Genomic DNA, 57,252 nt, shown 5'->3' on the forward strand with positions numbered 1-57,252 from the left:
GTCACCGTGTTCGGCCTGCAGGCGGTCATCAACATGTGCGTCAACCTGCAACTGGTGCCGGCCAAGGGCATGACATTGCCCTTCATCTCCTATGGCGGCTCCTCGCAGATCGCCATCGCCATCTCGATGGGCATGGTGCTGGCGCTGACGCGCAAGCGGCCGGAAAAGCGCAAGCAAATGGGCTTTACGCTGCCGCAGCGCGCCATGCCGGCGGAGTGACATGGCGAGAGGCGTCATCCTTCTCGCGGCGGGCGGAACCGGCGGGCACCTGTTTCCGGCAGAGGCGCTGGCGCATGAGCTGAACGAGCGCGGCTGGTCGGTGCATCTGGCGACCGACGACCGCGCCGAGCGGTTTGCCGGCCATTTCCCGGCCGCCGCCATCCATCCCATCCAGTCGGCGACTATGGGCTCGAAGAACCCCATTGCCATGCTCGGCGCCTTCTGGAAAATCTGGCGCGGCGTGCGCCAGGCGTCCGCTGTCATCGCCAGGATCAAGCCGGATGCGGTCGTCGGCTTCGGCGGCTATCCGACCTTGCCGCCGCTCTATGCGGCGACGCGGCGCAAGGTGCCGACGCTGATCCATGAACAGAACGCAGTGATGGGGCGCGCCAACCGGGCGCTGGCCGGCCGCGTGGACGCGATCGCCGGCGGCTTCCTGCCGCAGGATACGACTGCCGTAGGCGCCAAGACGGTGACGACAGGCAATCCGGTCCGGCCGGCCGTGCTGGAAGCGGCCAGGACGCCTTATGCGGCATCGGCCGGCGAACAGCCGTTCCGCCTCCTGGTGTTCGGCGGCAGCCAGGGTGCGCAGTTCTTTTCCGACGCCATGCCGGGGGCCGTCGCGCTGCTTTCGGATGCGCAGCGCAAGCGGCTTGTGATCACACAGCAGGCTCGCGCGGACGATGTGGCGCGGGTGAAGGCGGCCTATGCCGCTCTTGGCGTCGCCGTCGAGGTCTCGCCCTTCTTCACCGACATGGCGGCACGCATGGCGACCGCGCATCTGGTGATCTCGCGCTCCGGCGCATCGACCGTTTCGGAGATCGCCGTCATCGGCCGGCCGGCGCTGCTGGTGCCTTATCCCTACGCGCTCGACCATGACCAGGCGGCGAACGCGGCGGCCCTTGCCGCTGCCGGAGGCGGCGAGGTGCACCCGCAATCCTCGCTGTCGCCGGAGCGCATCGCGGCGCTGATTGGTGGGCTGATGGACAATCCCGAGCGGCTTGCCGCCATGGCTGCGGGCGCGAAATCGGCCGGCAGACCGGACGCGGCACGGTTGCTCGCCGATCTCACAGAGGCTATTGCGTCCGAAAAAACCGTCTCGGATTTCAGGAAGGGGACGCACGCATGAAGATGCCGCAGACCATCGGCCTTGTGCATTTCATCGGTATTGGCGGCATCGGCATGAGCGGCATCGCCGAAGTGTTGCACAATCTCGGCTACAAGGTGCAAGGGTCCGACCAGGCCGACAGCGCCAATGTGCAACGGCTGCGCGACAAGGGCATCGAATGCTTCGTCGGCCACAAGGCCGAGAATCTCGGCGAGGCCGAGGTGGTGGTCGTTTCGACAGCGATCAAGAAATCCAATCCGGAGCTGAAGGCCGCGCGCGAAAAGCTGCTGCCGATCGTGCGCCGTGCCGAGATGCTGGCCGAACTGATGCGCTTCCGCCAGGCGGTGGCGATCGGCGGCACGCATGGCAAGACGACGACGACCTCGATGGTCGCGACCTTGCTTGAAGCCGGCGGGCTCGACCCGACCGTCATCAATGGTGGCATCATCAACGCCTATGGCACCAATGCCCGTATGGGCGATGGCGAGTGGATGGTGGTCGAGGCCGACGAGAGCGACGGCACCTTCCTGAAACTGCCGGCCGAGATCGCGGTGGTCACCAACATCGATCCCGAGCATCTCGATCACTATGGCAGCTTCGACAAGGTGCGCGAGGCGTTCCGCCAGTTCGTCGAGAACGTGCCGTTCTACGGTTTTGGCGTGATGTGCACCGACCACCCGGAAGTACAGGCGCTGGTCAGCAGGATCGAGGACCGCCGCGTCATCACCTATGGCGAGAACGCGCAGGCCGACGTGCGCTTCACCAACCACCGCATGGCCGGCGCCATTTCGGAATTCGACGTGGTGATCCGCAACCGCAAGACCGGCGGCCAGACAGCGATATCGGACCTGCGGCTGCCGATGCCCGGCCGTCACAACGTCTCCAACGCCACCGCCGCGATCGCTGTCGCGCACGAACTTGGCCTGTCCGCCGAGGCGATCAAGAAGGGCCTGTCGTCCTTCGCCGGCGTCAAGCGCCGCTTCACGCATACCGGCTCGTGGAACGGCGTCGACGTGTTCGACGATTACGGCCACCATCCCGTCGAAATCGCTGCGGTGCTGAAGGCGGCGCGCAGCGCCACCAAGGGCCGCGTCATCGCCATTGCCCAGCCGCACCGCTTCACCCGGCTGCATGATCTGTTCAACGAGTTCTCGGCCTGCTTCAACGACGCCGACACGGTGATGGTCGCCCCGGTCTACGCTGCCGGCGAAGAGCCGATCGACGGTGTCACGTCAGACGAGCTGGTGTCTCGCATCCGTGCCGGCGGCCATCGCGATGCCCGCTACATAGAGGGGCCGGCGGCGATCGCGCCGGTTATCCGCGATCTGGCCAAACCTGGCGATTTCGTCGTCTTCCTCGGCGCCGGCAACATCACCCAATGGGCCTATGCGCTGCCCAAGGAGCTCGGCGGGACTGTTTCATGATGCACGGCCAGGCCTTGATCGACAGACTTGGCGACCGGCTTGGCGGCCTGCGCGGCCGCATCACGCCGAATGCCGAGATGGACAAGATCACCTGGTTCCGGGCCGGCGGCCTTGCCGAGGCGCTGTTCCAGCCGGCCGACGAGGAGGACCTGGCCGCGTTCCTCAAGGCGGTTCCCGAAGAGGTGCCGATGACCATCGTCGGCGTCGGTTCGAACCTGCTGGTCCGCGACGGCGGCATTCCCGGCTTTGTCATCCGGCTTTCAGCCAAGGGCTTTGGCGAGGCCGAAGTCATTTCGCCGATCAGGATCAAGGCCGGCGCGGCCACGCCCGACAAGCGGGTGGCCGCGGTGGCGCTCGAGGCAGGCATTGGCGGCTTCCATTTCTACCACGGCATCCCAGGCGCCATTGGCGGGGCGCTGAGGATGAATGCCGGTGCCAATGGTGTCGAGACACGCGAGCGCGTTGTCGAGGTGCGGGCGCTCGACCGCAAGGGCAATCTCCTGACGTTGAGCAATGCCGAGATGGGCTATGCCTATCGCCATTCCGGAGCCCCGTCCGGGCTGATCTTCACTTCGGCGGTGTTCGAAGGCTTTGCCGAGGAGAAGGCGGTGATCAAGGCGGCGATGGATGCAGTCCAGAACCACCGCGAGACCGTGCAGCCGATCCGCGAAAAGACCGGCGGCTCCACCTTCAAGAATCCGGAAGGCACGTCGGCCTGGAAGGAGATCGACAAGGCAGGCTGCCGCGGCCTGATGATCGGCGGTGCACAGATGTCGCCGATGCACTGCAACTTCATGATCAACACCGGCACTGCGACCGGTTACGATCTCGAATATCTCGGCGAGACGGTGCGTGCCCGCGTGCTCGAACATTCGGGCATCCGCCTGCACTGGGAGATCAAGCGCATCGGCAATTTCCGCTCCGGGCATGCCGTGCAGGAGTTTCTCGGTCAGCTCCTGTAGCCGCCGTTGAAGTTCATGTGATGCATGAACTTCAACGCGTTCCCGGAACGCGCAAAACCGTTGCTCCCAGGACTCACCGACACGGTTTTCGCAGCGATTTTCTCAGAAAGTGAATCTCTCGGAATCATAAGCACTTGCCAGTGAATCAACTCTCTGATTCTCTGCTCGAAAGCGTTTCCTGATTTGAGTCGTTCGACGCGTTACCCGCGTTTTCCGTCTGGGGGGGCAACCTGCCGGGAGACTCGGACTCAATGTTGCGGAAATCCTGGTTTTGGTCCGCCGTGAGAGGGGATGACGGGGAATGAAGAGCAAGCATGTGGCCGTACTGCTGGGAGGTTTCTCGTCCGAGCGGCCCGTGTCCCTGTCCTCGGGAAAGGCTTGCGCCGATGAGCTCGAGAAAGAAGGCTACCAGGTCACGCGTGTGGATGTCGGGCGCGATGTCGGCTCGGTGCTCGCCGAACTCAAGCCCGATGTCGCTTTCAATGCGCTGCATGGTCCGTTCGGCGAGGACGGCACCATCCAGGGCATCCTCGAATATCTCGCCATTCCCTACACCCATTCGGGCGTGCTCGCCTCGGCGTTGGCCATGAACAAGGAGCAGGCCAAACGTGTTGCCAAATCGGTCGGCATGCCTGTCGCCGAATCGAAGGTCACCAGCCGCTTCGCCATCCAGGACAAGCATCCGATGAAGCCGCCCTATGTGGTCAAACCGGTCAGCGAGGGCTCGAGCTTCGGTGTCGTCATCGTCAGCGAGGGCCAGTCGCATCCGCCGCAGGTCATCGGTTCGTCCGAGTGGAAATATGGCGATACCGTCATGGTCGAGCGCTACATCCACGGCCGGGAGCTGACCTGTGCGGTGATGGGCGATGTCGCGCTCGGGGTCTGCGAGATCATCCCGACCGGCCATTCCTTCTACGACTATGATTCAAAATATGTCGCTGGCGGATCAAAGCACGAATGCCCCGCAAAAGTTTCACCGAATATTTACCAAAAAATACAAACACTGGCGCTCAAGGCTCACCAAGTGATCGGCTGTCGGGGCGTTTCCCGGTCGGACTTCCGTTATGACGATCGTCACTCCGAAAATGGCGAGGTTGTATGGCTCGAGGTCAATACCCAACCGGGCATGACACCGACGTCCTTGGTGCCTGAAATCGCCGCCCATGCCGGGCACTCGTTTGGCGATCTGTTGAGTTGGATGGTGGAGGACGCTTCGTGTCTGCGTTGAAATGGGGACAAGGCAAGGGGAAGGGCGCGGCCGGGCCGTCGCTGCTTGGCCTGTCGCTTTCGTTCGACCATTTCGTCCTGCCGCGCATGCTTCGCCGCCCGGTGCGCATCCTGGCGCGCCTGGGTGACGGGGAGTTCCAGGCGCCGCGTTTCTCAGCCGCGGTGATGTCCGCCGTGCTGCTCGCTTCGAGTGGCGCCTATGGCGCCTATCTTGGCGGACATGCCGACGGCATTATCCAGAGCATTACCGCCCGTACCGGCTTTGCCGTCGATCAGGTCAAGGTGGTCGGCAACCGCCAGACCTCGGAGATCGATATTCTCGACAGGCTCGAACTCGACGGCTGGACTTCGCTGATCGGCTTCGACGCGGAGGCCGCGCGCGAGCGTATCTCGGGCCTGCCGTGGATCGAGGTCGCGGCGGTGCGCAAGGTCTATCCGCACACGTTGGAAGTGCGCGTCGGGGAGCGCGAGGCGTTCGCGCTCTGGCAGCAGGGCGATGCCCTTTCGGTCATCGAGAAGGATGGCGCCGTCATCGCGCCGTTCTCGGGCGGCAAGCAGGTGCTGCTGCCGTTGCTGATCGGGACCGGTGCGCCGGCCAAGGCGCCGGACTTCCTGGCCAAGATCGAAAAGTATCCGGACCTTGCTTCCCGCGTGAAAGGCTACATCCGTGTGGGTGAGCGGCGCTGGGACCTGAAGCTGGACAACGGCATCACCGTCAAGCTGCCCGAGGATGACGAGGACCAGGCGCTCGCCGAACTCGTCAAGATGGACCACGACAAAGGGCTGTTGTCACGCGACATCGCCGCCGTCGACATGCGCCTGACCGACCGGCTGGTCGTGCAGCTGACGCCCGAGGCGGTGACGCAGCGCGAGGCCGCACTCAACGAGAAGCCGAAAACCCTCAAGCGCAAGCCGGAGACGAAGATATGAGCTGGCTTGGCGGTCATGGCGATGCCTCGTCGCGCCGTTCCGGCACCTTGACGGTGCTGGATGTCGGCTCGAACAAGGTCTGCTGCATGGTGGCGAAGCTGAAGCCGTGCGACGACGGCAAGCTGTTGCGCGGCCGCTCGCACCGGATCCAGGTGATCGGCATCGGCCATCAGAAATCGCAAGGCGTGAAGTCTGGCGTGGTCGTCGATCTCGACCGGGCCGAGCATGCCATCCGGCTGTCCGTCGACGCCGCCGAGCGCATGGCGGGGCTGACGGTCGATTCACTCATCGTCAACATGACCGCCGGCCGGCTGAAGAGCGAAGCTTTCGCCGCGACCATCAATCTTGGCGGCCACGAGGCCGACGAAGCCGACATCAAGCGCGTGCTCGGCGCCGGCGCCAAACAGGCGCTCAAGGCCGAGCGCGAGGTGATCCATTCGCTGCCCGTCGGCTTCTCGCTGGACGCCGAGCGCGGCGTGCGCGACCCGCGCGGCATGGTCGGTGACGCGCTTGGCGTCGACATGCATGTGCTGACCGGTGACGCCGCCCCGATGCGCAATCTGGAACTCTCCATCAATCGCTCGCACCTTTCGGTCGAGCGCATGGTGGCAACGCCCTATGCCAGCGGGCTGGCGGCACTTGTCGACGACGAGCTGGAGCTTGGCGCTGCTTGCATCGACATGGGCGGCGGCACGACGACGATCTCGGTGTTTTCGGAAGGCAAGTTCGTCCATGGCGACGCCATCGCCATCGGCGGCAACCATGTCACGCTCGACATGGCCAAGGGGCTCTCGACCTCGCTCGATGCCGCCGAACGGCTGAAGGTGATGCATGGCTCGGCGCTGCCGGGCAGTGCCGACGACCGCGACCTGGTCTCCATCCAGCCGATCGGCGACGATGGCGACGTGCCGCTGCAGATACCGCGTTCGGTGATGACGCGCATCGTGCGCGCCCGCATCGACGAAACGCTCGAACTGCTGCGCGACCGGCTGAACAAATCCGGCTACGGCAATGCGGTGGGCAAGCGCGTCGTCTTGACCGGCGGCGCCAGCCAGCTTGCCGGCCTGCCGGAAGCGGCGCGCCGCATCCTGGGGCGCAATGTGCGCATCGGCCGCCCGCTCGGCGTGGCGGGCCTGCCCGAGGCGGCAAAGGGGCCAGCCTTCTCGGCCGCCGTCGGGCTTTTGATCTATCCGCAGATGGCGAGCTTCGAGAGCCATCCGGCGAAAGGAATTTCCGGTCTCAGGATGACCGGGACGGGCGGAAAACTGCATCGCATGAGTCAGTGGTTGAGAGACAGTTTCTAATTGACGGGGACAGCCCCATAGGCGGCCGCGGCGGCGACGCGGCGTGAAAGGCAAAGGACGGAGACAATGACCATCAATCTGCAGAAGCCGGACATCACCGAGCTTAAGCCCCGCATCACCGTGTTCGGCGTCGGCGGCGGCGGCGGCAATGCCGTCAACAACATGATCACCGCCGGTCTGCGCGGTGTCGAGTTCGTTGTCGCCAACACCGACGCCCAGGCGCTGACCATGTCGAAGGCCGATCGGCTGATCCAGCTTGGCGCGCATGTCACCGAGGGTCTCGGCGCCGGCTCGCAGCCTGAAGTCGGCCGTGCGGCGGCCGAAGAGTGCATCGACGAGATCATCGATCACCTGTCCAACACCCATATGTGCTTCGTTACCGCGGGCATGGGCGGCGGCACGGGTACCGGTGCTGCTCCGGTCGTGGCGCGGGCCGCCCGCGAAAGGGGCATCCTCACCGTCGGCGTCGTCACCAAGCCGTTCCATTTCGAAGGCCAGCGCCGCATGAAGACGGCCGACCTCGGCATCGAGGAGCTGCAGAAATGCGTCGACACCCTGATCGTCATCCCCAACCAGAACCTGTTCCGGCTGGCCAATGACAAGACCACCTTCGCCGACGCCTTCGCCATGGCCGACCAGGTGCTCTATTCCGGCGTTGCCTGCATCACCGACCTGATGGTCAAGGAAGGCCTGATCAACCTCGACTTCGCCGACGTGCGTTCGGTGATGCGCGAAATGGGCAAGGCCATGATGGGCACCGGCGAAGCTTCGGGCGAGGGCCGTGCAATGGCCGCCGCCGAGGCAGCGATCGCCAACCCGCTGCTCGACGAGACGTCGATGAGGGGCGCCAAGGGCCTGCTGATCTCGATCACCGGCGGTCGCGACCTCACCCTGTTCGAGGTCGATGAAGCGGCGACCCGTATCCGCGAGGAAGTCGACCAGGACGCCAACATCATCCTGGGCGCCACCTTCGACGAAGAACTCGAAGGCGTCATCCGTGTCTCGGTGGTCGCAACCGGCATCGACAAGTCGGCGGCTGAAATCGCCGCCGCGCCGATCGCGATCCGCACCGCGCCGCAGAAGCCGACCCCCCGTCCGGCGGTGGCAGCGGTGGAAAGCCGCCCGGCGCCGGTCCAGCAGGCCGCATACGAGCCGCGCGCCGCGGATCCGGTCGCCGAAGCCATCCAGCTTGCCGAGGCAAACGCCGCGGCGATGGCGCAGGCTCGTCCGGCTCCTATCGCCCATGCGGACGATTTCCGCCCGCAGAGCAAGATCTTCCAGGCGCCGCCGGCACAGCCGCAGCCAATGGCACAGCCGGTGGTCCAGCAGATGGTGCAGCCGGCCCCGCAGCCGCGCGAAATGCTGCGTGAGGTGCAACAGCCGGTGGCGATGGCGCCGCAGCGCATGCCGCGCGTTGAGGACTTTCCGCCGGTCGTGAAGGCCGAGGTGGACGCCAAGAGCCGCCCGGCCGACCATGAGAACAACAGCGGGCCGATGGGCCTGTTGAAGCGCCTGACCAATGGCCTGACCCGCCGCGAGGAGGAGCCCGCACGGCTGCAGCCGGCGCAACCGCGCGAGCCCAAGCTGCGCCAGGCGGCACCGGAAGTGCGCCGTCTCGCCAGCCAGGACGCGCAGCTCTATGCGCCACGCCGCGGCCAGCTGGACGACCAGGGCCGCCTGACGCCGCAGACGCGCGCGACTCAGGACGACGATCAGCTGGAGATTCCGGCGTTCCTGCGCCGCCAGGCCAACTGAGCGGTTAACGGACTGTAACAATTGTTAACAAGCAAGCAAGAAATTGCTTGCCTGTTAACGTTTAAAATGCTGCAAAAACAATCGGTTATAACGCCATTCGTATTCCTGTTCGCGGTTACAAAGAGTAAGAAACCGTGATTTGGAGTCTCTCTGCCGGGACACTATCTTCGCTGCCTACCATAGTCGGTGTGCCGGGATTTCGGGGGAAGTCGCCCTGCCAGCCGATTTAACAAGAGCCGCGCCCTCGGGTTGGAGAAGCGGACCTAGGCATTACGGGCTTATGGGGATTGTCTTGCACGACTACCAGACGACAGTGAAGGCGCGCGCGTCGCTTACGGGCACCGGCGTTCACAGCGGCAAAGAAGTTTCCGTCAGTTTCGTGCCCGCGGATGCCGATACCGGTATCGTGTTCCAGCTTGTCAGCGAGAAAGGGCAGGGCCGTGAGTTCCGCGCCCTGTTTTCCGAGATCGGCGCCACCGACCTGTGCACCATGCTTGGCGATCCGGCAGGCGAGCATATCGCCACCGTCGAGCACATCATGGCCGCTTTGTTAGGCCTCGGCATCGACAATGTCCTCATCGAGATCGACGGTCACGAGGTTCCCATCCTCGACGGCAGCGCCATGGCGTTCGTGGAAGCCATCGACCAAGCGGGCGTCGAGACCTTGCCGGTCAAGCGGCGCTACATCAGGGTCGTCAAGCCGGTCCGCATCGAGAACGGTGCTTCCTGGGCGGAGTTCAGGCCTTATGATGGCACCCGTTTCGAGGTCGAGATCGACTTCGAAAGCCCGGCGATCGGACGCCAACTCTTCGCTTCCGACCTCAATGCAGACATTTTCCGCCGTGACATCGCGCGGGCCCGCACCTTCGGCTTCATGAAGGATGTCGAGCGGCTGTGGGCGGCCGGCTATGCGCTGGGATCCTCGCTTGAGAATTCGCTGGTGATCGGTGACGACAACCGCGTCATCAATATGGGCGGCTTGCGCTTCCCCAACGAATTCGTGCGCCACAAGACGCTGGACGCCATGGGCGACCTGGCGCTGGCCGGCGCCCGCTTCATCGGCTGTTTCCGCTCCTATCGCGGCGGCCACAGGCTGAACGCGGCGGCGCTGCGGCGGCTGCTGTCAGACCGCACGGCTTTCGAAATCGTCGAGACGACGCGTCGCGAGCGCGGCCGCGCCGCCGAGATGAGCGCCGTTAATGCGCCGCTCTACGCACCCTGGATGATCTGAATTCCTCGACGTTTTCGGGACGGTGAGTGTTGCATGAATGCACCATCCGCCGGCGAAATCGCAGCGATACTCCGACTCGGTCCGGCCGCCACAAAAATGCGCGATTGGCTGGACATAGCGTTGCCGGGCAAGGCGGTTATGGTCTATGGCTGCTGCCGTCGATTAGTGCATGTCGCTCAAAAGTGGGGACCAGTTTTGGGACAACAGCATGCAAGAGGCATTAAAATAACGCCGAAAGGGCGCAATCCAATCATGTTTTTCAAGCGAGTCGGTCAATCGAAAGCGCCGCTGCGGTCTGTTTTCCTGGCGCTTTCGGTGGTTGTTCCATCGCTCTTTCTGTCGGCTTGCATGTCGTCCGAGAAAGACATCGACCTGTCGACCTATGTCGACCAGACCGAGCCGGCCGACGTTCTCTACAACCAGGGCCTCGCCAATCTGAATGCCGGCCGCCTGGACGAGGCGAGCAAGAAATTCGACGCCGTCGACCGCCAGCATCCCTATTCGGAATGGGCCCGCAAATCGATGGTGATGGGCGCCTTCGCCGACTATCGCAAAGGCAGCTACGACGAAGCGATCTCGTCGGCCAAGCGCTATCTGGCGCTTTACCCGTCCACCGATGACGCGCCCTATGCGCAGTACATCATCGGCCTGAGCTACTACCGCCAGATCAAGGACGTGACGCAGGATCAGAAGGAAGCACGCCAGACCTTGCAGACGATGCAGGATCTGGTTACGCGCTGGCCGACTTCGGAATATGTCGACGACGCCAAGGAGAAGATCCGCTTCGCCAACGACCAGCTCGCCGGCAAGGAAATGCAGATCGGCCGCTATTATCTGGAGCGCCGCGAATACATCGCCGCCGTCAAGCGCTTCCGGACCGTGGTGGAGAACTATTCCAATACGCGCCATGTCGAGGAAGCACTCGCCCGTCTCACCGAGAGCTATTACGCGATGGGGTTGACCTCGGAGGCCCAGACGGCCGCCGCTGTGCTCGGCACCAACTATCCCGACAGCCCATGGTACAAGGATTCCTACAAGCTGCTGCAGAGCAACGGGCTTGCGCCGCGCGAGAATGCCGGATCGTGGATATCCAAGGCCGGAAAACTGATCACCGGCGCCTGACCGCCAGGCCTCGGACCGAAGCGCGCGTTTTTGGATTGATCCGACGCTGAAACAAAAAGATAGTGCGGCGCTGCGACTCCAACCGGGTCGCGTGCCGCTCCACAGCGGTTCGGTGGTTTGATTGAAGCGCTGAGCCGTCCTAACTTTTTGTTCTACGCAATTCCCGTGGGAAAACCGCTACGCACTTTTCCTGGAATTGCTTGAGGTCCGGGTTCTGATGCTTGCCAGACTGTCGATCCGCGATATCGTCCTGATCGAGAAGCTGGATATCGACTTCCAGCCCGGCCTTTCCGTGCTGACCGGCGAAACCGGTGCCGGCAAATCCATCCTGCTCGATGCTTTGTCGCTGGCGCTCGGCGCGCGCGGCGATGCCTCGCTGGTGCGCCACGGCGCGGCGCAAGGCCAGGTCATCGCCGTGTTCGATGTGCCGCGCAACCATCCGGTGCGCGCGCTGCTTGCCGAAAATGCCATCGAGGATGACGGCGACATCATCCTGCGCCGCGTGCAGACGGCGGATGGCCGCACCCGGGTGTTCGTCAACGACCAGCCATCCAGCGTGACCTTGATGCGCGATGTCGGCCACGCGCTGGTCGAGATCCACGGCCAGCACGACGAGCGGGCCCTGGTCGATCCCGGTGCCCATCGCGACGTGCTCGATGCTTTCGGTGGCCATCTCGGCGCCGTTCGCTCGACCGGCGAGGCATGGCGGCACTGGCGCGCCTGCGAGCAGGAGCTTACGCGCCACCGCGCCAAGGTGGCGGCGGCGGCGCGCGAGGCCGACTATCTGCGCGCGGCGGTCACTGAGCTGACCAGGCTCGATCCCCAGCCCGGCGAGGAAACGGAACTTGCCGAACTGCGCGCCCACATGATGCGCGCCGAGAAGATCGCATCCGAGATCCATGACGCGCAGGACGTGCTGTCCGGCCCGTCATCGCCCTTGCCGCAACTGGCCAGCCTGCTGAGGCGGCTGCAACGCAAGGCGACGGAGGCGCCCGGCCTGCTCGAGGACGTCGTCAAGTCGCTGGACGAGGCGATGCTGTCGCTCGATGCGGCGCAGTCTGGCGTCGAGGCCGCATTGCGGGCCACCGAATATGACCCGCAACGGCTGGAAAAAGCGGAGGAGCGGCTGTTTTCGCTGCGTGCCGCGTCACGCAAGCACAGCGTTGCCGTCGATGACCTGGCGCAGTTGCGCGATACGATGGTTGCCGATCTTGCCGATCTCGATGCCGGCGAGGAACGCCTGCACGGGCTGGAAAAGCAGGCAGCTGCCGCGTGCGAGGCCTATGACATCGCCGCCGCACAGCTTTCCTCGCTGCGTCACGCGGCGGCGATCGGCCTGACCAAGGCCGTCATGGCCGAACTGCCGGCGCTGAAGCTCGAACGCGCCGCCTTCATCGTCGAGATGAAAAGCGAGGCCGAGACCCGCATGGAAGAGGGCATCGACCAGATCGAGTTCTGGGTGCGCACCAACCCCGGCACGCGGCCCGGCCCGATGATGAAGGTGGCGTCCGGTGGCGAGCTGTCGCGCTTCCTGCTGGCGCTGAAGGTGGCGCTGGCTGACCGTGGCTCGGCGCCGACGCTGGTTTTCGACGAAATCGACACCGGCGTGGGCGGCGCCGTGGCGGACGCCATCGGCCAAAGGCTGGCGCGGCTGTCGAAGCGCGTGCAGGTGCTCTCGGTCACCCATGCGCCGCAGGTGGCGGCGCGCGCGGCGACGCATTTCCTGATCTCCAAATCGGGAGGCACCGATCGCGTCGCGACCGGCATTGCCGAGATGGACAGGACGGCGCGGCAGGAAGAGATCGCCCGCATGCTGGCCGGCGCCACGATCACCGATGAGGCACGCGCCGCCGCCGAGCGGTTGTTGCGCGAAAACACAAACGCGGCATAGGAATATCCGGCGTGATGGATCGAGTCAGGATATGGCTCCATCCTGCTGGTCAGGAATGATCTTTTCCGAAAACCGGTTCCCACTTTTCGGGATCATGTTCTATTGTGACGCGGCATCGTTCGGGGACGAAAAACATGGCCGAAAAACCTGTCGATTCGCTCAGCGAAAGCGAGGCCGAAGCCGAGCTCCAGCGGTTGGCCGAGGAGATCGCCGAGCATGACCGGCGTTATCACACGGAAGACGCACCAACGATCACGGACGCCGAATATGATGCGCTGCGGCGTCGAAACCTGGCCATCGAGGAGCGCTTTCCCGGCCTTGTACGCGAGGATTCGCCGTCGCTCAGGGTCGGGGCTGCGCCAGCGGAAGGCTTCGCCAAGGTACGCCACGCGGTGCCGATGCTCAGCCTGGCCAAGGCCTATACCGACGAAGACGTCACCGATTTCATCGAGCGCGGCCGGCGGTTCTTCGACCGCGACAAGGACCTCGACATCGCCTTCACCGCCGAGCCGAAGATCGACGGGCTGTCGGCATCGCTGCGCTACGAGAAAGGCGTATTCGTGCAAGGCGCGACGCGTGGCAACGGCACTGTGGGCGAGGACATCACCGCCAATCTGAGGACCATCGCCGACATTCCCGCGAAGCTGAAAGGCTCGGGCTGGCCGGAAATCATCGAGATACGCGGCGAGGTCTACATGACCTATGCCGAGTTCGAAGCGCTGAAGGCACGTTCGGCGGCGGCCGGCGGCCAGGACTACGTCAATCCGCGCAACACGGCTGCCGGCTCGCTGCGCCAGAAGGACGCCTCCGTCACCGCCAGCCGAAACCTCAAATTCTTCGCCTATGCCTGGGGCTACACGACGGAAGATCCGGCGCCGACCCAGTACGGTGCGGTGCAGAAATTCGCGGAGTGGGGGTTCAAGATCAGCCCCTTGATGGTGCGGGCGAAGTCTGTCGAGGAACTGGTCGCGCACTATCACCGGATCGAGGAGCAACGCTCCTCGCTGGGCTACGACATAGACGGCGTCGTCTACAAGGTCGACCAGCTGGAACTGCAGCGCCGGTGGGGATTCGTCACCGGCGAACCGCGCTGGGCTATCGCGCACAAATTCCCCGCCGAACAGGCAATGACGACCGTGCAGAAGATCGACATCCAGGTCGGCCGCACCGGCACGCTGGCACCGGTTGCACGGCTGGCGCCGGTGACCGTGGGCGGCGTGGTGGTCGAGAACGTCACGCTGCACAATGAGGATTACATCAAGGGTTTCGACAGCAACGGCCAGCCGATCCGCGACGGCATCGACGTGCGCATCGGCGACACGGTGGTGATCCAGCGCGCAGGGGACGTCATTCCGCAGATCGTCAGCGTCGTCATCGACAAGCGTCCGGCCGACGCTACCCCTTACGAGTTCCCGCACACCTGCCCGGTTTGCGGTTCGCCGGCGACCCGCGAAATCAACGAGAAGACCGGCAAGGAGGATTCGCGGCGACGCTGCACGGGCGAATTGATCTGTGCCGCGCAAGCCGTGGAACGATTGCGCCATTTCGTCTCGCGCGGCGCTCTGGACATCGAAGGCCTTGGCGCGGAAAACATCGATACCTTCTTCAATGCCGGATTGATCAAGACGGCCGCCGATATCTTCACGCTCAGGGATCGCCGGCCAGCCGTCACCAAGGCGCTGGCCGAGCGGCGCGAGGAGCAGGCCAGGCAGCGCGAGGCGGCATCCGGCAAGACGCGCAAGAATGTCCGCAGCGTCGAGGACCGCAACTATGAGGGCCTGGACAAGCTCTTCGCAGCCATCGATTCGCGCCGCGAACCGGAACTCGACCGCTTCATCTTCGCATTGGGCATCCGCCACATCGGCGAGACGACGGCGGCTTTGCTCGCCCGCACCTTCTCGACCATCGAGGAGCTGATCCGCGTCGGCAAGGAGACGGCCGCGGCGGAAGATCCGCACACCGTGTTCCCGTCGATCAACGGCATCGGCGACACGGTGATCGACGCGCTGCGCGATTTCTTCGGCAATGAGCGCAACGACGACGTGCTTGAGAAGCTGCTCGAGCAGGTCAAGCCGAAGCCGTACATCGTCACCGTCTCGGCCGACAGCGAGGTCGCCGGCAAGACGATCGTGTTCACCGGCACGCTGGAGAAGATGACCCGCTCCGAAGCCAAGGCGATGGCCGAACGGCTCGGCGCCAAGGTCGCCGGCTCGGTTTCGGCGAAGACCGACCTGCTGGTGGCCGGGCCTGGTGCGGGCTCGAAACTCAAGCTTGCCAGCGAACTCGGCGTCGAGGTCATCGACGAGGACACCTGGCTGCAGCGGGTCGGCAAGTCCTGATGGAAAGCACCTTCAAAGGGTTCGGCCAAAAGGCCATTCCGTTCCTGAAGGCGCTGGATTTCCACCAGAGCCGGGAATGGTTTTTGGAGAACCGCGACCTGTTCGAAACGGAATTGCGCGATCCACTGGGCGATCTCGTCGACACGCTGACGCTGCGTTTTGCAGCGGCGGGGTTGGATTTGCGCGGCGACCGCAAGAAGTCGCTGTTTCGCATCAATCGCGACGTGCGCTTCGCCAAGGATAAGCGACCCTACAACCGCCACCTGTCGGCCATCCTTTCGCCGGACGGCACCAAGATGGAACAAGGTGTGTTCTATGTGCATATCGGGTTGGAGGGTTGCTTCGCCGGCGTCGCCTGGTGGCAGCCGGAGGCCGCACTGCTGCTGGCGATACGCCGTTCCATCGAGACATGGCCCGAGAGGTTTCGCGCCATGGTGAAGGCGTTGAACAAGAATGGCCTCGAACTCGATGCCGAAGGCGCCATGAAACGCACGCCGCGCGGCTTCGAACACGTCATCGACAAAGACCTTGCCGCAGCCATTCGCAACCGGCATTTCGTCGTTCGCCACGTGATCGATCCGGCCGGCATTCACGGGCCGGAACTGGTCGAGGAGCTCGTCGATTTCACCTTGCGCGCCAAGCCGCTGCTCGATTGGGGCAGGGCTATCGAGGGCAAAACCGCGAAGGATTAAGCGTTACTCGAGCGCCGCCACGATCATTTCCGTTGATCGTTCGGCTCAAGCGAATTCGTGTGACAAGGCTGGGCATGCCACCTACATACCGCCACTCCTAAAGCGCGTCGCGCTGAAGCGGATTCATGCGACGCGCTTTAGGTCTTTGTTTTTGTGCATGTCGTTCCCCCAAAACCGGGTCACTTTTTGGGCGACATGCATTAGTTGTTGTGCATGTCGTAATCCCAAAACCGCTGCGCACTTTTGGGTGACATGCATCAGGAGTGGTTTATGGCGACGGACGTGATTTCGCAGAGCGGCGATCGAAGCGATTTCTGGCAGGGCGTGCGGCTCTCGATGCCCGTCGTGGTGGCGTCGGCGCCGTTCGCTGTTCTATTCGGGGCGCTTGCCGTCGACAATGGCTTCTCGGTCTTCGAAGCCTTCCTGATGAGCGCACTGGTTTATGGCGGCGCCAGCCAGATGGTCGGCATCCAGCTGTTCGGCCAGCACGTCGCGCCGTGGCTGATCGTGCTGTCGATCTTTGCTGTCAATTTCCGCCATGTGCTCTATTCCGCCGGCATCGGCCGGCGCATCGCGCACTGGCCGATCATCCAACAAGCGCTTGGCTATTTCATCCTCACCGACCCGCAATTCGCGGTGGCCGAGGCGAGAGCGCAATCCGGACAGACGGTTGGTTTTGCCTGGTATCTGGGACTGGGCCTGCCCGTCTACGTGTTCTGGGTGATCGAAAGCGCGCTTGGCGCGATGTTCGGCAAGCTGATCCCCGACACGCATGCGCTGGGCATCGATTTCCTGCTGCCGATCTATTTTCTCGGCCTGGTGATGGGCTTCCGCAAGCGGCCGCTGTGGCTGCCGGTGGTGATCGCCAGTGCCGCCGCCTCGATCATCGCCTACAAGACGATCGGCTCGCCCTGGCACGTCTCGATCGGCGCCATTGCCGGCGTGCTGCTCGCCGTCATCCTGCCGCCGCACCATAGCGGCGTGGAGACAAGGCCATGAGCACGACGTTCTGGATCATCATCGCCGGCGCGATCGCCACCTATCTGACGCGCATCGGCGGGCATCTGGTCATCTCCCGCTTCGACAACATCCATCCACGCGTCGAGGCAGGCCTCAACGCCGTGCCGGCGGCGGTGCTGACGACACTGGTGGCACCGGAACTGTTGAACGCCGGACCGGCGGAATGGGCGGCATTGGTGGTCACGGCAGTGGTTTCGCTGCGCGGCGGGCTGATGGCGATGTTTCTGGCGGGGGCGGCGATGCTGATTTTGGCGCGGCAGTTTGTGGGGTGATTTTGCCGGCGCGAACGTTTCGAACGTCCGCGCCGCCCTTCATTGTCCTGCCGGGCATTTCTCCCCGTAAACGGGGAGAAAGTAGCTCATCTCAAATCTTGGCGTCGTGCGGCAATGGCGCGGTTGCCTTTTCCAGCCAGGCCAGCGTTTCGCCGTCGAGCATCGGGCCGATCTCGGCCAGTACGCGGGCATGGTAGGCGTCGAGCCAGTGCAGTTCCTCGCGGGTCAGCAGGTCGGACCGCACCAGCCTGAGGTCGATCGGCGCCAGCGTCAGCGTCTCGAAGCCGTGCATGGCGATGTCGCCGCCCTCGATTTCTGCCGCTGGGGTCACCAGGATCAGATTCTCGATGCGAATGCCGTAGGAGCCTTCCTTGTAGTAGCCGGGTTCGTTCGAAAGCATCATGCCTTCGAGCAGTTTCTCGGTGCCGGTGCGGGCGATGCGCTGCGGGCCTTCGTGCACGGCGAGATATGAGCCGACGCCATGTCCGGTGCCATGGGCGAAGTCGCAGCCGTGCTTCCACAGCGCCATACGGGCGACGGCGTCGATCTCCGAGCCGCGCGTGCCGGCGGGGAAGCGCAGCGTTGAAATGCCGATCATGCCTTTCAGCACCAGCGTGAAGCGTTCGCGCATTTCCTCGGTCGGTTGGCCGATGGGTACGGTGCGGGTGATGTCGGTGGTGCCGTCCTGATATTGCGCGCCGGAATCGAGCAGGAACAGCTCGCCGGCCTTGAGCTTGCGGTTGGTGGCACGCGACACGCGGTAATGCATGATGGCGCCGTTCGGCCCGGCGCCGGAAATGGTGTCGAAGGAGACGTCGCGCAGCGGCATCTGGGTTTCCTCGCCGGTCTGCCGGCGCGTTTCCTCCAGCCGGGTGACGACCGCGATCTCGTCGAGGGAGCCGGGTTTCTGGCGCTCCAGCCAGCACAGCAGTTTCGCCACCGCCGCGCCGTCACGGCGATGCGCGGCGCACGACCCGTTGATCTCGGCCTGGTTCTTGGTGGCGCGCGGGATGCGGGCCGGGTCGGGCGCGGCAACCACGGTGCCGCCATTGTCCTCGACCAGCATGCGCAGCCTGTCGGCCGCCAACACCGGGTCGAGCGCGATCTTGGCGCCGCCCTTGGCAAGCGCCACGATGGCGGCTTCGAATTCGTCGGGCTCGTGCAAATCGGCGAGCTGGGTCAGATAGGCGGCGACCTGGCGCGAGAACTTGCGCTTGTCCATGAACAGCTTGTGCGATCCGTCGGCAGCGAGGATGGCGAAGCCAAGCGCCAGCGGCGTGTGCGGCACGTCACCGCCGCGGATGTTGAAGGCCCAGGCGATGGAGGAGGGGTCGGTCAGCACTGCATGAGTGGCGCCGTCCTTGCCGATCGCCGCCGCCAGCCGCGCCAGCTTGTCCTTGGCAAGTTCGCCGGCAAAGCCGATCGGGTGCAACTCGACGGGTGCCACCGGTGCCGCGGGCTGATCCTTCCAGATGATGTCGATCGGGTTCTTGGTCAGCGGCACCAGCACGGCGCCGATCTTGTCGGCAGCGGCCTGCAGCGCCTTGACCTCACCGACCGTGTGCAGCCACGGATCGAAGCCCAGCCGCGCGCCCTTGCCGATATTGTCCTTGAGCCAGACCGGGGGCGGGTTGTCGACCAGGCTTTCGACCGAGAAGATGTCGAGATCGACCTCGCTGCGCACCTGCAGCGTGTAGCGCCCGTCGACAAAGATGAAGGCGCGGTCGCGCAGGACGATGGCGACACCGGCCGAGCCGCTGAAGCCGGTCAGCCATTTCAACCGCGCCGAGCGATCGGCGACATATTCGCCCTGGTGCTCGTCGGCGCGCGGAACGATGAAGCCGTCGAGGCCATTGCCGCTCAGCCATTGACGCAGCAGCGCCACGCGCGGCTTGCCGACTGCCGGGTCGCCCGCGGAATCGAAGGTCTGGAACATGATGGGCCTCCTTGCACGCGCGAGCGTAGCTTATGGCTTGGGAAATCGGAATCGGTTTCCAGCGGCGCAAACTGCTACAGCCTCGCCTGGCTGACAACCGAGTGGGCTTGGTCCAGCGCCTGCGAGCTCCGCGCTCAGTGCTTGAGGTGGATGGTCACCCAGCCTTCGCGGTGCAGCGTGCGCACGTGGCGGAAGTTCTGGGCGACATAGGCCGAGATGACCGCGTCGCGCTGGCGCTCGAGAATGCCTGACAGCACGATCGAGCCGCCAAGCGCGATGTGCCCGGCCATTTGCGGTGCCAGCCGCATCAGCGGCCGCGCCAATATGTTGGCGATGATGAGATCGAAGGGCGCGCGCCTGCCGAAGATCGGGTGGTGAAAGCCCGGCGCGGTCACCGTCTCGATGAGAGCCTTGACATGGTTGAGCCGCGCATTGGCGGCGGCGACCTTCACCGCCACCGGATCGATGTCGGTGGCGAGCACCGGAATATGCGCCAGCTTGGCCACGGCGATCGCCAGAACGGCGCTGCCGGTGCCGAGGTCGAGCGCATTGCGCGGGTGTTCGCGCCGCACCACCCATTCCAGCATTTCGAGGCAGCCCGAGGTGGTGCCGTGGTGGCCGGTGCCGAAGGCGAGGCCGGCCTCGATCTCGATGGCGAGTTCGCCGCTATGGCGTTTCCTGCGGTCATGCGCGCCATGGACGAAGAAACGCCCGGCGCGCACCGGCTTCAACCCTTCCAGTGAACGCGCCACCCAGTCGATGTCGGGCAGCGCCTCGCGCTCGACGGGCTTCGACAGAGTGAGGCCGGCGAGAATGTCCTTCATCCGCGCCTCGATCGCGTCGACGTCACCGTCGGCATAGAGCGAGACTTCGTGAATGTCCTTGTCTTCGTCGACCTCCAGCACCGCGATCGGCAGGCCTTCATCCTCGAAGGCCATCTCAAGGGCCGCGAAAATACGCTCGGCCTCGACCTTGCCAGTGGTGAAATGGAGCCGTGTCTGGGTCATCAGGTTAAGTTTCTCTTTGAGCGTGATGTTGTCCGAAAAACCGGCTTCCACTTTTCGGGATCAAGCTCTAGCCCTTGGCAGCGAGGCGCTTCAGTTTTTCGACAGCGGTGCTTGCACTTTCGCCGTAGGCGATCGTGCCGGCGAAATCGCCCTTGCCGTTGAGCAGCAGTACCGAGGCGGTGTGGTCCATCGTGTAGTCGCCGTCGCCGGTGTCGACCTTCTTCCAGTAGATGCCGAACGACTTGGCCATGGCGTGGACCTTGTCCGGATCGCCGGAGATGCCGATGATGCGGTCGGAGAAATTGCTGACATAGGCATTCATCACCGCCGGCGTGTCGCGCTCGGGATCGACGGAGACGAAATAGGCATGCAGGTTCTTGCCGTCGTCGCCGAGCGTCTTCAGCCAGCCGGCGAGTTCGAACAGCGTGGTCGGGCAGACTTCCGGACAATGGGTGAAGCCGAAGAAGACGACGCTGGGCTGGCCCCGGAACGCGGCCTCGGTGATCGGCGCGCCCTTCTGGTCGACCAGGGTGAAGGGGGCGCCGAAGGGTTCGCCGCCATAGTGGCCGCGATACCAGTCGAAAGTCAGCCAGCCGATGCCGGCCGCCATGAGGACGAGAATGCCGACCAGGATAGAACGCATCATCAGAATAGTCCGTCTGTAACTTCATCGGGTGCCGGCCGAAGCCACGCTCCCTTGTTCGGCCGACAGTCTTAGCGGTTCGACCGGGTACACGCAAAGATGCCGCGTTGACGCAACCGGCCGTGGCAGCGCCCGGCGTTTTGATCGCATCTTGCAATGCATTGGCCCTCGCCCCACCTGAGACCGGCAACTCGAACCGCAGGAGGCTCCACTTGCTCGAACTGATTGGGCGCGGACGGATTGGGCGAAAACTGTTCGGCGCGTTGGCCGCGTGCGTCGTGCTTGGCGCTGGCGCTGCCGTCGCCGAGGAAGTCGGCAAGGTCGGCGTCGACTGGGTCGGCAACGACATCATCGTCGAGGCGATCAAGGATCCGAAGGTGGAAGGCGTGACCTGCCACGTCTCCTATTTCGACCGCAGCATCATCGACCGCCTGCACAAGGGCAACTGGTTCGAGGATCCCTCCGATTCCTCGATCTCCTGCCGCCAGACCGGACCGATCACCATCGGCGACATCGACATGGGCGAGGGCGGCGAGGAGGTTTTCAAGCAAGGCATCAGCCTGATCTGGAAGAAGCAGGTGGTGAACCGCATCTACGACAAGGCCAACGATACGTTGATCTATCTCTCGCATTCGCGTCAGGTGCAGAATGGCTCGGCCAAGATGTCGGTCACGACAGTGCCGCTCTACGGCCAGAACGTGGTGTGGAGCAAAGGCAAGCCGAAATAGATTCGCGCGATTGGCCTGACGGACAATTGTTCGCGGCTTGCGGGCGTGGTTGCTCTGACGTAAAGCCGCCCTCATGGACCGTTCCCAAGATCTCGTGCTGAAGGACTCCGAGCCGCGCATCCATCCGACCGCGGAATTGAAGGCGTGCAAGCTCGGCCGCTATGCCGCGATCGGCGAACGGGTGGTGCTGCGGGAAGTCAATGTCGGCGACTTCTCCTATTTCGAGCGCCATTCGGAGGCTATCTACACCACCATCGGCAAATTCTGCTCGATCGCCGCCAACAGCCGCATCAACGCGCTGGAGCATCCGATCGAGCGACTGACCCAGCACAAGGTCAGCTATCGGCCGAACGAGTATTTCCGCTGGCTGGGCGTCGACGCCGCCTTCCGCGACCGGCGGCAGTCGAAAGCCGTGACCATCGGCCATGATGTCTGGATCGGCCATGGCGCGGTAATCATGCCCGGCATCACCATCGGCAACGGCGCCGTCGTCGGCGCCAATGCGGTGGTGACCCATGATGTGCCGTCCTACACCATCGTTGCCGGCATGCCGGCGAAGCCGCTCAGGGCACGCTTTTCCGCCGCCGTCGCGGCACGGATCGAGGCTCTTGCCTGGTGGGACTGGCCGGTCGAGAAACTCGCCCGGGCGGTTCCCGACATTCAGGCGATGCCGATCGAGGCGTTCCTCGATCGCTGGGAAAACCAGGCCTTTTAGGCCGGCATCCTGCCGTTGTCTCGAAGTTCCGCGCTCCGTTGAGCGAGGCAATCCGCAGGCTGAGGCGGCGCTGCGAAGCAAGCTGCCATTTTCCGTGCTCTCCGGACTGAAACCCCTTCCGCCATGCGGGGGTGGCGCGGCGGAAGGGGCTGGAGGTAAACCGCCGTGAAGCGGAAGGAACAGGCACTTTTGCCTGCACGGTCACCATGACATTTAACCCGATAAGGCGTGTTTTCCCTCACATGCCCGCTTTGCGTGTATTCAATTGCGCCTGACGCATTTGTCGCCCGGTTGGAACCCGAAACGGCCGCCGGATGTTTCTCATCGCGGCAGCCATCGAGGGATCCGACACATGGAAAAGCATTTCACCAAGATCGCCAACTGGGTCGCCCATGTAACCGGCCTGCCGCTAACATTTTCCGTCTGCTGCCTGATCGTCGTCGTCTGGGCGGTAACCGGACCCTACTTCGGTTTCTCGGACACCTGGCAATTGGTGATCAACACAGGCACGACCATCATCACCTTCCTGATGGTGTTTCTGATCCAGAACACCCAGAACCGTGACGGCGCGGCAATTCAGGCCAAGCTCGACGAACTGATCCGGGTGAGCCGTGCTCACAATCATTTCATTGGCATCGAGCACCTGACGGAGTCCGAGGTCGAGGAAATTCGCGCCAAATGCGAACGGGCGGCACGGCGGCATGACCAGAAGATTGCCGCCACGGGCGGGAAGAAGGCCGTGGCGCAAAAGCGCGGGACGAAGAAGCAGGCCGCTTGACGGGTCAGCCTTTTATGAAGGCCGCGAAAGCATCCTTGTGGTCGGGGTGCCAACGCGACAGGGCAGGACGGTTTTCGATGATGTCGCCGATCGCCCAAGCCATGCGCTTTTCATCCAGCGGGCGCGCCACGTCATTGTCCGGGCACAGGATGTAGAAGTCGCCCCTGACCAGCGATTCCAGCATGAAATCGATGACTTGTTCGCCGGTCCAGGCCCCGGCCGGCTTTTCCGTCGCGCCTTCGGTGAGGCCGGTGTAGGTGAAACCGGGGATCAGCAGATGCGCCGACAGGCGTGCGCCAGGCTCGTTGCGCAAGGCGTGCGCCAGGCCCTCGGTGAAGGTCTTCACGCCGGCCTTGGAGACGTTGTAGGCAAGGTTGCCGGGCGGCGTCGTGATGCCTTGCTTGGAGCCGGTGTTGACGATCAGCCCCGGCCTGGCAGACGCCAGCATGCGCGGTGCGAAGGCCTCGACGCCGTGCACGACGCCCCAGAAATTGATGTCGAGGAGCCGCTTCCACTCTTCGCGGTTCTCCCAGGGTTTGCCGGGATTGTCGCCGACGCCGGCGTTGTTCATCAGCAGCGAAACATCGCCAAAGGCGCCGAATGCCCGGTCGGCGAGACGATCGACCTCATCGGCCTTCGAGACGTCGGCGGCAACGGCCAGCACGGCGTCGTCGCCGGCAATGGCGGAGACCGCCCGGGAGGCATCGTCAAGACGCGCGCCACCAATGTCGGCAAGCACGATCTTCATGCCCATCAGCGCAAGCCGCTTTGCCGCTGCCAGACCAATGCCGCTGGCGGCGCCGGTGATGACGGCGGTGTTGCCCGGCGCAAGCGCGGGCAGAGCGGTCTGGATTTCGGCGTCGGGGATCATCGGTGATGGGTTCCTTCTTTCGATGGCGCCGAACTTAGCGCCGCTACGGGCTTGCGCAAGCCTCCGTCAGCGTGTGTTCGGGTTGACCATGCCGGTCGAGGCTGCGCATGCTGCCCTCGGCAAAAGGAGACTTTTGCCAGGGCAAAAAGGAATTTTTGCCGGAGCAAAAGGAGACTTTTGTCGGGACAAATGGAGATTTTTCGATTGACGGATTGGGTTGCAATTTTGAAGGAACAGACCGCCACCGGCGACCAGATGGGACGCGAGGTGCCGCAGATGCTGGCCAATCCCGATATCAGCGAAGCGCAGGTGAAGACGCTGTTTTCCGCGCTGGAGAAACAGGCCGAGTTCGTCGAGAAACTGCGCATGGCGTTGGAAAAGTTCGGCCATGATTTCTCGATCATCAAGGCGGCGGAGCGGCTGGAGGAGCGTTATGCCGACCTGGCTGCTTCGGTGGCGGAAAAGCTGAAAGCGATGCGCAGATAGAGCAATTCCAGGAAAAGTGTGAAGCGGTTTTCCGTCCGGAATTGCGTCAAACAAAGAGCAATTCCAGGAAAAGTGTGAAGCGGTTTTCCGTCCGGAATTGCGTCAAACAAAGAGCAATTCCAGGAAAAGTGTGAGGCGGTTTTCCGTCCGGAATTGCGTCAGACAAAGAGCAATTCCGGGAAGGTCTACTTTTCGATCATCCGCGCGAAACGCGTATCCGGCACCAGCCAGACCAAGGCGACCAGCACATAGAGCGCTACGCCGATCCACTGACTGACGAAGGTCAGCACGATGGCCGCGATATAGACGGCGAGCGAGATCTTTCCCTTGCGATCGTGGCCCAGCGCCTTGGCAAAGGCGGTCTCGTTGCCGTGCAGGCGGTGCAGCGCTGCGGCCAGGATCGTATAGGCAATGGCGCAGAGTGCGAGATCGGCGCCATAGACGGCGACCGGCACCGGCGCAAAGTGGTTCTCGCCCATGAAGGCGGTCGTTGCCGGCATCAGGGACAGCCAGAACAGCAGGTTGAGATTGGCCCACAGCACGCTGCCATCGACGCGCTGCACGGTATGGAACATGTTGTGCAGATTGTTCCAGTAGATGCCGACGTTGATGAACGACAGTACGTAGCAGAAGAAGATCGGCCACAACGGTGCCAGGGCGGAAAAATCCTCGCCATGCGGCACTTTCAGTTCCAGCACCATGATGGTGATGATGATGGCCACCACGCCGTCGGTGAATGCCTCGACCCTGCCTTTGCCCATGATTCCACCCTTTTGGCCGCAACGAATTGTCGAAAGAAAGTAAATTGTTAGCTTATGTTGCCGGCCCGATAAACGGCGCTTGGGAAATTCCTCAACTATGTCGGTGGAAACCGTGGAACCGGAGCCGCCGATCGCCGTGATTGGCGCTGGCCCGTTGTTGACTTTTCCCACCGCTGGCTCTCCCCTGTGACGCCTCGCGCCAACGCAGTCGACCGGACGGGGAACGAATGGAGGGATTGATGAGATTTCGATTTCTGCTTGCGATCGCGACCGTACTGGCCGCGGTCTTCGGTACATCCGCCGCGGCCTTCGCCTATGGCGCCCACACCACCACCAACCTCAACGTCCGCAGTGGACCGGGGGCAAGCTACGCAAGGGTCGGAACCCTGCCGGCCGGCTTCAGGGTGAATGTCACCGGCTGCGAGCCTGGCTGGTGCAGAATCCATGGCGGCGGTGTCAGCGGCTGGGCCAGTTCCGGCTATCTCTCGCGGGCCCATGTCGTTCGTCCGCCGGTCATCATCGTGCGCCCGCCGCATCGGCCGCCGCACTGGAACCACCGGCCGCACCGTCCTCCGCATCATCGCCCGCCGCACAGGCCGCGCCCCGGCAAATGCAAGATCGCGCCCGGCTTCCCCTGCAAATAGGCCCAACTTTCCTGCAAATAGGCCCAACTTTCCTGCAAATAGCCCCAACTTTCCTGCAAATAGGATGGCCGCGGCTGATACGTGATGGATCGAGGCCGCCGGCCTCGATCCGAGCCTTCTTCAGTCGGCGGCTTTCCCGTTGAGGCTCTGGTTTTTGTTTTGACGCAATTGCCAAGGGAAGCGCCAATGCGCTTTCCCTGGGAAACCGCTTCACACTTTTCCTGGAATTGCTCTCAGTTCACCGTGGTGTCAGGAGCCTGCCAGCCGGCCGGAACGTCGGGAATGACGACGCGTTAAGATCGCGATCCCGAGGCTGGAAGGGAGGTTGGCCATGACATTTCGCGATTTGGCGCATACGCAAGAAGCGGCTCGTGGCGATGCTCTTGCCATTCCGACTGTCGCCGCCATGATTGCCGTGCTGTTTGCCGGCAGCACGGCACTGACACCGCTTTATATCATCTACAAGCAGCAATTCGGTTTTTCGCAGATCACGCTGACGCTGATCTATGCGGTCTATGTCGTCGGCAATCTCGCCGCCTTGCTGGTGTTCGGCGGCGCATCGGACGTTGTCGGGCGCCGGCCAGCGGCCCTGGCGGCGATGGGCGTCGCCATCGTCAGCGGGCTTGTCTTCCTGTTCGCCGAAAATGTTCTCTCGCTCGACATAGCGCGCATCCTGAGCGGGCTTGGCATAGGCATTGGCGCAGGGACAGGGACCGCGTGGATTGCCGAGCTTCTCCCCAATGCCGACAAGTCGCGCGCCAGCGTCATTGCCACCAGCACCAATTTCCTCGGCCTCGGATTCGGCGCGCTCGTTTCGGGACTGCTGGCACAATATGAGCCCTGGCCGTTGCGGCTGGTCTTCATCGTCTTTCTGGTGGCACTCGTGGTGGTGACGATCCTGGTCTGGCGCACCCCTGAAACGATCGCGAAGCACGGTGGCGTCAATCAGATTTCCATGCGGCCGCAACTTTCCATCCCGCAGGAAATACGCGCGCGCTTCGTTGCGCCGGCGGTGACCGGCTTCGGCGCGATGGCGCTGGTCGGTTTCTATGCCGCCCTCGCTCCCAGCATTCTGGCGCAGCAGCTGCAGGAAACCAACCACGCCGTCGCCGGCGCGCTGTTCTTCGAACTGGCGATCGTCGCCGCAGTCAGCATCGTGGTGCTAAAGCAGGTGCAGAGCAGCAAGGTCATGTTGGCCGCGCTTGCCCTAATGGTCCCCAGCGTCCTGCTGGTGGTGGCGGCACAGATGCTGGCATCGATGGTGCTGATGATCGCGGCCACCGCCTGCTGCGGCGTCGTGGCGGCGCTTGGCTATCGCGGCGGCCTGCAGGTGGTGAACGAGATCGCGCCGGATGATCGCCGCGCCGAGGTTGTGTCCAGCTTCTTCGTCTGCTGCTTCGTCGGCAACGCCTTGCCGGTCATCGGAATCGGGATCGTGTCGACCTATGCCAGTCCGATCGCCGCAAGTCTGGCATTCGCCGCCATGATTATCCTATTCGCGGTGGTGGCGCTGGGCTTCGGGCTGAAAACCAGGCGTTGAGACGAGGCAGGCCTCAACCGTTCGGCGTTTCCGGCGCCATGTTCGCTCGTCCGCGCGGCACGCCAAGCCCGGTGTCCGGCGGCTCGCCGGCAGCCGGCCTGTTCTCAATCATGTGCAAGGTGCGCCAGCCACCGAAGCGGTAGTAGGCCGCGGCCAGCACCAACGAGGTGATCGAGCCGGCCGGGAAACTCCACCACAGCGCTTCCTCGCCGAGCACACCGCGCATGAAATAGGCGAAGCCGGTGCGCACGACCAGCACCGAGATCACCAGGATGATCAGCGGCGGCATCACCGCGCCCGTGGCTCGCACCGTGGCGAACAGCACGATGGTGATGCCGAACAGGACGAACGACCACGACGCGACACTGTTGATGTGGGCGGCGATGTCGATCGCCGCGCTGTCGCTGCTCAGGAACAGGCTGAGGATCGAGCGGTCGAAGAACCACAGCAGCGCGACGAGGGCGCCGGTCAGGACAAGGTTGAAGCCAACGCCGGAGGCAGCGACGCGGCCGATCCGGTCCCAGCGGCCGGCACCGACATTCTGCGCCGCCATGGAGGAGACCGCGGCACCGATGGCGAGCGCCGGCATCTGGATATAGGTCCACAATTGCGCGGCGATGCCGTAGGCGGCGGCAACCTGCGAACCGTAGGAATTGACGATGCCCATCACCGTCAGCGCCGCCGCCGAGATGACGATCATCTGCAGGCCCATCGGCACGCCCTTGAAGACGACGATGCGCAGCAAGGCAGGGTCTGGGCGCAGCAGGGCGAGGTTGGCGCCGGCCAGCCGCAACGGATGCTTGCGTACATAGAGCACGACGAGGATGGCGATGACGCTCACGGTCTGGCCGATCAGCGTGGACGTGGCCGATCCGGCGATGCCGAGTTCGGGAAACGGCCCGATGCCGCGGATGAGCAGCGGGTTGAGGATGATGTCGAGGACGACCGCGAGCGCCATGAAGATGAAGGGCGTGCGCGAGTCACCGGCGCCACGCAGCACGGTCATGACGAAGGACAGAAGGTTCATCATCGGCACGGCGACGAAGATGATGCGCAGGTAGGAACGCGCCAACGGCAGGGCGTCGGCCGGGGTGCCGAGCGTGTTGAGGATGGCGTCGACCCAGATCCAGCCGCAGACGGCGAAGATGATCGAGACGAGGAAAAAGAAGGTGGCGCTGGTGCCGACGATGCGGCGCGCCTCCGGCAGGTCGCGAGCGCCGACCGACTGCGCTACCAGGATGGTGGCCGCCATGCCGATGCCGAACACGGTGCCGAGGATCAGGAAGAGGACGAGGTTGGCATTGGAGGTGGCGGTCAGCGCCGATTCACCCAGGAAACGGCCGACCCAGACGGCGTTGATCGACCCGTTGAGCGACTGCAGAACGTTGGAGCCGAGCACCGGCAGGGCGAACAGCAGCAGCGTGCGCGGGATCGGGCCGCTGGTCAGGTCGGCGGTGCGCCGGCGCGTGGGCTTTTTTTCGTCCATGGCTGGCAACTCGGGAAGTGGTATTTGGATCCGGTCCCCATCATTGCCGATCCAGCGGGACAGGTCGATGCGGTGCCGGAAAAGATTGGCATCGGGTCTTCTGGCGTGCCTTGATCTAATCATGTTCTCAAAGCTTCCGGAATGGGATACTGATCCTGATGGGGCCGCGTTCCTGTTGGATCTTGCGGTTGAGCTGGGGGGTTCATGTCCGATATTCCGCTGTTTTCCGAGCGCCTGAACCGGCGTGCGTTTCTGAGTGCGTCCGCTTTGAGCGCGGCCGCGATGGCCCTTTCGGCGTGCTCCACGACGGATGTTGCGCCGCCGCCGCCGGTGGCCGCCGCGCCGCCCGATGCGGCTTTCGGTGACGCCGCGAGCATGTACGCGGCGCGCACCGACGAGGGCTATCAACTGCCGGCAATCCCGGTCACCAAGCTCGACCCGAAGTTCGTGCGCCAGGTCGTGGCCGACCCGACCGGCGAAAAGCCCGGCACGATCGTCGTCGATACGTCAGAGCACTTCCTCTATCTGGTACAAGATGGCGGCAAGGCCGTCCGCTACGGTGTCAGCCTCGGCAAGGCGGGTTTCGGCTGGACCGGCAGCGCCGTGGTCCAGGCGAGGAAGAAGTGGCCGGTGTGGACGCCGCCGCCGGAAATGATCCAGCGCCGGCCGGAACTGGCGAAATACAAGGACGGCATGCCGCCCGGCCCGAAGAGCCCGCTCGGCGCCCGCGCCCTCTATCTGTTCCGTGACGGCAAGGACACGATGTACCGGCTGCACGGCACGCCGGAGTGGGATTCCATCGGCAAGAACGCGTCGTCCGGCTGCGTGCGCTTCATGAACCAGGACATCATCGACCTCTACAGCCGCGTCAACGGTCCTGCCCAGGTCTTCGTGCGTCCCAATTTGTCGGCCGCCGGCAAGATCATGGCCGTGTCGACTAGGACGGCCGAGCCGATCGATGCTGGCGTGCCGAAGGATGCGGAGATGTTGAAGTAGGCGCCTTCACGGTCTGTAGCAGGGCTCGATCATTCGATGGTGGCAGGTCAAGCGGGCGCGTCAGGCGCGCCCGCCTGCATGGGTGTCGCTACTTCTTGGCGAGGCCGGGCAGCGTCACCTGATAGACCAGGAACATGGTGTCGACATCGGCGCCGTCGTCGGTCTTGTAGGGAGCGCCGACCTGGAAACCATCCTGGGCCAGGAAGTCGTTGTCATTGGCGACGAACAGGAAATAGTCGTCCGGCAGCTTCGGATCGAGCACGCTTGCCAGCGACATTGCTTCCCATTTTTCCGAGAGGTTGTCGTGATCGTTCGGCGCGCCGTTGTGCAGGCCGAAGCGGCCGAGCTGAGCATTGTCGTTGATGTCGATGAACGGCGTCAGCTTGGCCGGCGTCACCGATGGATCGAGCACGCCCTTTGGCGCTACCGGCTTGTCCTTGTCGAAATCCGCGCCGGCGATGTCGGTGGCGGCGGAGACGTCGACGATGCTGATTTCGCGGTAGAGCGAGGTATCACCCTTCAGGCCCTGGCCGTTGCCGCTGTCGCGCGCCAACATCAGGAAGGATGTGTCCGACAACGCCACGATCTCGCTTTGCGCGGCGACCTTGGTCTTGCCCTTGGCATCCTTGAACACCGGCAGCGGCACGACATACTCATGCGCCAGTTTCAGGTGGGCGAGATCGGACGCGTCATAAACCAAGGCTCTGGTGTTCTGCCGCGTCGCAGGAGAATCGCCGCCATCCTGCCGGGTCGCCGACTGCAGCACGGCGATCAGGAACTTGCCGTCCGGCGTCATCGCCATGCCTTCGAGGCCCTGGTTGTTCTGGCGGCCGGTTTCCGGATCCTTGGGATCGGGCTCGGCGGCACCGGGGCCGGGATTGTCGGAGGAGAAGTTCGGTGTCCCCTTGCGCATCGGCACCAGGGCAGCCGGCGGCTGGGTCGCCGACATCAGGCGGCCTTGCGCGGAGAAACGGTAGATGTTGGGGCCATATTCGTCGGAGATGAACATCGAGCCGTCGGGCAGTCGCACGATCGCTTCGTTGTCGAGGGCGAGCTTGCCGTTGGTGGCGGCGGGCAGCATCGGCAAGTCGCCGGCGGCGGCGCGCACGTCCGACAGCGGATCGAGGCCGGTGGCGTCGGCACCCTTGTCGTCGGTGAGCAGCATGCTGTCGGCAAGCGTCGCCTTGACGCCGGTCTGTTCCTGGCCGGTAGCTGGGGCGGCGCCCGGCGCGACGGGGATAAACTCGATGCCGATCGTGTTGAGGCGCGGGCGATAGTCGGTGGTGCCGGCGACATTGTAGCCGCGGTCGGGCAACAGCCAGAGCGAGCCCTTGTAGCCGGCAGCGTCATGCGTCCAGCCCGATGTGTCGATCGACATGCCGGAGCCCGAACCGAAGGTTTCGCCGAACTTGTCGCGCTGGGCGGCCGGGATGCGGCCGACGCCGACGAGGCCCTTGTTGACGAGGCCGCCGACGGTCGCGGTGCCGTCGGCAAGCGCCGGTGTCAAGGCGGTGAACAAGGCCAGCGCGACGCCAAGCGACGCGGTTCGGTGCAGGTGTTTCATGAACAATCCTCTTTGTGACGAAGCGTGCCGGAACGGCTGAATCTGGAGGAGGCGTCATCTCGATGATGCCGCGCGCGTCTCCCCGAAAGCGATCTACGGCGTGAACATGATGCTTGCGTGACAGCGGCGGTGCGTGCCCGCCGGCGTGTTCGTGCACCAGCAAAGAAGCGCATTCGTGTGACCGAATTGATGGCGCTTTGCTACGCGGAGTTTCGCCCAGTGCGGCAAGTCGACGGCACGCACTAGACACATATGTCCAGTGCGTCTATGATGCCGCCCTCGAACAGGGGGAGGGAAGCCTTGAAGTCGCACTACCGCGCAGTCGTCATCGGAGGTGGCGTTGTTGGCGCCTCGGTGCTCTACCATCTGACGCGGTTCGGCTGGTCGGATGTGGCGCTGATCGAGCGTGCCGAATTGACCGCCGGTTCGACCTGGCATGCGGCGGCCGGCTTCCATGCGCTCAACGCCGATCCCAATGTCGCGGCGCTGCAGGACTACACCATCAACCTCTACCGCGAGATCGAAGCCGAATCCGGCCAGAACATCGGCCTGCACATGACCGGCGGCGTCAATATCGCCAGCGATCCGCAGCGCTGGGAGTGGCTGAAATCGGCCTGGGCGGTGTTCCAATCGGTCGGCATCGAGACCGCCCGGCTGGTGAGTCCGCAAGAGATCAGAGAACTCTGCCCGATCGTCGATGTTACCGGCGTGCTCGGCGGACTGCACGATTCCAACGAAGGCCATCTCGACCCCTACGGCACCACCCATGCCTATGCTGGCGCGGCGAAGAAGCGCGGCGCCGAAATCATCCTGCGCAACCGGGTCATCGAGTTGAAGCCGCGCGCCGACGGAAGCTGGGATGTCATCACCGAGCAGGGCACCATCGTCGCCGAGCATGTCGTCAACGCCGGCGGGCTATGGGCAAAGCAGCTCGGCCGCATGGCCGGCGTCGACCTGCCGGTGACGCCGATGGAGCATCACTATTTCATCACCGAGGACATTCCCGAGATTGCGGCACTCGACCGGGAAATCGGCATTGCCGTCGATCTCGACGGCTTTTCCTACCTGCGCCAGGAACGCAAGGGCGTGCTGCTCGGTGTCTACGAGCAGAACCCGAAGCACTGGAACATGGATGGGGCGCCGTGGGACTACGGCATCGAGCTCATCCCGGAAGACATCGACCGCATCAGCCCGGAACTCGCCAAGGCGCATGAGCGCTTTCCGTGCCTGGCGACGGCCGGCATCCGCAAATGGGTCAATGGCGCCTTCACCTTCACGCCGGATGGCAATCCGATCGTCGGACCGGTGCGCGGTCTCAAGAATTATTGGGTCGCCTGCGGCGTCATGGCCGGCTTCAGCCAGGGCGGCGGCGTCGGCAAGTCGCTGGCCGAATGGATGATTTTCGGCGAGCCGCAGGCGGATATTTTCGGCATGGACATCGCCCGCTACGGCGCCTTCGCCGCCAACCGCGAATATCTCAAGCAGACGACGCGCCAGTTCTATTCGCGCCGTTTCGTCATGACTTTTCCCAATGAGCGGCTGCCTGCGGGCCGGCCTTTGAAACGCCCCGGCGCCTATGACGGCATGAGTGCCGCGGGCTGCGAATGGACGGCTTCCTGGGGGCTGGAAATCCCAGCCTATTTCGCGCCGATGGGTTTTCGCGAGAACACCACGCTCAAGCGCTCCAACGCCTTCGACATCGTCGGCGATGAAGCGCTGCAGGTACGGCGTGCCGCCGGCCTCGTCGATATCTCGGCCTATTCGCGCTACGCGGTGTCGGGGCCAGGCGCCCAGGCATGGCTCGACCGGCTGCTTGCCGGCAAGCTGCCGAAAGCGGGCCAGGCGCGGCTCGCGCCAATGCTGGGGCCAGGCGGGCGGCTGAAGGGCGATCTCACCGTCTTCAACTGGGGTGGTGGCGACTATTGGCTGATGGGCTCCTACCATCTCAGGGAATTCCACATGCGCTGGTTCGAGAGCCACGCGGCCGACGGCGTCACGGTCACCGATCTTTCCGACGCGATGAGCGGCTTCCTGCTGACCGGGCCGAACGCGCGCAAGATCCTGGAACGCACCACGCACCAGGACCTGTCCAGCAAGGCGTTGCCGTTCATGGCTTGCGGGGCATTCGATATCGGCATGGTGCGGGCGCGGGTTGCCCGGCTTTCCATCGCTGGCGAACTCGGCTTTGAGATCAGTTGCCCCGTGGCCATGCATGCCACGCTGCGCGACACGCTGCTTGCCGCAGGCGAAGATCTCGGCCTGGCGGAGATCGGCTACTACGCGCTCAATGCGCTCAGGCTGGAGAAAAGCTTCGACGTCTGGTCGCGGGAATTCACGCAGGGCTACGCGCCTCGCCAGACCGGGCTCGACCGCTTCATCGCCTTCGACAAGGGCGATTTCATCGGCCGCGAGGCGGCGCTGAGGGAGCGCAAGGCAGGCGTCTCGCAACGGATCGTGACGCTGGAGATCGATGCGCTCGACGCCGACGCCAGCGGCTTCGAGCCTGTCTGGCGTGGCGGCCGGCGCGTCGGCTTCGTCACATCGGGCGGATTTGGCTACACGATCGGCAAGAGCGTCGCGCTGGCGTTGGTGGACGACGATTCTGCCGAGGAGGGGACAGCGCTTTCGGTGCACATTGTCGGCGTCGAGCGGCCGGCACGCGTCATCGCGGCCTCGCCTTACGACCCTGAAGGCAAGGCAATGCGGCAATGAGGAGGATTTCCGATGATCGATGAGGCGGCACGTGAGGCTAGGCGCGAGCGCAGGCGCGGACGCACGGGCGAGGCCGGCAGCGAAAGCAGTCGCCGGCCCAATTACCGGTCACTGAAGAACCCGTTCCTGCCGCAGCCGATCTTTTCGGACGACCAGGTCGCCTCGATCCACGACACGGCGCTGCGCGTGCTGGAAGAACTCGGCATCAAGGTGCTGCTGCCGCAGGCGCGAGAGATTTTCGCCCGCGCCGGCGCCCTGGTCGACCCGGAGACCGACATGGTGCGCATCGGCCGCGACATGGTGGCGGCGGCGCTGGCCTCGGCGCCGAGGTCGATCCATGCCCGTGGCGGCGATCCTTCCCGCGATCTGACGCTCGAACTCGGGTCGATGACGTTTCTTGCCGGAAGCGGGGCGCCCAACGTCACCGATCTCGAGCGCGGCCGGCGGCCAGGCACGCTCGCCGCCTTCGAGGAGTTCATCAAGCTGGTGCAGCATTTCGATGTCCTGCATATGCTCGGTCCCTGCGTCGAGCCGCAGGATGTCGACAACCGGTTTCGCCACTATGCCGTCAATCGTGCGCAGCTGACGCTGTCCGACAAGTTTCCCTTCGTGTTCGCGCGCGGCACGCCGCAGGTCGAGGACGGTTTCGAGATGCTGCGGCTGGCGCGCGGCCTTTCGGAGGAGGCGTTCCGCTCGAACGCCTGGTGCTACACCGTCATCAACACCAACTCGCCGCGTCAGCTCGATATACCGATGGCGCAAGGCATCATCGATTTCGCCAAAGCGGGGCAGGTCTCGATCATCACGCCGTTCTGCCTGGCGGGCGCCATGGCGCCGATCACCGTTGCCGGTGCGTTGACGCTGCAGCATGCCGAAGCGCTGGCCGGGCTGACGCTGGCGCAGATCGTGCGGCCCGGCGCGCCGGTCGTCTATGGCTCCTTCTCCTCCAATGTCGACATGAAATCCGGAGCGCCGGCCTTCGGCACGCCCGAACATGTCAAGGCAACGCTGGGCGCCGGCCAACTGGCACGATTCATTGGCCTGCCGTGGCGGTCCGGCGGCGGCAGCGCGGCCAACATCTCGGATGCGCAGGCCGCGCATGAGACGCAATTCGCATTGTGGGGTTCGGTTCTGGCCGGCGCCACGGTTTGCATTCATGCCGCCGGCTGGCTGGAAGGCGGTTTGAGCGTTTCACTGGAGAAACTGGTCACCGATGTCGAGGCGTTGCAGACGGTCGCCGAACTCTGCGCCGCGACGCCCGGCGACGACGATTCCATCGGCTTCGAGGCGATCGCCGAAGTGCAGCCGGGCGGCCATTTCTTCTCGGCCGGCCACACGATGGCGCGCTACCGCACCGCCTTCTACGAACCGCTGGTGGCCGATTGGTCGAATTTCGGCAATTGGACGCAAGGCGGATCAAAGACCGCGAGCGAACGCGCCACCGGCATTTGGCGGCGCATCCTTGCCGATTTCGAGCCGCCGGCTTCGGCCGCCGCCACGGTCGGCGTGCTCGACGAGTTCATCGCCCGGCGCACCGAAGAAGGCGGGGCGCCGCCCGTGTCATAAGGCCGATCGTCCCGGTTGTGGTGCGATCCGGAACTTGCAGTGCCTTCCGCGCATTCATGGTTTGCGGCCGGTGCCCATCGGCACCGGCGAGCCATTTTGAGGGGAGGACCGACACCATGGGTTTCGACCAGTATCACGAACCGCCTGAGGAACTGTCGCAGAAGGTGCGGACCTTTGCCCGCATGATCACCTCGCTGATCGAGGAGGCGGAAGCGATCTCCTGGTACGAGCAGCGCATGTCGGTGGAGAAGGATCCGCAGGCCAAGGCGATCATGAAGAACGCGCAAGGCGAGGAGTTCAAGCATTTCGGCATGGACCTGGAATTCCTGCTGCGCCAGAAGACGGATTGGCGGGCGGAACTGAAGGAAATCCTGTTCACCACGGGCGATATCGTCGAGGCCGGCGAGAAGGGCGAGAAGAAGGTGGACTGAGCACCTTCTTCGTCTCCGTCAATCGCTGTCGCGCGCGATCAGCTCCAGCGGCCAGACCTCACGGATGATGCGCGGGCCTTCGGGGCCGGCGAAGGCGGGGAGCGAGGCCAGCAGCATTTCCGCCAGCCGCCGGCCCATTGCCTCCAGTGCCGGACGGAAGGCGGTCAGCGTCGGCGAGAAGTAGCGGCAGAGCGGCGTGTCGACGATGACGATCACGGCCATGTCATGGCCCGGCTTGATTCCCATCTCGGCCAGCGCCTTGCAGCCGCCAAGCGCCATCGCGTCATTGTTGAAGATGATGGCCGTCGGTGGGTCCTTGGAGCGCATGACTTGCGGCGTCACCTGGTAGCCGCCGGCCTCGTTGATGAAGCCGTCGGCGATCAGGTCGGGGTCGACCTCGATGCCGTGCCGCTTCAGCGCCTTGCGGTAGCCGTCGAGAAACAGGTAGCCGAAGTTGAGATCAAGTGAAGGGCGGATGGCGGCAATGCGCCGGTGTCCACGCGCCACCAGGCGGTCGACGGCTTCATCACCCGCTCTCTCGAAATCGATATCGAGAGAAGGATAGGTGTCGCTACCGGACTGACTTCGGCCAAGCGTGACGAAGGGAAAGCCTGCCTTGCTGAGATAATCAATCCGATCGTCTTCCCTTCGTGTATTGGCCAACACGACCGCATCGACCAAGCGCGTCTCAACCACGCGGCGCAACCGCTCCTGCTGATATTGGCCGGGCTCACCCATGACGACCATCAGATCGAGGCCATGCTCGGCGAGCTTCGCTTGCAGTCCGATCAGGAACGGGATGAAGAAGGGTTCGCCATATTGCTGGTCGCCCGGATGCGGCTGCAGCATGAAGGCGATCGAATGGGTGGCGCCTTGCCGCAGGCTCCGGCCCGACTGGTTCGGGGAATAATTCAGCTTCTTGGCGGCTTCGAGCACGCGCTGGCGTGTGTCGGCATTGACATCGGCACGGCCGTTCAGCGCCCGCGACACGGTGCCGATCGAAATGTTCAGGTGACGGGCAAGGTCATGAATGCTGGATGCCAAAGGACAATTCCCCCGCCTTGGCCGACGCAATTCCAGGGAAAGTGCGAAGCGGTTTTCCGCCCGGAATTGCGTCAAAACAAAGAGTTAGAGCAGTTCGCCGTTTCTTGAAAGGCTGAACTGCTCTAGCACCGGCTGCCGTTCAGGCCAAGGCTTCCGTATGGTTTTCGAGAAGCAGCCGATTGACATTCTACGCTATCGGGTGTGTTCTCGTAAACGTTTACGGAAAAACGTTTACGGTGATGCCGTGGACGCCGTGACATTCGGCCTGGAGGGGCCGGACGGGAGGAATGCCGAATGATGAAAGCCGTCCTCGTCGGCTGTGGTGCGATGAGCAGACAGTGGCTCGATGCCGCGAGGCAGATCGACGGGCTTGCCATTGTCGGGCTTGTCGACCTCGACGCCGAACGGGCGAAGGCGAGGGCGGGCGAATACGATCTCACCAGCGCCGTCATCGGCACCAGCCTCGACGCGGTGCTCGAGCAGACAAAGCCTGATGCGGTGTTCGATGTCGTTGTCCCCGCAGCCCGGCGCGATGTCGCTTTTGCCGCCTTTGCGCATAATTGCCATCTCTTGACCGAGAAGCCGCTGGCCGACAGTCCGCAGAACGCCCGCGCCATCATCGAGGCAGCCAAACAGGCAGGACGCGTTCACGCCGTCGTGCAGAACCGCCGTTACGTCGCCAATGTCAGGCGCATCCGGCGGTTTCTCGAGTCGGGCGCCATCGGCAATCCGACCAGCATCCATGCCGACTTCTTCATCGGGCCGCATTTCGGCGGCTTTCGCGAGGAGATGGCCCATGTGCTGCTGCTCGACATGGCGATCCACACATTCGACGCGGCCCGCTACATGGTCGCCGGCGAGCCGGCCGGCGTCCATTGCCAGGAATGGGAGCCGGCCAATTCCTGGTACCGGCAGGGCTCGTCGGCCAGCGCCGTCTTCGACCTCGGCGGCGGCAAGATCTTCACCTATGCCGGCTCCTGGTGCGCCGCCGGTTTCCGCACCAGCTGGGAGGGCAGCTGGCGCATCGTCGCCGAACGCGGCAGCCTCATCTGGGATGGCCACGATGTGCTGAAGGCTGAAATGGTGGTGCCGGGCCGTGATGGGCTGCTGGACAAGACCGAGCCGGTCGAGGTGCCGCCGCTCGATCCCGCCGACCGCATCGGCGGCCATCTCGGCATCATCAGGGATTTCATGCACGCCATCGAGACCGGCACCGAGCCGGAGACGCATGGTGCCGACAACATCAAGAGCCTGGCCATGGTTTTCGGCGCCATCGAAAGCGCCGAGACTGGTCGGCGCGTCGCCATCGCAGAGGAAGCACAGTGATGCCCAACCCGCTTCTCGACATCCGGATCGGCACCATGGTGCGGGCCAATCTCGACGATCCGGCTGCCTATATCAGGCAGATCCTGCCGCTCGGCTTCGAGAGCATCCAGCCCTTCTTCTGGCAGACGCTTGGCGGCAAGGATTTGCCGCGGCTGGCCGGGCAGATCCGCGAGGCGATCGGCGACGCCGATGTCAGCGTGTCCACGCTCGGCGTGTTCGGCAATCCGCTGGAGAGCGGCGAGGTCGATCGCGGCGTGCTCGAGGCGTGGGAAACGGTGATCGACAACGCGCATCTGTTCGGCGCTTCGACGGTCAGCGGCTTCACCGGACGCATTCGGGGCAAGAAGCTGACCGACAGCCTGCCGCGCTTTCGGGAGGTGTGGGGGCCGCTTGCAAAACGCGCTGCAGACAAGGGCGTGCGCATCGCCTTCGAGAATTGCGCCATGGACGGCAACTGGGCCAGCGGCGATTGGAACATCGCCCACAATCCGGACGCCTGGGAACTGATGTTCAACGAATTGCCCGACGACAATCTCGGGCTGGAATGGGAGCCCTGCCACCAGCTTGTGTACCTGATCGATCCGATGCCGCAGATCCGCAAATGGGCGTCGCGCATCTTCCATGTCCACGGCAAGGACGCGACGGTGCGCTGGGACGTCATCCGCGAGCACGGCGTGTTCGGCCGGCTGCCCTTCGTGCAGATGCGCACGCCAGGCTTCGGCGACAGCGACTGGACGCGCGTGATCAGCGAATTGCGGCTCGCCGGTTACAAGGGCGCCATCGACATCGAGGGCTGGCACGACCCGGTCTATCGCGGCGATCTCGAGATCACCGGTCAGGCGCGGGCGCTGGAGTATCTCAAGCAATGCCGGGGAGGGGCCAGCTACCTGCCGAACCCGATGTAAGGAAAAGCCGGCGGGAGGAGCCGGCCAGCCAAGTGCGGCGCATTGCCGAAGCAAATGTCGAAAACCCTCGCGCTTGCGAGGACAAAAAGGGAGGAACTTGCATGAGCATCGCCAAAAGAACGACACTTCGCCTGACCGTCGCGGCAGCCGCCACGGCGCTCGCCGCCGCCATCTCGACACTGCCGGCCCACGCGCTCGACGCGCAATGGTGCAAGGACGTCCACATCCGCTTTTTCGTCGGCGGCGCCGAGGGCGACGCTTTCGGCACCATCGTCTACAATGGCGCCAAGCAGGCGGCGGCCGATCTCGGGCCGAAGGTCGATTACATCTTCTCGGGCTGGGACGTCGAAAAGATGGTGCAGCAATTGCGCGAGGCGGTCGCGGTCAAGCCCGGTGGCATCGCCATGATGGGCCATCCCGGTGACGCGGCGATCATGCCGCTGGCCGAACAGGCGCACAAGGACGGCATCAAGATGATGTACCAGAACGTACCGGTGCCGACGGTGACGGCGGCGTTCGGCGGTGGCTATGTCGGCGCCCAGCAGGAACAGCAGGGACGCGCGCTCGGCGCCGAGGCGTTCAAGCTGGCCGGGCTGAAAGCCGGCGACAAGGCGATCATGATCGGCCCGTTCGAGAATGAGAGTCGCGGCGCACGCGAGCGTGGGACAGTCGCCGCCCTGAAAGAGGCCGGCATCGATGTCGTTCAAATCAACTCCGCGACCGAGTGGGCAGCCGATCCGAATCTGGCGATCCCGGTGATCACCGCGGCACTCCTCAACAATCCCGGCGTCAAGGCGGTCGGCTATCCCGGCGGACAGATGCTCGGCAACGTGCCGACCTATATGCAGTCGGCGGGCAGGAAGCCCGGCGACATCTTCAATTTCGGCTTCGACACCAGCCCGCAGATCGTCGAGGCCTTCAAGGGCGGCTGGGTGCAACTGACGGCCGACCAGCAGCCGTTCATGCAGGGCTATCTGCCGATCCTCAGCCTCTGCCAGCAAGTGGTGCTGGGTCTGGCGCCGATGAATGTCGACACCGGCGCCGGCTTCGTCACGCCGCAGAACTACGAGATCGTCTCAGAGCTCGCCAAGCAGGCGCTGCGCTGACCTCCCAAGGCTGCCGGCCGGGTTTAGCCCGGCCGGCAGGACCGCCGGTGACGAGGCCGGCAAGCGACAATGAAAAGCGAGGATCCGATGGCCGAACGCATCATCGAACTGCGCGACATCAAGAAATCCTACGGCCAGGTCTATGCGCTGGGCGGGGTCGATCTCAGCGTCGACCGCGGCGAGGTGGTCGGCCTGATCGGCGACAATGGCGCCGGCAAATCGACGCTGATCAAGATCCTGTCGGGCGTCGTCAGGCCGACCAGCGGCGAGATATTGGTGCGCGGCCAGCCGGTGAGCGGATGGAGCGCGGCGCGCTCGCGCGACGCCGGCATCGAGACGGTGTTCCAGGACCGGGCGCTGGCGGTGCAGCAGACCATCGTGCGCAACATCTTCATGGGCCGCGAACTCACCGGCTTCATGGGCTTTCTCAGGGTTAACAAGGAGATCGAGGAGGCGAGCCGGCTGATGCGCAACATCGGCTTCACCTCGAAGGTGTTCACGCCGCATTCGATCGTCGGCCAGCTTTCGGGCGGCGAACGCCAGGGCGTGGCGATCGCGCGCGCCATCTACAAGCAGGCGGAGCTGATCATCCTCGACGAACCGACGACGGCGCTGTCGCTGACCGAGACCGCCAAGGTCTTCCATTTCGTGCGCCAGGTGCGGGCGAGCGGACGATCGATCCTGTTCATCGGCCACAACATCCATCATGTCTTCGACATCGCCGACCGTTTCGTGGTGCTCGACCGCGGCAAGGTGGCGCTGACCACTGACCGCAGCGAGGTCAAGTCGGCCGAGGAGCTCATCAATTTCATGGAAGACGTGGCGCATCCGGGCGGGCTGCCCGGACTGCACGATGGCGGCGAGACGGAGCAGAGAGCGCGATGAGCAAGGCCATGGAACCCGATCTGCAAAGCCCTTTCAGCGGTTCAAGCGGCGACACGGTTGGCAAGGAATGGCGGCATCCATCCGATCACTGGCTGCGCGGCTTCGTCATCGACAACCGTGCCTCGCTCGGCACGCTCGCCGTGTTCGTCGTCATGATGGCGGTGTTCATGATCGCCAACCCGACCGTGTTCACCACCTGGTATCTCTACAGCTCCGTGCTCACGACGCTCCCCGTCGCGCTGTTCGTGGTGGTGCCGCTGGTCTTCGTCGTCACCTGCGGTGAGATCGACCTGTCGTTTCCGGCGACGATGGGTTTTGCCTCATGGGTGTTCGCGCTGGTGGTGCAGGCCGGCTACGATCCGTTCCTTGGCATTGCGGCGGCACTTGTCACCGGCGTGCTGCTCGGCTTCCTCGTCGGGTCACTGGTCGTCTATGGCGGGCTGTCGTCGCTGATCGCCACGCTCGGCATGAATTTCCTGCTGCGCGGCCTGATCCAGATCATCAACGAGGGCAGGTCGATGGCGCTGACCGGCCTTGCCGACACCTCGGCCTACAAGATCTTCTCCAGCCAGGTCTACGGCATCCCGGTGCAGATCTTCTGGGCCATCGCCTTCGTCGTGCTGTCGGCGATGCTCTACAACCGCCACCGCTTCGGCGCGCAGGTCAAGGTGGTCGGCGACAATCCCGACAGCGCCAAGCAGATGGGCATCGACGTCAAATGGGTGCGGGTGAAGGTGTTCGTCTTCGTCGGCATAGGTGCCGCGATCGCCGGAACGTTTTCGGTGATGATCAATTTCACCTGGTGGCCGACCGCCGGCGACGGCTACCTGCTGCCGGTGCTGGCCTCGGTGTTCGTCGGCGGCACCCCGACCTGGGGCGGCATCGGCACGGTCGCCGGCGGCGCCATCGGCGCGGTGACCGTTTCGTTCATCCAGACCGGCGTGGTGGCGGCGGGCCTGAGCGGCTTCTACGTGCAGTTCTTCAACGGCCTGATCATCATCCTGTCGCTGCTGGGGCACAAGTGGAACCAGGCAAGGTATCGGTGAGGGGCGCTGCCGCCGGTTGGGCGCACCTCACACCGCCGCGACGAACCCGTCCAGCACGCGTTTCTGGCCGGCCTTGTCGAAGTCGATGGTCAGCTTGTTGCCTTCGATGGCCGCAATGTTGCCGTTGCCGAATTTCTGGTGGAAAACGCGGTCGCCGACGCTGAAGGCGGATGGCGTGTCGGAGACGGATTTGGCGACCAGTTCGCCGTCGATGGTGCGGCCCTTGACCGAGGTGCGGCCGGCGCCATAGCCACTGTCGGTTTCGCCATAGCCGATGCGCTCGACCTGATGGCCGGAGCGCGTGCCCCAGTTGCGGTCGGTCGCCTCGGTGCGGTTGGCCTGGGCGCGCTGCCAGCCCGGCGTCGAATAGGTGTTTGAGAAGGCGCCGGATTTTTGGGTGTTGGCGCCGACATTGTCGAAGCGCGAAGCGCCGTACGGGTTCTGTCTTCCTGCTCCCTGGCCGCCGCCCCGGCCCGCCGCGAACGAGCCGCCGCCGTAGGGATTGCCATAGCCGCCATAGGAATTGCCGGCTTCGGCGACCTCGACGTGGGAGTTTGGCAGCTCTTCAAGGAAGCGCGACGGGATGGTCGATTGCCACAGGCCGTGGATGAGGCGGTTGGAGACGAACCAGATGTGCAGGTTCTTCTTGGCCCGCGTCAGCCCGACATAGGCCAGCCGCCGCTCTTCCTCCAGCCCTGAGCGGCCGCCTTCGTCGAGCGCGCGCTGGTGCGGGAACAGGCCTTCCTCCCAGCCGGGCAGGAAGACGGTCTCGAATTCGAGGCCCTTGGCCGAATGCAGCGTCATGATCGAGACGGCGTCGAGCCCGGCATTCTGCTCAGCGTCCATGACCAGCGCGACATGCTCGAGGAAGGAGCGCAGCGACTCGTACTCCTCCATCGAGCGGACCAGTTCCTTGAGGTTCTCAAGCCGGCCGGGGGCTTCGGCCGAGCGGTCGTTCTTCCACATGTCGGTGTAGCCGCTCTCTTCGAGAATTGTCTCGGCGAGCTCGGTGTGCGGCGTGGTTTCCAGCGCCTTCTGCCAGCGTTCGAAATTGGCAGCGACCTCGCGCAGCGCGGCGCGCGGTTTCGGCTTCAGCTCGTCGCTTTCGGCGAGGTTGGCGGCAGCCTCCAGCATCGGGATGCGCAGCGCCCGCGCCGTGTCGTGGATCTGGCGGATGGTGGCTTCACCCAGCCCGCGCTTGGGCACGTTGACGATGCGCTCGAAGGCAAGGTCGTCGCCGCCGTTGGCGACGACGCGGAAGAAGGCCAGCGCGTCGCGGATTTCCATGCGCTCGTAGAAACGCGGACCGCCGATGACGCGGTAGTTGAGGCCGAGCGTGATGAAGCGATCCTCGAAAGCGCGCATCTGGAAAGACGCGCGGACAAGGATCGCCATGTCGTTCAGATTGTGCTTCTGGCGCTGGTAGGCCTCGATGGTCTCGCCGATGGCACGCGCTTCCTCCTCGGAATCCCAGGCGGCGTGGACGTTGACCTTGCCGTCCTCGGGATCGTTGCGATCGGTGAACAGCGTCTTGCCGAAGCGGCCCTCATTGTGGGCGATGAGATGGGAGGCCGCACCCAGGATGTGCGCGGTGGAGCGGTAGTTGCGCTCCAGCCTGATGATGGTGGCGCCGGGAAAATCCTTGTCGAAGCGCAGGATGTTGTCCACCTCGGCGCCGCGCCAGCCATAGATCGATTGATCGTCGTCGCCGACGCAGCAGATGTTGACGGTGGCCGGACGCGGATTTCCCTCCCCCTTGAGGGGAGGGTGGCCGGGCGAAGCCCGGTCGGGTGGGGTCCTCGCGGCAGTGCGCGACGCTGCAGCGGTGCCTTCTGCGGCGACCCCCTCCGCCCGCTTCGCGGGCACCTCCCCCTCGAGGGGGGAGGATTGCGGCCGCTGCGCCAAGAGCCGCAGCCACATGTACTGGGCGGTGTTGGTGTCCTGATACTCGTCGACGAGGATGTATTTGAAGCGCCTGTGATAGTCCTTCAGCACGTCCGGATTGGCGCGGAAGATGCGGATCGGGTGGCACAGAAGGTCGCCGAAATCGCAGGCGTTCAGCGTCTGCAGGCGTTCCTGGTAGGCCTTGTAGAGCTCGCGGCCCTTGCCGTTGGCGAAGGCGCGCGCGTCGCCCTCGGCGATGTCGGCGGGACCTTGGCCCTTGTTCTTCCAGCCGTCGATCATCTGGGCGAACTGCTTGGCCGGCCAGCGCTTGTCGTCCAGACCCTCGGCCTGGATCAGCTGCTTGATCAGCCGCACGACGTCGTCGGTGTCGAGGATGGTGAAGTCGGATCTCAGGCCGGCAAGCTCGGCGTGGCGGCGCAGCAGTTTCACGCCGATCGAGTGGAAGGTGCCGAGCCACGGCATGCCCTCGACATTGCCTTCGCCGATCAGGATGCCGATGCGCTGCTTCATCTCGCGCGCCGCCTTATTGGTGAAGGTCACCGCGAGGATCTGTGACGGGAAGGCCTTGCCGGTGGCGAGGATGTGGGCGATGCGGGTGGTCAGCACGCGGGTCTTGCCGGTGCCGGCGCCGGCCAGCACCAGAACCGGGCCTTCGGTGGTTTCCACCGCCAGCCGCTGTTCGGGATTCAACCCCTTGAGATAGTCGGGTGCGTTGTTCTGGCCGCTGCGGGCAGCCATGGCGCGCGCGGCAATGCCCGACGGGGCCGTGGGCCGCGCATTGGGTTCGTCGAAAAAGGGCATGTCTTCGGAAAAGCCGGACATCTTCCCCCGAATGTAGTGATTCGGGAGGGAAAGACCAGAAGTGTCTACGTTTTGTTCCCGGTAAAGTGGCTTATCCGGCCGCCTAGCCAACGGACGATCGGCCTGCCCAGCGTTTGCAGCCGGGGAGACAGCCCCTATCACGCCGCATGGCTCAAGCTTGACAGGCGGGGCGGGCGGAGGAAAGTTGTGTTCCGGGCGTGAACGCAATGCCGGGTTGCCCATGGCCGCGCCACGCAGCGCGAACAGTCGAAGGAGTATCATCTTGGCTGTCACCATCACCTCCCTCGTTCTTTTTCTGCTTGGCCTGGCGCTTGGCGCCGGCGGCATCTGGTTGGCTTCGCTGGGCGGCAGTTGGTATTACATCATCGCCGGTCTCGCCTTCCTGATCGCCGCTTGGCTGCTCTACCGGCGCCGCTCCACGGCACTGTGGCTCTATGCGGCGATCGTGATCGGCACGCTGGCCTGGGCGGTCTGGGAAATCGGCTTCGACTGGTGGGAACTCGGCCCGCGCGGCGGCATCATCGTGCTGGTGGCGCTGTGGCTGCTGACGCCGTGGGCGAGGCGGGGGCTTGCCGGTCCCGACGGGCGCGCACCGCTGATCCTGGCGGTGCTGGCATCGCTGGCGGTGGCCGGCTATTCGATGACCACGGACCCCAAGGACATCGCCGGCGCGCTCGACACCGATAAGGTGACCCCCAACGCCAATCTTGGCGGCGATGTGCCGGCCGGCGAGTGGCACTATTACGGCCGCACGCAATTCGGCCAGCGCTATTCCCCGCTCGACCAGATCACGCCGGACAATGTCGCCAACCTGAAGCCAGCCTGGACCTACCGGACCGGCGACGTAAAGGGGCCTGACGATGTTGGCGAGACCACCTATCAGGTCACGCCGCTGAAAGTCGGCGACACGCTCTACATCTGTACGCCGCACAATTTTGCCATCGCGGTCGATGCGGCGACCGGCAAGGAAAAATGGCGCTACGATCCCAAGATCAAGCTCGACAAGGATCGCCAGCACCAGACCTGCCGTGGCGTATCCTATTATGCCGATGCCGCCGGTGCCGCTGGCCAGCCTTGCGCGACCCGCGTATACCTGCCGACCTCCGACGCGCGGCTGATCGCGCTCGACGCCGCCAACGGGCAGGTCTGCCCCGCCTTCGCCGAGGGCGGCACGCTCAACCTTCTGACCGGGATGCCGTACCCGAAGTCGGGCTATTATTACTCGACTTCGGCGCCGCTGATCGCGGGCGGCAAGATCATCGTCGGCGGCGCGGTCAACGACAATTATTCGACGCAGGAGCCGTCCGGCGTCATCCGCGCCTATGATGCCGCCACCGGCAAATTGCTGTGGAACTGGGATTCCGGCAATCCGGACCAGACGACGCCATTGGCGCCCGGCCAGACCTACACCGCCAACTCGCCGAACATGTGGTCGACGCCGAGCGCCGACGAGAAGCTCGGCCTGCTCTACGTGCCGCTCGGCAACCAGACGCCCGACCAGCTCGGCATGGGCCGCAGCGACAATGTCGAGAAGTTCTCCTCCTCGATCACCGCGCTCGACCTCAACACCGGACAGTTGAAATGGGTGCGGCAGACCGTACATCACGACCTGTGGGACATGGACGTGCCGGCGCAGCCGACCCTGATCGACATCACCAAGGCCGACGGCTCGATCGTGCCGGCGCTGGTCGGGCCGACCAAGCAGGGCGATCTCTATGTGCTCGACCGGCGCAGCGGTGAGCCGGTGATCGCGGTCAAGGAAGTGCCGGCGCCAGGCGGCGCCATCGAAGGCGACCACACATCGCCGACCCAGCCGGCGTCGGACCTCTCCTTCAACCCGAAGCCGCTGACCGATGCCGACATGTGGGGCATCACCATGTTCGACCAGCTGGCGTGCCGGATCGCTTTCCACAAATTGCGCTATGAAGGGCGCTACACGCCGCCCTCGCTGCAGGGATCGCTGGTCTATCCCGGCAATTTCGGCACCTTCAACTGGGGTGGCGTGGCGGTCGATCCGGTGCGGCAGGTGATGTTCGGCATGCCGACCTATCTCGCCTTCACGTCGAGACTTGTTCCGCGCGCGGACGTGCCGGCGCCGGGCGACGACACCAAGGGCAGCGAGCAGGGGCTGAACCGCAACGACGGCGCTCCCTATGCGGTGGTGATGGGACCGTTCCTGTCGCCGCTCGGCATTCCCTGCCAGGCGCCGCCCTGGGGCTATGTCGCCGGCGTCGATCTCAGGACCGGCGCGATCGCCTACAAGCACCGCAACGGCACCGTCTACGACATGACGCCACTGCCGCTGCCGCTGAAGGTCGGGGTGCCTGGCATTGGCGGGCCGATGATCACCGCCGGCGGCGTCGCCTTCCTGGGTGCTGCGGTCGACGATTATCTGCGCGCCTATGATTTGACATCGGGCAAGCAGCTCTGGCAGGCGCGGCTGCCAGCGGGCGGCCAATCGACGCCGATGACCTATACGGTGGCGGACGGGCGCCAGTTCGTGGTCATCGTCGCCGGCGGCCACGGCTCGGTCGGCACCAAGCCCGGGGATTACGTAATGGCCTACGCGCTGCCGAAGTAGGCGGCGGGCAACACCAAATCGTTGGTGCTAGCCGAGCCCCAAATGGCCCTTCAGGCTGGGCACCGAGCCGAGCACCTGGTTGGTCAAATCGGGGCCAGCGGCGGCTTCGGCCTGCTGGACCAGCGTTTCGCCGGCCTTCTGGATTTGCGCCATGTCGAGGCCGGATGCCTTGAGCGCGGCGAGGCCGTTGACCAGCGCGCCGGCCTTTTCGCCGAGGACGCCGCCAAGCGCGCCCTGCAGCGACGACAGGAAGCCGCCACCGCCGCCGGCAGGGGCGGCGGCCATGACGTCATATTTCTGCGCCAGCGCATCGGCGCCCGGGATCTTGGCGAAAAATGACGAGGCGCTGGTGCCTTCCGCCTCGTGCTCGAGCACCGAGAAAATGGTGCCGACGACTTTTTCCGTCGTTGCCTGGTCGAGACCCGCCTTCTGCGAAACGGTGTTCACGATGTCCTGCACGTCCATGACTTCACCTCAACCTTGGGTTTTCGTGTTTGCCGGATAGCGCTGGCTGCGAACCTTGACCATGGACTTCTTGACCGTCGACTTGTGGCTCGCCGCGACAATTGTCGCGCGCATCGCCAGTATGGCGGCGGCGGCAATCATGAAGGCGGTTGCAAGGATCGGCATGGTCATCGTTTCCTCCAGGCCGCGCCATCGGGCGGCCGATCAGCCAGTTTCCCCTACTATTGTGGCAGCGCCACCAAGATTGTCGATGATGACAAAAACGTGATGAGAGATGAGATCCGTCGTCTGGGCGCCGATCGCTGGGCGGACCGATGTCACTGTCCCGTGACTGGACGATGAGAGGCCGGCCCCTATCTTGCGGACGGCAGGGACAGTCCAGCCCCGAGGAGTGCGCCATGACCGACGTCACACCCGTGATCACCCAGGCGATGATCGATGCCTATGACGAATACACGCATCTGACGCTCGACCGCCGCCGCTTCATGGAACAGCTGAGCAGGCTTGCCGGGTCGGGTGCGGCGGCGGCCGCGATCGCGCCGCTTTTGGCGGCGAACTCCGCCCAGGCGGCGATCGTTGCCGAAAACGACGCCCGCGTGAAAGGCGTGGACATCACCTATCCCGGCAGCGGTGGCGAGATGAAGGGCTATCTGGTCAGACCGGCAAACCAGACAGGCAAGGTCGGCACCGTCATCGTCATCCATGAAAACAGGGGGCTCAACCCGCATATCCGCGACGTTGCCCGGCGCGTGGCGCTGGAAGGGTTCGTGGCGCTGGCGCCCGATTTCCTGTCGCCGCTCGGCGGCACGCCCGCCGACGAGGACAAGGCGCGCGACATGTTCACCACGCTCGACCCGGCACAGACCGTCGCCAACGGCGTTGCCACCGTCGCCTTCCTCAAGGCCGACAAGGACGGCAACGGCAAGGTCGGCGCCATCGGCTTCTGCTGGGGCGGCGGCACCGCCAACATGCTGGCCGTCAATGCGCCCGACCTGGCAGCCAGCGTCGCCTATTACGGCATGCAGCCGAAGGCCGCGGATGTGTCGAAGATCAAGGCGGCATTGCTGTTGCACTATGCCGGGCTCGACGATCGCACCAATGCCGGCATAGACGCCTTCAAGAAGGAACTCGATGCCGCGCATGTCGAATACACTGTTTATGTCTATGAAGGCGCCAACCATGCCTTCAACAACGACACCTCGGCGGCACGCTACGACAAGAAGGCGGCCGATCTCGCCTGGGGCCGGACGATCGCTTTCCTGAAGGAGAAACTGGCCTGAAGGAGAAACTGGCCTGAAGCAAAAACTGGCATTGGGTGTCTAATCCGTCCTCGCCGGCTTGTGGAAGGCGACACCGGCGACCACCAGCGCGATGCCAACACAATCGCTGAAGCCGGGAATCTGGCGCAGCACGATGACGCCGATCAGCGTTGCCGTAACCGGCAGCAGCGACAGCATCAGCGCAAAGCTAGAACGCGGCAGCCGCGACATGGCGAGCTGATCGCCGATGTAGGGAATGACCGAGGAACAGATGCCGACGCCGATGGCGGCGATGAGCAGCGGCGGCGAGAAGAAGGCGGGCAGCGCATCGCTGAAGCCGATCGGCAGCACGACCAAGAAGCCGACTGCCATGGCCGCTCCCAGGCCCGCTATGCCGTCACCGGCGCCGGCGCGGGCGACGCGGTGGCCGAGCACGATGTAGCCGACAAAGAGCGCGCCGTTGAGGAAGGCCCAGAACAGCCCGAGCGGATCGCTGGACCACTTCACGTCGATCAGCAGCAAGGTGCCGGTGACGGCTATCGTCAGGGCGGTGAGGTTGCGGGCGCTCCTGAGGCCGACCAGCGCGACGCCGATTGTGCCGACGAATTCGATCGCCGCCACCAGCGAGATCGGCAACCGGTCGAGCGCCAGGTAGAACGCGCAGTTCATCACTGCCAAGCAAGCGCCGAAGGCCAGCAACAGCAGCCGGGTTTGGGGATCGGCGCGGGCGAAGGTCCGCCACGGGCGCGTCAGCGGTGCGAAGATCAGCGCGGCGGTGGCGATGCGCAGCCACGCCATGCCGAGCACGCCGACATGCGGGAAAAGCAGCACCGCGAAAGCCGGGCCCAGATAGTGGAAGACGGCGCTGACGCCGAACCAGACATGCGGCGGCAGTTTTGCCGCCAGGAGCATGGGGCCGCCGAGGGCAGGGCTGGCAGCAGGCGCTTGCGTTCGATCGTTCATCGGATCAGTATCGCAGGCAGTTTTTCCTAATCACATGGGGAGCGACCGGCCTGTCTGGCATGTTCCTTACCGGAAGCAAGGATTTTTCCGTGAAACGCCTTCGAACCGAAAATATCGATCTCGATGCCGCGGACATGAAGATCCTGCGCCTGCTGGAAAAGGATGCGCGCGCCAGCACGGCGGAGCTGGCGCGCGCGGTCGGCCTGTCGGCGCCGAGTGTCGCGGAGCGGATCAAGCGGCTGCAGGAGAACGGCGTGATCGAAGCCTATTGCGTCAGGATCAATCCCGCCGCCCTTGGCCTGAAGCTGTCGGCGTGGCTGCGGATCCGGCCGGTGCCGGGGCAATTGTCCGTGGTGGCCGACATCATCCGCGAGCTGCCGGAGATCGCGCAATGCGACCGGGTGACCGGCGAGGACTGTTTCATTGCGCTCGCGCATGTCGGCTCGGTAACGGAGCTCGAACGGGTGATCGACCGGATCATCCCCTACGCGATGACCAACACGGCCATCATCCAGTCGTCGCCGGTGGTGGCGCGCTCGCCGCTGGCTGCGATCAAAAGATCGGCGTAGACCGGGGCGCAATTCGAGATGCTTGTTGATGGGTTGCGCCGCCCCTCATCTGCCTGCCGGCATCTTCTCCCCGTATAGTGACGGGGAGAAGGGGCTGGCCGCAATGTCGGCGCTTGTTCTGCAATGCTGGTGATTGGCGAAGCTGCCGGTGACAGCGTCCTTCTCCCCGTCACTATACGGGGAGAAGTGCCCGGCAGCGCGATGAGGGGCAGCACTGACCTATCGAAAATGGTAGCCGGGATGCCTACCCATCGGTGCTAAGCATGCCCGCGCTTCAGGCGGGCGCGCTTCAGAATGCTGCGCCAGCGGATCATGTCGAACGGGATCGGTTCGTTGTTGTTGGCGATATGGAAGATCTCGTTGTCGACGTTCTTGAGCGAACGCCAGAAATCATAGTCGGTGATGCGCGGATCGGCGGCCAGCCTGTCCACCTCGACCTTGATGTCGGTTTTCATGCACGTTCCTCGAACCGGCTCCGCCCGCCGCCCGTATAACAACCCGTGCGGACCTTTTCTGCCGCTCCGCTGAGTCGTTCAACGGCCCAATTGGCTTGTTCCCGTTAAAACCTCGGTAAGGTTAACGCCGTGGCGAGGCTGCTTCAAGAACCGGCGCCAGCCGATTTGCAGGTTCTTCCATTTTGAGCTGCCGGTGTGGCTTTGATGCCCAGTTCGCTGGACGCGGTGACAGTGTCAGCTCGCCTTATTTGCGCTTGATTCCGATCGAACGGCCGGCACGCTCCGGCATCGGCAGCACCGAATGCGCGGCGCGCATGGCTTCGACCTTGGCCAGCACATCGGCGGGGAAGGGCGCGACCTTCGGCCCCGACATGTCGACATGCAGCGACAAGGTTTCGGAGGTGGCGGCGAGCCAGCCGTCGACATGGCGGATTTCCTGATAGGCTCTCAGCCGCTTCTCGTCATGATCGATCAGCTGGAAGGAGACCTGGACCTTGTGCTCCAGATGCAGCTCCTGCACGTAGCAGACATGGACTTCGGCGGTGTAGATGGTGAGCCGCCGGTCTTTCACATAGTTCAGCCCCATGCCCATCGCCTCGAAGGCCTCGTCCGAGCAGCGGTCGAACAGCACGTTGTAGTAGGCCATGTTGAGATGGCCGTTGTAGTCGATCCAGTCTTTTTCGATGTCCATGGGCCTGGAGACGAAGGGGGCTGGGATGGACATGGAAACTTCCTTGTTCTGGCGCTGGACAGAGCGTGGCTACGGAGACTACGCATCCATAATCGCATAACAAGCGTGGACACTGGTCCATTCGCGGAGGAATTCATGGCTCTGAGCGACCTCAATCCCGTCGAACGCAACGAGGAAGGCATCGCGGCGGTGCTCGGCATCCTCAAGCAGCGGCTCGGCGAGCGCTTCCAGACCGGCGAGGCCATCCGCTCGCAGCACGCGCACACCACCACTTACATCCCGACGCAGGCGCCCGATGGCGTCGCTTTTCCGGAGACGGCGGCCGAAGTGCAGGAGATCGTACGGGCCTGTGCCGCCCACCGCGTGCCGGTGATCGCCTTCGGCGTCGGTTCGTCGCTGGAGGGCCACACCAATGCACCTGGCGGCGGTATTTCGGTCGATACGTCGCGCATGAACCGGATTCTTTCGGTCAATCCGCAGGATCTCGACTGCACGGTCGAGCCCGGGGTGACACGCGAGGATCTCAACCGGCATCTGCGCGACACCGGCCTGTTCTTTCCGATCGATCCGGGCGCCAATGCCTCGCTCGGCGGCATGGCGGCGACACGGGCGTCCGGCACCAACGCCGTGCGCTATGGCACGATGCGCGAGAACGTGCTGTCGCTGACGGCCGTCATGGCCGACGGCGAGACGGTGACCACCGGCAAGCGGGCGAAGAAGAGTTCGGCCGGCTACGATCTGACGCGGCTGCTGGTCGGCTCCGAAGGCACGCTCGGCATCATCACCTCGCTGACGTTGAGGCTGCAAGGCATTCCGCAGGCGATCTCCGGCGGCGTCTGTCCGTTTCCGAGCGTCGAGTCGGCCTGCAACGCCGTCATCGCGACCATCCAGATGGGCATTCCTGTGGCTCGCATCGAACTGGTCAATGCGCTGCAGATGCGGGCGATGAAGGTTTATTCCAAGCTCGATTATCCGGAAAGCCCGTGTCTGTTCGTCGAATTCCACGGCAGTGATGCCGGTGTCGCCGAGCAGGCAGAGACCTTCGGCATGATCGCGGAGGAAAATGGCGGCGGACCGTTCCTGTGGACCAGCGTCGCCGAGGAGCGGACGAAATTGTGGAAGGCCAGGCACGACGCCTACTGGTCGTCGCTGACATTGCGGCCGGGCGCCAAGGGCCTGTCGACCGATGTCTGCGTGCCGATCTCGCGCTTTGCCGAATGCGTCACCGAAACCGAAGCCGACATCGCCGAAATGGGGCTGATCGCGCCGATCGTCGGCCATGCCGGCGACGGCAATTTCCACGTGCTGGTGCTGATGGACGTCAACGACCCCAGGGAGATCGCGCTGTCGGAAAAATTCGTCGCGCGGCTCAACATGCGGGCGATCGCCATGGACGGCACTTGCACCGGCGAACACGGCATCGGCCAGGGCAAGATCGGCTTCCTGCGCCACGAACTCGGCCACGGCGTCGACATCATGCGCACCATCAAGCAGGCGCTTGACCCGCAAAACATCATGAATCCGGGCAAGATATTGCCGAGCGAGGGCCATTAAATGTCGGGTGCCGAGACCCTGCTGCCGATCGAGGTGCCGCCGTCTTCCCCCGGCGCGCCATTGCCTCATGTGTTTGCGGATGAAAGCAGGCTGCTCGTCGCTTATATCGCCAATGCTCCGGATACGTCCTTCGATGGCACGAATCCGCGCTCGGTTTCACCGGCAACAGTCAACCAGCATGTCGTCGTCCTGACGGCAGATCCTTATCTGGCATTTCAGTTCGGCCCGCCGAATGATGAAACCATCAGCGGCCACCGGCTCTATGCACTGGGCTTGCGACCCTATGAGGCATTCGAAGTCCGCAACTCAGCGTGGATCGCGTCCCTTGAAAAGACAAATCGGGTTCATCCGTCACACACGCCGGAACTGTTTTCAAACTATCGGCACTTCATCCTGACGTTTCATGATTCGATGCTGGAATTTATTGCGGAGAGTTTCTCGACCAGTCTTCACAACGGAACCGTTTTGACCGTGTTGATGGAGGGTGTCGGACGGCGAGCCTGAACGTTATAGGCGAAAGTCTCGCAGGCTCGTTGGTGAAGACAACCCGTGAATGCGTCGGCACGAAAAGGCTTGTCGAACGCGCCGCCGTTCGGTTCGGACGGCACCTGCACCGGCCGCATGGTGAGGCCTGAAACAGCCCGCACATTCGGAACCGATTCACGGTTTTCCCGTTGCGGCAACCAACGGTTATCGTCAAAGCGGAGCGGCCGCCATGGACTGGAAAGGCGTCTGGAAGAATCAATACGGGTCCATTGTCGAGATCACCGATGATGCGGACAACCGTATATCGGGATCGTTTCGAACCGCGTTGCCGGATAGCGGTTTCCATGGCCAGGAAATTCCGATTTTGGGCGTCCACCGCGGCGACTGCATCAGTTTTGCCGGCGGCGGGAAAACGCCGGTTGGGGATGCGGTCGTTTCCTACACCGGCCTCCTTCGGGAGGGAAAAATGGAGACGTTGTGGTTTGTCGTCTCGGATGCGGCGATAAAGGCCAGCGGCGAGGGCCAACCCGCGAAAATCGAAAAACTGAATTGGTGGCGTTCGATGTCGACCAGCGCGGACACGTTCCAAAGAAGCTAGTCCCGATGGCCGGAAGCCATTTGGCCCCGCTAGAAGCCGAATCCGGAGCGCTAGCGTGCGGCCGCAGGCTGCTCCTGCGCGTCCTGGACAAGGGCCTGCAGCATGGGTCGTGTCGGGGCGAAGAAGGTCGTGCCCGTGTGCGGCGTGGAGACATCGAGCAACCGGTCGTAGGCGCCCGGCGGGTCGCCGACATACATGCGCTGCAGCATCTTTTCGGTGACCCAGAGATACCGGGAATAGCCGATGAAGTAGGTGCCGAACTCGTTCTGCCCGGGCCTGCCGAACGGCATGTTGTCGCGCAATATGTCGTATTCGTTGCCGTCGGCATCCTCGATGGTGGCCAGCGACTTGTGCGATTTGCGCGGCGCGTCGTCATCGTCGATTTCGATGTTGTCGATCTTGGTGCGGCCGATGATCGCTTCCTGCTCGGGCGTTGGAATGCGCGCCCAGGCCTGGAGATCGTGCAGGTATTTCTGGACGACGACATAGCTGCCGCCGGCAAAGCCGGCATCCTCGTCGCCAACCAGCGCCGAGGCGGGCAGGTCGAGGCCGGCCGGGTTGGCCGTGCCGTCGACGAAACCGAGCAGGTCACGGGCATCGAAATAGCGAAAGCCCGTGACTTCGTCGACGACGGTCACATCAGGGCCAAGCCTGTCGAGCAGGATACGCTCGAACTCGAAGCACATGTCTGATCGTTCGGCGCGGATGTGGAAGAGCAGGTCGCCCGGTGTCGACGGGGCCGAATGGACCGCTCCCTTGATCGGCGCGAACGGTTTCAACTCCAGCGGCCGCCGGCCGGGGCTGAGGCGGTTCCAGAGAGCGCGGCCAATGCCGGCGATGCAGGACAGGCGGCCGCCAAGGTCGCGGAACCCGACATTCTTGACCAGGTCGTCAAGGTCGCCGAGTGCGGAACAAACCCTGGCGAGAGCCGGCTGTTCATCGGCGACGGTGACCACCAGAAAAATCGCCGACCGCGAAAGCGGCGCATCGACGCTCTGCGCGTCGATCGGCACGCGGTCCCAGTTCTTGCCCGACATCCGAGAATCTCCGTATTTTCCGGGATTTGTTTCAGATCGCCCGACAGGACGCAACACTCGAAGAATTGCCTCTTTATCGACACGCGGATGCGGGTAGAGTGCGGCGGAAATTCAATCAACCTGTTCGGAGCTGATGCTCGCACGCCTGTTCGTGATCTTCGGTGGCCTGTTCGTGCTGGTGCTGTGTGCGGCGCTGGTGGTGCCGTATTTTATCGACTGGACCGGCTACCGCGCCGATTTCGAACGTGAGGCGAGCGCCATCCTCGGCCGCAAGGTGATCGTGCAGGGCGACGCCACGGCAAGGCTGTTGCCGTTTCCTTCGGTGACCTTCTCCAACGTCGCCGTCGCCGGTGGCCCCAATGGTCAGCCGGCCATGACCGTCGAGACGTTTTCGATGGATGCCGAACTCGCGCCCTTCCTGCGCGGCGAGGTGCTGATCTTCGACATGCGGCTGGTGCGGCCGAAGGCGACCATCGACATCGCCAGGGATGGCACGGTCGACTGGGCCATGCGCCCGTCCTCGCCCTTCAACCCCAGCCAGATCTCGATCGAGAAGCTGACGGTGACCGAAGGGCAGATCGAATTGCGCCATGCCGCCGGCGGGCGCAGTCACATCTTTTCCGAAATCAATTCGACCATTTCAGCCAAGTCGCTGGCCGGTCCATGGCGCCTGGACGGCACGTTGCGGCTGGACGGCTTGCGCACCACGGTCGCTGCGTCGACCGGCAAGGCCGAACCCTCCGGGCAAATGCGCATTCGCCTGAAGGCCGACCCCGATGCCTATCCGCTGGTGATCGAAACAGACGGCAATGCGGGCATCGTCAACGGCGCCGCCGTCTACTCAGGCCAGTTCAAGATTGCTGCCTCCGACAAGAATGGAGCCGACAAGAACAGCGCCGAGCTGCGCGGCAACGATGGCGAAACGGTGAAGGTCTCGACCGGCAAGCCCGATCCGGGTTTTCGGCTGAATGGCAAATTCTCGCTCGACCACCAGAAGCTCGGCATCGACGAATTCCGTTTCGAGACGGGGCCGCTGGATAATCCCTACACCGCCGACGGCAAGGCCTCGGTCGACCTTGGCCAGAAACCGAGCTTCGCCATCGAGGCTAATGGCGCGCAGGTGCAGTTCGACGAGGCCGTGGGCGCTCAGGCCGGCACCGGCCTGACGCTCGACCAGCGCATTGCCGGGCTGGAG

At 64.1% G+C, this 57,252-nt stretch carries 52 protein-coding genes (2 of these 52 only partly in view); 37 read left to right on the forward strand and 15 right to left on the reverse strand.

The features are described from left to right. The 15 genes from ftsW to LB568_RS19385 form a co-directional block, all read left to right on the forward strand. Window positions 1–219 carry the 3' portion of a putative lipid II flippase FtsW gene (gene ftsW / locus LB568_RS19315; protein WP_013894669.1) on the forward strand. Its footprint begins 933 nt before the window's first position, so the window shows 219 of its 1,152 coding nt (coding positions 934–1,152); its start codon lies beyond the left edge, outside the window; its stop codon occupies window positions 217–219. Window position 220: 1 nt separating this feature from the next. Continuing rightward, complete coding sequence (murG, locus tag LB568_RS19320) at window positions 221–1,348, forward strand: undecaprenyldiphospho-muramoylpentapeptide beta-N-acetylglucosaminyltransferase (protein ID WP_013894670.1); 1,128 nt, start codon at window positions 221–223, stop codon at window positions 1,346–1,348. Next, complete coding sequence (gene murC / locus LB568_RS19325; protein WP_013894671.1) at window positions 1,345–2,751, forward strand: UDP-N-acetylmuramate--L-alanine ligase; 1,407 nt, start codon at window positions 1,345–1,347, stop codon at window positions 2,749–2,751. Before murG ends, murC begins: the two co-directional genes overlap by 4 nt. Further along, window positions 2,748–3,713, forward strand: a complete 966-nt coding sequence (gene murB / locus LB568_RS19330) for a UDP-N-acetylmuramate dehydrogenase (RefSeq protein ID WP_224731008.1) — start codon at window positions 2,748–2,750, stop codon at window positions 3,711–3,713. The genes murC and murB overlap by 4 nt, the downstream gene beginning before the upstream one ends. 301 nt (window positions 3,714–4,014) lie before the next feature. Continuing rightward, window positions 4,015–4,941 carry a D-alanine--D-alanine ligase gene (locus tag LB568_RS19335; RefSeq protein WP_224731009.1) on the forward strand — a complete coding sequence of 309 codons (927 nt, stop codon included), beginning with the start codon at window positions 4,015–4,017 and terminating at the stop codon, window positions 4,939–4,941. Beyond that, entirely contained in the window at window positions 4,929–5,870 is a 942-nt protein-coding gene (locus tag LB568_RS19340; RefSeq protein ID WP_013894674.1) for a cell division protein FtsQ/DivIB, read from the forward strand. Before LB568_RS19335 ends, LB568_RS19340 begins: the two co-directional genes overlap by 13 nt. Continuing rightward, window positions 5,867–7,174, forward strand: coding sequence for a cell division protein FtsA (ftsA, locus tag LB568_RS19345; RefSeq protein WP_013894675.1), 1,308 nt, complete (start codon window positions 5,867–5,869; stop codon window positions 7,172–7,174). Before LB568_RS19340 ends, ftsA begins: the two co-directional genes overlap by 4 nt. Window positions 7,175–7,240: 66 nt before the next feature. Beyond that, complete coding sequence (ftsZ, locus tag LB568_RS19350; RefSeq protein ID WP_224731010.1) at window positions 7,241–8,929, forward strand: cell division protein FtsZ; 1,689 nt, start codon at window positions 7,241–7,243, stop codon at window positions 8,927–8,929. Window positions 8,930–9,209: 280 nt separating this feature from the next. Next, window positions 9,210–10,160, forward strand: a complete 951-nt coding sequence (gene lpxC, locus LB568_RS19355; RefSeq protein ID WP_224731011.1) for a UDP-3-O-acyl-N-acetylglucosamine deacetylase — start codon at window positions 9,210–9,212, stop codon at window positions 10,158–10,160. Between the two features lie 252 nt (window positions 10,161–10,412). After that, complete coding sequence (locus LB568_RS19360; protein WP_013894678.1) at window positions 10,413–11,282, forward strand: outer membrane protein assembly factor BamD; 870 nt, start codon at window positions 10,413–10,415, stop codon at window positions 11,280–11,282. Window positions 11,283–11,499: 217 nt separating this feature from the next. Next, the gene (recN, locus tag LB568_RS19365; RefSeq protein ID WP_224731012.1) at window positions 11,500–13,173 is read left to right on the forward strand and encodes a DNA repair protein RecN; all 1,674 of its coding nucleotides are present in this window, start codon (window positions 11,500–11,502) and stop codon (window positions 13,171–13,173) included. Window positions 13,174–13,307: 134 nt separating this feature from the next. Next, entirely contained in the window at window positions 13,308–15,512 is a 2,205-nt protein-coding gene (ligA, locus tag LB568_RS19370) for an NAD-dependent DNA ligase LigA (RefSeq protein WP_140576444.1), read from the forward strand. Further along, window positions 15,512–16,204: a DUF2461 domain-containing protein gene (locus LB568_RS19375; protein ID WP_140576446.1), complete on the forward strand. Its 693-nt coding sequence runs from the start codon at window positions 15,512–15,514 to the stop codon at window positions 16,202–16,204. Before ligA ends, LB568_RS19375 begins: the two co-directional genes overlap by 1 nt. Before the next feature lie 270 nt (window positions 16,205–16,474). Then, entirely contained in the window at window positions 16,475–17,203 is a 729-nt protein-coding gene (locus LB568_RS19380; RefSeq protein WP_224731013.1) for an AzlC family ABC transporter permease, read from the forward strand. After that, complete coding sequence (locus LB568_RS19385) at window positions 17,200–17,496, forward strand: AzlD family protein (RefSeq protein ID WP_140495242.1); 297 nt, start codon at window positions 17,200–17,202, stop codon at window positions 17,494–17,496. Before LB568_RS19380 ends, LB568_RS19385 begins: the two co-directional genes overlap by 4 nt. A 91-nt stretch (window positions 17,497–17,587) precedes the next feature. Here the strand turns inward: LB568_RS19385 and LB568_RS19390 are convergent, their stop codons facing one another. The 3 genes from LB568_RS19390 to LB568_RS19400 all read right to left on the reverse strand — a co-directional run bounded on the left by LB568_RS19390 (window position 17,588) and on the right by LB568_RS19400 (window position 21,085). Next, window positions 17,588–19,432 carry an aminopeptidase P family protein gene (locus LB568_RS19390; protein ID WP_224731014.1) on the reverse strand — a complete coding sequence of 615 codons (1,845 nt, stop codon included), beginning with the start codon at window positions 19,430–19,432 and terminating at the stop codon, window positions 17,588–17,590. A 134-nt stretch (window positions 19,433–19,566) separates the two neighbouring features. Beyond that, entirely contained in the window at window positions 19,567–20,439 is an 873-nt protein-coding gene (locus tag LB568_RS19395; RefSeq protein WP_224731015.1) for a 50S ribosomal protein L11 methyltransferase, read from the reverse strand. A gap of 67 nt (window positions 20,440–20,506) precedes the next feature. Beyond that, on the reverse strand, window positions 20,507–21,085 hold the full coding sequence (locus LB568_RS19400; protein ID WP_013894687.1) for an SCO family protein: 579 nt from the start codon (window positions 21,083–21,085) through the stop codon (window positions 20,507–20,509). Between the two features lie 209 nt (window positions 21,086–21,294). Here LB568_RS19400 and LB568_RS19405 point away from each other — a divergent pair, with 209 nt between their 5' ends. From LB568_RS19405 to LB568_RS19415, 3 genes are all read left to right on the forward strand, one after another. Further along, window positions 21,295–21,810, forward strand: a complete 516-nt coding sequence (locus LB568_RS19405; protein ID WP_140576454.1) for a CreA family protein — start codon at window positions 21,295–21,297, stop codon at window positions 21,808–21,810. 73 nt (window positions 21,811–21,883) lie between these two features. Next, window positions 21,884–22,525 carry a DapH/DapD/GlmU-related protein gene (locus tag LB568_RS19410; RefSeq protein WP_013894689.1) on the forward strand — a complete coding sequence of 214 codons (642 nt, stop codon included), beginning with the start codon at window positions 21,884–21,886 and terminating at the stop codon, window positions 22,523–22,525. Between the two features lie 352 nt (window positions 22,526–22,877). Beyond that, window positions 22,878–23,303, forward strand: coding sequence for a low affinity iron permease family protein (locus LB568_RS19415; protein WP_224731016.1), 426 nt, complete (start codon window positions 22,878–22,880; stop codon window positions 23,301–23,303). Window positions 23,304–23,307: 4 nt separating this feature from the next. On the opposite strand, the gene LB568_RS19420 is transcribed toward LB568_RS19415, so the two are convergent. Beyond that, a complete protein-coding gene (locus LB568_RS19420; RefSeq protein WP_224731017.1) occupies window positions 23,308–24,174 on the reverse strand; it encodes an SDR family NAD(P)-dependent oxidoreductase in 867 nt (288 codons plus the stop codon). A 204-nt stretch (window positions 24,175–24,378) separates the two neighbouring features. On the opposite strand from LB568_RS19420, the gene LB568_RS19425 reads away from it, so the two are divergent. Further along, a complete protein-coding gene (locus LB568_RS19425; protein WP_013894692.1) occupies window positions 24,379–24,660 on the forward strand; it encodes a hypothetical protein in 282 nt (93 codons plus the stop codon). 185 nt (window positions 24,661–24,845) lie between these two features. Here LB568_RS19425 and LB568_RS19430 read toward each other — a convergent pair whose 3' ends face one another. After that, window positions 24,846–25,421, reverse strand: a complete 576-nt coding sequence (locus LB568_RS19430) for a TMEM175 family protein (RefSeq protein WP_013894693.1) — start codon at window positions 25,419–25,421, stop codon at window positions 24,846–24,848. A gap of 239 nt (window positions 25,422–25,660) precedes the next feature. Between LB568_RS19430 and LB568_RS19435 the strand changes: the two genes are divergently transcribed. Continuing rightward, the gene (locus LB568_RS19435; RefSeq protein ID WP_013894694.1) at window positions 25,661–26,065 is read left to right on the forward strand and encodes an SH3 domain-containing protein; all 405 of its coding nucleotides are present in this window, start codon (window positions 25,661–25,663) and stop codon (window positions 26,063–26,065) included. 331 nt (window positions 26,066–26,396) lie between these two features. Continuing rightward, a complete protein-coding gene (locus LB568_RS19440; protein ID WP_224731018.1) occupies window positions 26,397–27,605 on the forward strand; it encodes an MFS transporter in 1,209 nt (402 codons plus the stop codon). 13 nt (window positions 27,606–27,618) lie between these two features. On the opposite strand, the gene LB568_RS19445 is transcribed toward LB568_RS19440, so the two are convergent. Then, complete coding sequence (locus LB568_RS19445; RefSeq protein WP_013894696.1) at window positions 27,619–29,091, reverse strand: MATE family efflux transporter; 1,473 nt, start codon at window positions 29,089–29,091, stop codon at window positions 27,619–27,621. Window positions 29,092–29,295: 204 nt separating this feature from the next. Between LB568_RS19445 and LB568_RS19450 the strand changes: the two genes are divergently transcribed. After that, window positions 29,296–30,087 carry a L,D-transpeptidase gene (locus tag LB568_RS19450; RefSeq protein ID WP_224731019.1) on the forward strand — a complete coding sequence of 264 codons (792 nt, stop codon included), beginning with the start codon at window positions 29,296–29,298 and terminating at the stop codon, window positions 30,085–30,087. Between the two features lie 88 nt (window positions 30,088–30,175). Here LB568_RS19450 and LB568_RS19455 read toward each other — a convergent pair whose 3' ends face one another. Continuing rightward, window positions 30,176–31,651: an esterase-like activity of phytase family protein gene (locus LB568_RS19455; protein WP_224731020.1), complete on the reverse strand. Its 1,476-nt coding sequence runs from the start codon at window positions 31,649–31,651 to the stop codon at window positions 30,176–30,178. 300 nt (window positions 31,652–31,951) lie between these two features. Between LB568_RS19455 and LB568_RS19460 the strand changes: the two genes are divergently transcribed. The 3 genes from LB568_RS19460 (at window position 31,952) to LB568_RS19470 (ending at window position 36,360) form a co-directional block, all read left to right on the forward strand. Further along, window positions 31,952–34,363 carry a GcvT family protein gene (locus LB568_RS19460; RefSeq protein WP_224731021.1) on the forward strand — a complete coding sequence of 804 codons (2,412 nt, stop codon included), beginning with the start codon at window positions 31,952–31,954 and terminating at the stop codon, window positions 34,361–34,363. A 12-nt stretch (window positions 34,364–34,375) separates the two neighbouring features. After that, window positions 34,376–35,929, forward strand: a complete 1,554-nt coding sequence (locus tag LB568_RS19465) for a trimethylamine methyltransferase family protein (RefSeq protein WP_224731022.1) — start codon at window positions 34,376–34,378, stop codon at window positions 35,927–35,929. A gap of 116 nt (window positions 35,930–36,045) precedes the next feature. Continuing rightward, a complete protein-coding gene (locus LB568_RS19470) occupies window positions 36,046–36,360 on the forward strand; it encodes a hypothetical protein (protein WP_224731023.1) in 315 nt (104 codons plus the stop codon). Between the two features lie 18 nt (window positions 36,361–36,378). On the opposite strand, the gene LB568_RS19475 is transcribed toward LB568_RS19470, so the two are convergent. After that, complete coding sequence (locus LB568_RS19475) at window positions 36,379–37,404, reverse strand: LacI family DNA-binding transcriptional regulator (RefSeq protein WP_224731024.1); 1,026 nt, start codon at window positions 37,402–37,404, stop codon at window positions 36,379–36,381. Window positions 37,405–37,698: 294 nt separating this feature from the next. Here LB568_RS19475 and LB568_RS19480 point away from each other — a divergent pair, with 294 nt between their 5' ends. From LB568_RS19480 to LB568_RS19500, 5 genes are all read left to right on the forward strand, one after another. Then, on the forward strand, window positions 37,699–38,730 hold the full coding sequence (locus tag LB568_RS19480; protein WP_224731025.1) for a Gfo/Idh/MocA family protein: 1,032 nt from the start codon (window positions 37,699–37,701) through the stop codon (window positions 38,728–38,730). Next, window positions 38,730–39,635, forward strand: coding sequence for a sugar phosphate isomerase/epimerase family protein (locus LB568_RS19485; protein WP_224731026.1), 906 nt, complete (start codon window positions 38,730–38,732; stop codon window positions 39,633–39,635). Before LB568_RS19480 ends, LB568_RS19485 begins: the two co-directional genes overlap by 1 nt. A 101-nt stretch (window positions 39,636–39,736) precedes the next feature. Beyond that, window positions 39,737–40,741 carry a substrate-binding domain-containing protein gene (locus LB568_RS19490; protein WP_013894705.1) on the forward strand — a complete coding sequence of 335 codons (1,005 nt, stop codon included), beginning with the start codon at window positions 39,737–39,739 and terminating at the stop codon, window positions 40,739–40,741. 87 nt (window positions 40,742–40,828) lie between these two features. After that, on the forward strand, window positions 40,829–41,626 hold the full coding sequence (locus LB568_RS19495) for an ATP-binding cassette domain-containing protein (protein WP_224731027.1): 798 nt from the start codon (window positions 40,829–40,831) through the stop codon (window positions 41,624–41,626). Continuing rightward, the gene (locus LB568_RS19500) at window positions 41,623–42,672 is read left to right on the forward strand and encodes an ABC transporter permease (protein WP_224731028.1); all 1,050 of its coding nucleotides are present in this window, start codon (window positions 41,623–41,625) and stop codon (window positions 42,670–42,672) included. Before LB568_RS19495 ends, LB568_RS19500 begins: the two co-directional genes overlap by 4 nt. A gap of 27 nt (window positions 42,673–42,699) precedes the next feature. Here LB568_RS19500 and LB568_RS19505 read toward each other — a convergent pair whose 3' ends face one another. Beyond that, window positions 42,700–45,399, reverse strand: coding sequence for an ATP-dependent helicase (locus tag LB568_RS19505; RefSeq protein WP_224731029.1), 2,700 nt, complete (start codon window positions 45,397–45,399; stop codon window positions 42,700–42,702). A 262-nt stretch (window positions 45,400–45,661) separates the two neighbouring features. On the opposite strand from LB568_RS19505, the gene LB568_RS19510 reads away from it, so the two are divergent. Then, window positions 45,662–47,980 (forward strand): glucose/quinate/shikimate family membrane-bound PQQ-dependent dehydrogenase, encoded by a 2,319-nt coding sequence (locus LB568_RS19510; protein ID WP_013894710.1) that lies wholly within the window; start codon window positions 45,662–45,664, stop codon window positions 47,978–47,980. A 27-nt stretch (window positions 47,981–48,007) separates the two neighbouring features. Here LB568_RS19510 and LB568_RS19515 read toward each other — a convergent pair whose 3' ends face one another. Then, window positions 48,008–48,445, reverse strand: a complete 438-nt coding sequence (locus LB568_RS19515) for a hypothetical protein (protein WP_013894711.1) — start codon at window positions 48,443–48,445, stop codon at window positions 48,008–48,010. A gap of 9 nt (window positions 48,446–48,454) precedes the next feature. Then, the gene (locus LB568_RS19520; protein WP_224731031.1) at window positions 48,455–48,616 is read right to left on the reverse strand and encodes a hypothetical protein; all 162 of its coding nucleotides are present in this window, start codon (window positions 48,614–48,616) and stop codon (window positions 48,455–48,457) included. Window positions 48,617–48,843: 227 nt separating this feature from the next. On the opposite strand from LB568_RS19520, the gene LB568_RS19525 reads away from it, so the two are divergent. Continuing rightward, on the forward strand, window positions 48,844–49,725 hold the full coding sequence (locus tag LB568_RS19525; protein ID WP_224731032.1) for a dienelactone hydrolase family protein: 882 nt from the start codon (window positions 48,844–48,846) through the stop codon (window positions 49,723–49,725). Window positions 49,726–49,764: 39 nt separating this feature from the next. On the opposite strand, the gene LB568_RS19530 is transcribed toward LB568_RS19525, so the two are convergent. Then, window positions 49,765–50,667 (reverse strand): EamA family transporter, encoded by a 903-nt coding sequence (locus tag LB568_RS19530; RefSeq protein WP_224731033.1) that lies wholly within the window; start codon window positions 50,665–50,667, stop codon window positions 49,765–49,767. An 89-nt stretch (window positions 50,668–50,756) separates the two neighbouring features. Here LB568_RS19530 and LB568_RS19535 point away from each other — a divergent pair, with 89 nt between their 5' ends. Next, window positions 50,757–51,236 (forward strand): Lrp/AsnC family transcriptional regulator, encoded by a 480-nt coding sequence (locus tag LB568_RS19535; RefSeq protein WP_041164779.1) that lies wholly within the window; start codon window positions 50,757–50,759, stop codon window positions 51,234–51,236. A 257-nt stretch (window positions 51,237–51,493) separates the two neighbouring features. Here the strand turns inward: LB568_RS19535 and LB568_RS19540 are convergent, their stop codons facing one another. Both LB568_RS19540 and LB568_RS19545 read right to left on the reverse strand, forming a co-directional pair. Then, window positions 51,494–51,691, reverse strand: a complete 198-nt coding sequence (locus tag LB568_RS19540) for a hypothetical protein (RefSeq protein ID WP_013894716.1) — start codon at window positions 51,689–51,691, stop codon at window positions 51,494–51,496. Window positions 51,692–51,935: 244 nt separating this feature from the next. Then, window positions 51,936–52,415 carry a thioesterase family protein gene (locus LB568_RS19545; RefSeq protein WP_023765086.1) on the reverse strand — a complete coding sequence of 160 codons (480 nt, stop codon included), beginning with the start codon at window positions 52,413–52,415 and terminating at the stop codon, window positions 51,936–51,938. Between the two features lie 102 nt (window positions 52,416–52,517). Between LB568_RS19545 and LB568_RS19550 the strand changes: the two genes are divergently transcribed. The 3 genes from LB568_RS19550 to LB568_RS19560 all read left to right on the forward strand — a co-directional run bounded on the left by LB568_RS19550 (window position 52,518) and on the right by LB568_RS19560 (window position 55,020). Next, entirely contained in the window at window positions 52,518–53,936 is a 1,419-nt protein-coding gene (locus LB568_RS19550; RefSeq protein WP_224731034.1) for an FAD-binding oxidoreductase, read from the forward strand. Next, window positions 53,937–54,440 carry a hypothetical protein gene (locus LB568_RS19555; protein WP_023765084.1) on the forward strand — a complete coding sequence of 168 codons (504 nt, stop codon included), beginning with the start codon at window positions 53,937–53,939 and terminating at the stop codon, window positions 54,438–54,440. A 211-nt stretch (window positions 54,441–54,651) separates the two neighbouring features. Next, window positions 54,652–55,020 (forward strand): avidin/streptavidin family protein, encoded by a 369-nt coding sequence (locus LB568_RS19560; RefSeq protein ID WP_224731035.1) that lies wholly within the window; start codon window positions 54,652–54,654, stop codon window positions 55,018–55,020. Window positions 55,021–55,070: 50 nt separating this feature from the next. On the opposite strand, the gene LB568_RS19565 is transcribed toward LB568_RS19560, so the two are convergent. Then, window positions 55,071–56,057, reverse strand: coding sequence for a Dyp-type peroxidase (locus tag LB568_RS19565; RefSeq protein ID WP_224731036.1), 987 nt, complete (start codon window positions 56,055–56,057; stop codon window positions 55,071–55,073). A gap of 133 nt (window positions 56,058–56,190) precedes the next feature. Between LB568_RS19565 and LB568_RS19570 the strand changes: the two genes are divergently transcribed. Next, window positions 56,191–57,252 carry the start of an AsmA-like C-terminal region-containing protein gene (locus LB568_RS19570; protein WP_224731037.1) on the forward strand. It continues 2,931 nt past the right edge of the window, so the window shows 1,062 of its 3,993 coding nt (coding positions 1–1,062); its start codon is at window positions 56,191–56,193; the stop codon falls past the right edge of the window.

The sequence above is a fragment of the Mesorhizobium sp. B263B2A genome (genome assembly GCF_020165775.1).
Taxonomy (GTDB): Bacteria; Pseudomonadota; Alphaproteobacteria; order Rhizobiales; family Rhizobiaceae; genus Mesorhizobium; species Mesorhizobium opportunistum.

Bases quoted from the DNA above. Each gene is read 5' to 3' on its own strand.
- LB568_RS19560 (WP_224731035.1), top strand. From the start codon at position 54,652: ATGGACTGGAAAGGCGTCTGGAAGAATCAATACGGGTCCATTGTCGAG.
- LB568_RS19390 (WP_224731014.1), bottom strand. From the start codon at position 19,432: ATGTTCCAGACCTTCGATTCCGCGGGCGACCCGGCAGTCGGCAAGCCG.
- LB568_RS19440 (WP_224731018.1), top strand. From the start codon at position 26,397: ATGACATTTCGCGATTTGGCGCATACGCAAGAAGCGGCTCGTGGCGAT.
- murB (WP_224731008.1), top strand. From the start codon at position 2,748: ATGATGCACGGCCAGGCCTTGATCGACAGACTTGGCGACCGGCTTGGC.
- ligA (WP_140576444.1), top strand. From the start codon at position 13,308: ATGGCCGAAAAACCTGTCGATTCGCTCAGCGAAAGCGAGGCCGAAGCC.
- murG (WP_013894670.1), top strand. From the start codon at position 221: ATGGCGAGAGGCGTCATCCTTCTCGCGGCGGGCGGAACCGGCGGGCAC.
- LB568_RS19360 (WP_013894678.1), top strand. From the start codon at position 10,413: ATGTTTTTCAAGCGAGTCGGTCAATCGAAAGCGCCGCTGCGGTCTGTT.
- LB568_RS19430 (WP_013894693.1), bottom strand. From the start codon at position 25,421: ATGGGCAAAGGCAGGGTCGAGGCATTCACCGACGGCGTGGTGGCCATC.
- LB568_RS19540 (WP_013894716.1), bottom strand. From the start codon at position 51,691: ATGAAAACCGACATCAAGGTCGAGGTGGACAGGCTGGCCGCCGATCCG.
- LB568_RS19400 (WP_013894687.1), bottom strand. From the start codon at position 21,085: ATGATGCGTTCTATCCTGGTCGGCATTCTCGTCCTCATGGCGGCCGGC.
- LB568_RS19480 (WP_224731025.1), top strand. From the start codon at position 37,699: ATGATGAAAGCCGTCCTCGTCGGCTGTGGTGCGATGAGCAGACAGTGG.
- LB568_RS19525 (WP_224731032.1), top strand. From the start codon at position 48,844: ATGACCGACGTCACACCCGTGATCACCCAGGCGATGATCGATGCCTAT.
- LB568_RS19420 (WP_224731017.1), bottom strand. From the start codon at position 24,174: ATGATCCCCGACGCCGAAATCCAGACCGCTCTGCCCGCGCTTGCGCCG.
- LB568_RS19495 (WP_224731027.1), top strand. From the start codon at position 40,829: ATGGCCGAACGCATCATCGAACTGCGCGACATCAAGAAATCCTACGGC.
- LB568_RS19450 (WP_224731019.1), top strand. From the start codon at position 29,296: ATGTCCGATATTCCGCTGTTTTCCGAGCGCCTGAACCGGCGTGCGTTT.
- ftsZ (WP_224731010.1), top strand. From the start codon at position 7,241: ATGACCATCAATCTGCAGAAGCCGGACATCACCGAGCTTAAGCCCCGC.
- lpxC (WP_224731011.1), top strand. From the start codon at position 9,210: ATGGGGATTGTCTTGCACGACTACCAGACGACAGTGAAGGCGCGCGCG.
- LB568_RS19505 (WP_224731029.1), bottom strand. From the start codon at position 45,399: ATGTCCGGCTTTTCCGAAGACATGCCCTTTTTCGACGAACCCAATGCG.
- LB568_RS19395 (WP_224731015.1), bottom strand. From the start codon at position 20,439: ATGACCCAGACACGGCTCCATTTCACCACTGGCAAGGTCGAGGCCGAG.
- LB568_RS19555 (WP_023765084.1), top strand. From the start codon at position 53,937: ATGTCGGGTGCCGAGACCCTGCTGCCGATCGAGGTGCCGCCGTCTTCC.
- LB568_RS19520 (WP_224731031.1), bottom strand. From the start codon at position 48,616: ATGACCATGCCGATCCTTGCAACCGCCTTCATGATTGCCGCCGCCGCC.
- LB568_RS19565 (WP_224731036.1), bottom strand. From the start codon at position 56,057: ATGTCGGGCAAGAACTGGGACCGCGTGCCGATCGACGCGCAGAGCGTC.
- recN (WP_224731012.1), top strand. From the start codon at position 11,500: ATGCTTGCCAGACTGTCGATCCGCGATATCGTCCTGATCGAGAAGCTG.
- LB568_RS19500 (WP_224731028.1), top strand. From the start codon at position 41,623: ATGAGCAAGGCCATGGAACCCGATCTGCAAAGCCCTTTCAGCGGTTCA.
- LB568_RS19550 (WP_224731034.1), top strand. From the start codon at position 52,518: ATGGCTCTGAGCGACCTCAATCCCGTCGAACGCAACGAGGAAGGCATC.
- LB568_RS19470 (WP_224731023.1), top strand. From the start codon at position 36,046: ATGGGTTTCGACCAGTATCACGAACCGCCTGAGGAACTGTCGCAGAAG.
- LB568_RS19530 (WP_224731033.1), bottom strand. From the start codon at position 50,667: ATGAACGATCGAACGCAAGCGCCTGCTGCCAGCCCTGCCCTCGGCGGC.
- murC (WP_013894671.1), top strand. From the start codon at position 1,345: ATGAAGATGCCGCAGACCATCGGCCTTGTGCATTTCATCGGTATTGGC.
- LB568_RS19380 (WP_224731013.1), top strand. From the start codon at position 16,475: ATGGCGACGGACGTGATTTCGCAGAGCGGCGATCGAAGCGATTTCTGG.
- LB568_RS19465 (WP_224731022.1), top strand. From the start codon at position 34,376: ATGATCGATGAGGCGGCACGTGAGGCTAGGCGCGAGCGCAGGCGCGGA.
- LB568_RS19385 (WP_140495242.1), top strand. From the start codon at position 17,200: ATGAGCACGACGTTCTGGATCATCATCGCCGGCGCGATCGCCACCTAT.
- LB568_RS19415 (WP_224731016.1), top strand. From the start codon at position 22,878: ATGGAAAAGCATTTCACCAAGATCGCCAACTGGGTCGCCCATGTAACC.
- ftsA (WP_013894675.1), top strand. From the start codon at position 5,867: ATGAGCTGGCTTGGCGGTCATGGCGATGCCTCGTCGCGCCGTTCCGGC.
- LB568_RS19375 (WP_140576446.1), top strand. From the start codon at position 15,512: ATGGAAAGCACCTTCAAAGGGTTCGGCCAAAAGGCCATTCCGTTCCTG.
- LB568_RS19335 (WP_224731009.1), top strand. From the start codon at position 4,015: ATGAAGAGCAAGCATGTGGCCGTACTGCTGGGAGGTTTCTCGTCCGAG.
- LB568_RS19545 (WP_023765086.1), bottom strand. From the start codon at position 52,415: ATGTCCATCCCAGCCCCCTTCGTCTCCAGGCCCATGGACATCGAAAAA.
- LB568_RS19455 (WP_224731020.1), bottom strand. From the start codon at position 31,651: ATGAAACACCTGCACCGAACCGCGTCGCTTGGCGTCGCGCTGGCCTTG.
- LB568_RS19435 (WP_013894694.1), top strand. From the start codon at position 25,661: ATGAGATTTCGATTTCTGCTTGCGATCGCGACCGTACTGGCCGCGGTC.
- LB568_RS19410 (WP_013894689.1), top strand. From the start codon at position 21,884: ATGGACCGTTCCCAAGATCTCGTGCTGAAGGACTCCGAGCCGCGCATC.
- LB568_RS19515 (WP_013894711.1), bottom strand. From the start codon at position 48,445: ATGGACGTGCAGGACATCGTGAACACCGTTTCGCAGAAGGCGGGTCTC.
- LB568_RS19490 (WP_013894705.1), top strand. From the start codon at position 39,737: ATGAGCATCGCCAAAAGAACGACACTTCGCCTGACCGTCGCGGCAGCC.
- LB568_RS19485 (WP_224731026.1), top strand. From the start codon at position 38,730: ATGCCCAACCCGCTTCTCGACATCCGGATCGGCACCATGGTGCGGGCC.
- LB568_RS19445 (WP_013894696.1), bottom strand. From the start codon at position 29,091: ATGGACGAAAAAAAGCCCACGCGCCGGCGCACCGCCGACCTGACCAGC.